Source organism: Brevundimonas sp., assembly GCF_047617075.1.
In the GTDB taxonomy this organism is placed as follows: Bacteria; Pseudomonadota; Alphaproteobacteria; order Caulobacterales; family Caulobacteraceae; genus Brevundimonas.
Window position 1 is genome coordinate 1 of record NZ_JBLGCI010000020.1, and the last position, 42,086, is coordinate 42,086.

The window sequence follows — 42,086 nt, forward strand, 5'->3', positions numbered from 1 at the left end:
CAAGGGCTTCATCACCGACGCCTGGTATTTCGCGGCCCTGTCGCGGGACGTGAAGGTCGCGGGCCTGAAGCGCTACGAACTGTTGGGCGAACCGGTGCTGATCGGGCGTACGCGGGCCGGTCAGGTCTATGCCATGCGCGACATCTGCCCCCACCGCGCCGCGCCCCTGTCCGCCGGAAAGCTGGTGGACCACGAGGGCGAGGGCGAAACGGTGGAGTGCCCCTATCACGGCTGGCGCTTCCGGACTGACGGCGTGTGCGCCGCGATCCCCTCGCTGGTCAAGGAGCAGGCCTTCGAGGCGGACCGGATCCGGGTGCGATCCTATCCGGTGGTGGAGAGCCAGGGGCTGGTGTTCGTGTGGATGGCCTCCGATCCTCGCAATCCATCCGCGCCCGACCATGATCCGCCGATATTCCCCGGCGTGGTGGGGGGAGACGCCAAGCTGGTCGAATGGATGGATTTCGACAGCCATGTGGACCACGCCGTGGTGGGCCTGATGGACCCGGCCCACGGCCCCTATGTGCATCAGCAGTGGTGGTGGCGCACCTCCCACAGCCAGCATGAGAAGGCCAAGGCCTTCGAACCGCGCGAACACGGCTTCGCCATGGCGCGCCACGCGCCGTCATCCAACAGCCGCGCCTACCGCATCCTGGGTGGCAAGCCGGCCACCGAGATCACTTTCCGCCTGCCCGGCTATCGCTGGGAGCACATCCAGGTGGGCGAGAAACAGGTGCTGGCCCTGACCTGCCTGACCCCCATCACGGAAACGAAGACCCGGATCACCCAGATCTTCTGGTCCGACCACTGGGTGTTCGGTCTGGTGCGCCCGTTCCTGAAGCTGGGGGCCCGCGCCTTCCTGAAGCAGGACGGCGACATGGTGAACCTGCAGAACGAGGGCCTGCGCTACGACCCGGCCCTGATCTGGATCGACGACGCCGACAAACAGGCCAAGTGGTACCAGCAGCTGAAGCGCGAATGGCTGAAGAGCCGCGCCGAGAACCGCGCCTTCGCCAATCCGGTCAAGGCGGCGACCCTGCGGTGGACCAGCTAGGTCAGGCGCGCCAGAAGCCGACGATCTTCTTGACCTCGTCCACCACTGGATCGGCGATCTCGGCGGCCCGCTCGGCGCCGGACTTCAGGACGCGGTCGATCTCGGCCGGGTCGTCCATCAGGCGGCGCATCTCAGCGGTCACCGGCGCCAGCGACGCCACCGCCAGCTCGGCCAGCTTCGGCTTGAAGGCGCCGAAACCCTGACCGGCGAACTCGGCGGTGACCTGTTCGCGGCTCTGGTCCGACAGGGCGGCGTAGATGGCGATGAGGTTCTTCACCTCGGGCCGGTCGTCCAGCGCCTCGTCCGGCGCGGGCATGACGCCCATGTCGGTCTTGGACTTCCGGATCTTGGCCGCGATGGCGCCGGCGTCGTCGGTCAGATTGATGCGGCTCATGTCCGAGGGATCGGACTTGGACATCTTGGCCGCGCCGTCGCGCAGGGACATGACGCGGGTGGCCGGTCCCTGAATCAGGGGATCCGGCAGGGGGAAGAAGCCGGGCACGCCGAAATCGTTGTTGAACTTGGCGGCGATGTCGCGGGTCAGCTCAAGGTGCTGTTTCTGGTCCTCGCCCACCGGCACTTCGGTGGCCTTGTAGAGCAGGATGTCGGCGGCCTGCAGCACCGGATAGGTGTACAGGCCCACGGAGGCGCGCTCCTTGTGCTTGCCGGACTTCTCCTTGAACTGGGTCATGCGGTCCAGCCAGCCGAGGCGGGCGACGCAGTTGAACACCCACGCCAGATCGGCGTGGGCGCGCACGGCTGATTGCGGGAAGATCACCGACTTCGCCGGGTCTAGGCCCGAGGCGAGGTAGGCGGCCGCGATCTCGCGGGTCTGGGCGGCCAGCTTTTCGGGCTCCTGCCACACGGTGATGGCGTGCATGTCGGCCACGAACAGGAAACAGGGCGCGCCGGAGTCCTGCAGCGCGGTGAAGCGCTGCAGGGCCCCCAGATAATTGCCCAGGTGCAGGGCGCCGGAGGCCTGGATGCCGGACAGGATGCGGCGCGGGCCGGTGTAGGCGATGGGTTCAGCGTCGGACATGGCGTGGCAATGCCCCAGCGCCGCCCATAGGGCAAGCCGGGATCAGCCCCTGCGCTCGCGCCGGATCAGGCCCTTCACCTCGCCGATGGTCACTGCGCGGGTGACGAACAGCAGGATCAGATAGACCAGACCGCCGACGGCGGTGACGCCGATCAGGGCGATCTCCTTAGCCCCGTGATCCAGAACCGCGGCGATGGGCGCCTCGATCATGGGCCGAGCCTGCTGGGCGCCCACGAGGATCAGGCCCAGAACGACGCTGGCGATCAGGACGCGGATCAGCCGCGAGATGGCCGAGGCGCCGGGCCGGTAATGGTCGCGCCGCCACAGGGTCAGGGCCAGAAGCCCGGCGTTGGTCCAGGCCGCCGCGCTGGTGGCCGCGGCGATGCCCGAGACGCCCAGCCCCATGTTGAACAGGGCGATGGCCAGAACCGCGTTCACCGCCACCGACACCAGGGCGTACTTCATCGGGGTGCGGGTGTCCTGCCGCGCGAAGAAGGCCGGCGCCAGAATGCGGATCAGGATGAAGGCGGGCACGCCCCAACCGAACTGGAACAGGGCGTTGGCGGTGTTGACCGCGTCGAAGGCCAGAAACTCGGCGCGGGTGAACAGGCCGTCGATCAGAAACAGGGGCATGGCCAGGATGGCCGCCGCCGCCGGCAGGGTCAGGGCCATGGACAGAACCATGGCCTCGTCCATGGAGGCCTGCTGCTGGGCATGGTCCTCTGACGCCACGGCCGACGACAGCTTGGGCAACAGGGCGATGCCGATGGCCACCCCCACCAGCCCCAGCGGCAGCTGGTACAGACGGTCGGCGGTGGCCAGCCAGCTGCGGCCCCCGTCCACGAAGCTGGCCAGATTGCCCGAGATGAAGACATTGATCTGGGTGGCCGAATTGCCGATGGCCGCCGGGATGGCGGTGATGATGATGGCCTTCACCTCCGGCGACAGGCGCGGCATGCGCAGGCGGACATTGGCCCCGGCGCGCCGGACCGCCCACCAGCACAGGCCCGCCTGGGCCACGCCCGAGACCAGCACCGCCCAGGAGGCGGCATGGGCGGCCCGGATCTGATCCCCCTGGAAGGTCAGCAGGGCGGCCAGCATGATGAGGTTCAGCAGGATCGGATAGGCGCCCGAGACGATGAAGCGCCCGCGCGCGTTCAGCACGCCTGACAACAGGGCGGCGATGGCCATGCACGGCAAATAGGGCATGGTGATCTGGGTCAGAATCACCGCCAGACGATAGCGGTCCGGGTCATCCAGAAAGCCGATATTGATGGCCATCATCAGCCACGGCATGGCCAGCTGGGCCACCACCGTCAGGGCCAGGGTGACGACCGCCAGCACCGCCAGGGCGTCTGTGGCCACTGCGTCGGCGGCCGGGGCGCCGTCCTTCTGCAGCTTGCGCGCATAGGCCGGCACGAAGGCGGCGGCGAAGGCGCCCTCGGCGAAAATGCGGCGGAACAGGTTCGGGAAGCTCAGCGCCGTATTGTAGGCGTCCGCCGCCGGTCCGGCCGAGGCGCCGAGGAAGGCGGTGACGGCGATGTCCCGGGCGAACCCGGCCAGACGACTGACCAGGGTCAGGCCGCTGAAGATGGCGGACGAGCGCATCACGCCGCCTGATCTGGGCGGCTCCGGCGGCGGCGGGTTGGTGGAGGCCGAGGCCCGGAGTTCGGGGTCGATGGTCATTCAGCGAGACATCCGGGATGGCGCGACATCCGCCCTTACCTTGCTTCGGCGCGGCGGGGAACGGCGGCCTTGCGGCCCAGTTCGGAGACGTCGCGGGCGCTGGCCCGTGCGCGGATCAGGGGGCGGCCGCGCGGGCTGGGCGGCGGGGCCTGATCCATCACCGCCTCCAGCGCCGCACGAATATCATCCAGCCGCTTGTCGCCGGTGATCTTCCGGCCCTTGTCGGTGGTGACATAGAAGGAATCCGCCGCCCGCTCGCCGAATGTGGCCACGTGGGCCGAGCGGATGGACAACCTCTGATCGGCGAGGGCCCGCGCCAGCTGGGCCAGCAATCGGGGCCGGTTCGCGCCGGACACCTCGATCACCGTGGCGGTCTCGGACGCCGCATTGTCGATCATCACCACCGGACGGACGTCGAAGGCGGCGCGGCGCGGGCTGGCGGGCGGCACGGGATCGGCGGGGGTGACGGCGCCGCCGCGTCCGACCCGCTCCAGCGCCGCCAGCAGACGGCGCAGGCGGCGCGGCTCGGCCAGGCCGTAGGGTTCGCCCGCTCCGTCCTGCAGCTGGAAGATATCCAGCGCCGTGCCGTCGGCGGCGGTGGTGACCCGCGCCCCCACGATGTCGGCCCCCAGATCGGCCATGACCCCGGCGATCAGGGCGAACAGGCCGGGCCGGTCCGACGCGGCGATGGCCACCTCGGCGGCCTGGTTGTCGGACGGCCCGGCCATGGCGGCGGCCCCGTCGCGGCGGGCGCGCTCCACCAGGGCGTCATAGGCGGCCATGGGGCGGCTGAGCGGATCGTCCATCTCCGCCGGAGCGCCCCGGAACTGGCGCTCGGTATGCCGGTAAAGGTCGCGCATCAGCTGGCCTTTCCAGCCGTTCCAGACGCCGGGGCCGACGGCGCGGATGTCGGCCACGGTCAGCACCAGCAGCATGCGCAGGCGCTCCAGATCGCCGACGATCTCGGCGAAGGCGCGCACGGTGGCCGGATCGGATACGTCGCGCTTCTGGGCGTAGTCGGACAGGGTCAGGTGCTGGCGCACCAGCCAAGCGACCAGCTCGGCGCGGCGCGGGTCCAGGCCGAGGCGTTCGCAGGCCCGCCGCGCGGCGATGGCGCCGTCCTCCAGCTGGCCCCTGTCCCCGCCCTTGCCCACATCGTGCAGCAGCATGGCCAGCATCAGCACTTCATGGTCCCGGATCAGGGGCATGAGGGACGACGCCAGGGGATGGTCGTCCTTCAGCTTGCCCCGGACGATGTCGTTGATGACGCCGATGGCCTGCAGGGTGTGCTCGTCCACCGTGTAGGCGTGGTACATGTTGAACTGGGTCTGGCCGACGATGCGGCCCCATTCCGGCAGAAACCGGCCCAGCAGCCCCGTCTCGTTCATCAGGGTCAGCACCCGGTATGGGCGGTGGCCGTTGGTCAGGATATCCAGAAAGGCCTCGGACGCCGCCGGGTCGCGGCGCAGTTTCGGCGTGATCAGATTGAGTGACCGGGTGACGGCGGAAAAGGCGTCCGGGTGCAGGTCCAGGTCGTGGCGGTCCGCCAGCTGGAACAGGGTCAGCAGCCGCAGGGGCTCGGCCTCGAACACGTCCGACGCTGTGATCGACAGGCGGCCGTGATCCTCCACGAAGCCCGGCTCGCCCAGCTTGCGGCGGCGGCGGGGGATCAGGCGGGTCAGGCTGAGGGCGCGCTTCTGGCCCCGCTCCTCCAGCTTGGCGGAGAGGGCCCGGGTCAGGCCGCCCACATCCCGGGCCACCAGGAAATAGCGGCGCATGAAGCGCTCCACCGCCGGTTCGTCGCCCCGCCCCTGCCAGCCCATGCGCCGGGCCACCTCGGGCTGCAGGTCGAAGGTCAGCTTCTCCTCGGCCCGCCCCGCGGCGCGGTGCAGGTGATGGCGCACCCGCCAGAGGAAGTCGAAGGACTCCTCGAAGGTGCGGCGCTCGCGCCCGGTCAGCAGACCCTCCAGCGCCTCGGCGCCCAGCAGGCTGTCGGGGGTCAGGCGCCGGGCGATCCAGAACAGGGCGTTGAGGTCGCGCAGGCCGCCCTTGCCGTCCTTGATGTTGGGCTCGACCCGGTAGCGCACGGCGCCGGCGCGGGAGTGGCGCTGATCCCGCTCCTTCAGCTTGGCGGCGATGAAGGCGCGGGGGTCGGTCTTGCTCATCTCTCGGCGGAACACCTTGAGGAAGGCGTTGGCCATGTCCTCGTCGCCGGCCAGGAAGCGCGCCTCCAGCAGCGAGGTCTGGATGGTCATGTCGTCGCGGGCCAGGGTCAGGGCCTCGTTCATGGTGCGCGAGGCGACGCCCACCTTGGCGCCCAGATCCCACAGCACATACAGCATGAACTCGGTGACGCGCTCGATGCGCCCGCTCGCCTTCGCCGGACGCAGGAACAGCAGGTCCAGGTCGGAGTACGGCGCCAGCACGCCGCGCCCGTAGCCGCCGGTGGCCAGCAGGGCCAGCTTGGCGTCCTCCTCAGCGCTTTCGGGCGGGTGCAGGATTTCGGTGGTGAAGCGCCACAGGGCCTGAAGCATCTCGTCGGCGGCGCCGGAGAACAGGCGCGCCACCTCGACCCCGCCCAGCCCGGACGCCAGTTTCGACGCCGCCTTCTCGCGGCCCGCGCTCCAGTGCTCGGACAGGGCGGCGGCTGCCTCCGCGCGGACGTCCGCTGCGTCCTTCAGGGCGGCGAGACGGTCGTCCAAGGCGGATGTGAGCATCACGAGCGGGCCAGTCCCTTCAGGCGATACAGCGCCTCCAGCGCCTCGCGCGGGCTCAGCTCGTCGGGATTGATGTCAGCGAGCGCCTCGTCCGTGGGCGACGGGCCGAAGACGGGCTCGGGCTCGTGCACCGCGAACAGGGGCAGGTCGTCCAGACGGATGCTGGAGGCCTTGTCTGCTTCCAGCCGATCCAGCACCTCGCGGGCGCGGCCCACCACCGACGGCGGCACCCCGGCCAGCTTCGCCACCTGCACGCCGTAGGACCGGTCCGCCGCGCCGGGCGCCGCCTCGTGCAGGAAGACCAGCTCGCCGTTCCACTCGCGGGCTTTCATGGACAGGTTGCAGACGTGGTCCAGCCGCTCCTCCAGCCGCGCCAGCTCGTGATAATGGGTGGCGAACAGGGTGCGGGCGCGGTTGGTCTCGTGCAGGGCCTCGGCCACGGCCCAGGCGATGGCGAGGCCGTCATAGGTGGCGGTGCCCCGGCCGATCTCGTCCAGCACCACGAAGCTGCGGTCGGTGGCCTGGGTCAGGATGGCGGCGGTCTCGACCATCCCCATCATGAAGGTGGAGCGGCCCCGCGCCAGATCGTCGCCCGCGCCGACGCGGCTGAACAGCCGGTCCACCACGCCCAGCTTCATGGACTTGGCCGGCACGAAGGCGCCGGCCTGGGCCAGCACCACCAGCAGGGCGTTCTGGCGCAGGAAGGTGGACTTGCCCGCCATGTTGGGGCCGGTGACGATGGACAGGCGCGCGCAGTCGGCGCCGGAGCCGTCCAAGGCGCAGTTGTTGGGCGTATAGGGATCGCCGGCGCGGGTGACCGCCGCCTCGACCACCGGATGGCGGCCGCCCGAGACCTGAAAGATCAGCGAGCCGTCCACATGGGGGCGCACGGCGCCCGCTTCCACGGCCCATTCGGCGAGGGCGGCGGCGGCGTCCAGCTCGGCCAGGGCGTCGGCGACGGCCTGGAGCGGGGCGGCCAGATCGGCGACCGTGCGGCGCCAGCCCTCGAAGATCTCGCCCTCCATGGCCAGGGCGCGGGCGCCCGCCTGGCTGATCTTCGCGTCCAGCTCGGACAGCTCCACGGTGGTGAAGCGCACCTGATTGGCCAGGGTCTGGCGGTGGATGAAGGGGCTGTCGGCCTGCGGGCGCAGCAGCGTTTCGGCGTTCTTCGCGCTGGTCTCGAGGAAATAGCCCAGCACGGCGTTGTGCTTGACCTTGAAGGCCACGCCGGACTCGGTCTGGGCGCGCTGCTCCAGATCCACGATCACCTTGCGGCTGTCGTCGCGCAGGGTCCGGACGGCCTCCAGCTCGGGCCGCCAGCCGGGGCGCACCAGACCGCCATCGCGCGCCAGATGGGGCGGCTCGTCCACCAGCCCCTCCTGGAGGTCGATCAGCAGGGCGCCCGTGTCGGGCGTGGGCGACAGCTCCGACAGCCGTTCTTCGATCTCGGCGGGCGGGCTGGTCAGGGGGTCGGGGGATCGGGCGAACAGGGCGGAGACCGCCTCGGCGGTCTTCAGGCCCGAGCGGACGGCGGCCAGATCGCGGGGGCCGCCACGGCCCAGCGCCAGCCGGGTCACGGCCCGGGCCACGTCGGCGGAACCTGATAGCACCTCGCGCAGGTCGCGGCGCAGGTCGCGGCGCTCCAGCAACCACTCTACGGCGTCCAGTCGATGATTGATGGCGGCGGGATCGCGCAGGGGCCGGGTGATGCGTTCGGCCAGGGCCCGGCCGCCCGCCGAGGTGATGGTGCGGTCGACGCAGGCCAGCAGGCTGCCTTCGCGGGCGCCGGACTGGGCGCGGTCGATCTCGAGGCTGGCGCGGGTGGCCGGATCGATGGCCAGCCAGCCGGCCTGGGCCGCGCGGCGGGGGGCCTTGAGCACCGGCAGCCGGCCCGCCTGGGTGGTCTCCAGATAGGCGGCGGCGAGGCCCAGGGCGGAGACCTCGGCCTCCTCGAAAGTCCCGAAACCGTCCAGGGTGGCGACGCCGTACAGGCGCTGGACCCGGTCACGCGCCGCGGCGGGCTCGGCCAGCCCCTGCGCCAGCGCCTGAACCACCCCGCCGGAGCCGTCCAGGGCTGCGCGGATGTCGTCGTCCGAGAACAGCCGGTCGGGCACCAGCACCTCGGACGGGCGAAAGGCGGCCAGATTGGCGGCCAGATCGCCGGGCTCGCTGACGATGGTCTCCACCTGGCCGGTGGACAGCTCCACCACGGCCACGGCGGCGCGGCCTCGCCGCACCGACACCGCCGCCAGCCGGTTGGAGCCCTTGGCGTCCAGCAGGGAGTCCTCGGTCAGGGTGCCCGGCGTGATGACCCGCACCACGTCGCGGCGCACCACCGCCTTGGAGCCGCGCTTCTTCGCCTCGGCCGGGTCCTCCAGTTGCTCGCAAACCGCGACCTTGAAGCCCTGACGGATCAGGCGGGCGATGTAGCCCTCGGCGGCGTGGAACGGCACCCCCGCCATGGGGATGTCCTCACCCTTGTGCAGACCCCGTTTGGTCAGGGTGATGCCCAGCGCCGCCGCGGCCTTCTGGGCGTCCTCGAAGAACAGTTCGTAGAAGTCGCCCATGCGGAAAAACAGCAGGGAGTCCGGATGCCGCGCCTTGGCGTCCAGGAACTGGGCCATGACCGGGGTCACGCCCGGGTCGGGCGTGATCGGGCGGGCGTCAGTCGGCTGTTTGACGGGAGCGTTCATGAAGCGCGCAAGGTGACGGATCGGGCGGGCGCGCTCAAGGCTGACGAGCCCTATACCGCCACGGGATCGTGGACGAATCCGGCGACGGGGTCAGTTCGCCAGGGTCCGGGCCAGAATCTGGCGCACCTGGGCCACGGCGGCGGGCGTCAGACGACCCTGAACGCCGCGCTTGTCCTCGGGTAGATGAGCGCCGGGCGGATCGTCCGCCTCGAACACGAAGGCGTCGAACATGGCGCGCCAGGTTTCGCGCTGGGAGGGCGGCAGGTCGCGGATGCCCAGCATGGCGTGGATCATGGCCTCCAGCGGCCCGGCCTGCATCTGGGCCTCGTTCCACCAGTAGTTCACCAGCACGCTGAACCGGTCCAGCGACTGGACGTGGTGCCACCACATGTAGGGGATGAACAGGGCGTCCCCGGGCGCCAGATCGGCGGACTCGGCGGCGGCCCAGGCGTCTGCGAAGCGGGGATGGCGCTCATAATCCGGCTCGACCACCGACACCATGCTGACCGGCGGGCCCGCGGGGGTGCGCTCGAACGGGCCGATGTAGAGGTTTCGCGTCTGGTCCGGCGGAAACAGGATGAACCGGCGACGCCCCGCTACGGCGCAGGCGATGTTGTCGTTCATGTCGTGGTGGGTGTGCACCGTGGCCGCATTGCCGATCCACAGGCGCGGAAACACGTCCTCGCCAAGCAGGGGGGAAGGATTGGCGCGTGCGAAACCGGGCAGGGCCTGGGGCTCGGGCACCGACTGCATGGCCACGGCGGGCGGGGCGTCCTGGTCCCTCAGCGCCAGCAACCGGTCCAGCACCGCCCCGACCGTGGACTCGCTCTGGGTGAAGTTCACCCCGGTCATGCCGTCGTTGTAGAAGAAGCGGCCATCCACCTCGGGCGGCGCCTCGGCGAAGCGCACAGGGGCGCCGGTGTCGAAGCCGCGGATATGGTCGGCCAGGGCCTCGGGCGATTTCAGCCCCGCCTGGACCGCCGGCCAGTCGGCCACCAGACCGCGCAGGATCGCGGGCCGGGCGGCCGGCAGGATGTCGGTGCGAAAGGTCTCGGCGGTGACGTTTCGGAACTCGGGCGTACGGCGGTCGGGTACGGGGGAGGACATGGCCCGAACCCTAGACGCTGACGCTTCTTGCGCAAGGCCGGGACGCCTGTCACAAGCGCGGCAGGCGGTTAAGGGAACGCGGTCGAACACCGCGGCTGTGCCCGCAACTGTAGGCGGTTAGGCCGTCGTCCGCTACCTGTCTTCGGGCAGGGCGCCACTGGAGCGATCCGGGAAGGCGAGGACGGCGGGTCGGCTTTCGGGCCGGCCTTTGCCTGTGATCCGCAAGCCAGGAGACCTGGCCGCCGACGTCGCTCGTCCGCTGTCCGGGACCAGACAGAGGCGCGGGGACTGATCCGTCGAAGCGACCCGATCCGGCGCCGTCCTGTCCTGCGACAGGCGGATTGGTCGCTTTTGAACGCCGCCGCGCGCGCCGCGCGGGGGCTATTGACGGAGCATCGCCCCAATGAGGCGTTCCCTTATCCTGTGCTCGGCCGCATCTGCGGCCCTTTTCGCCCTGCCCGCTTTGGCCGACGACGCCACCGATGTGGACGAGGTCGTCATCACGGCCACCCGCGTGCCGGCCATCGTCGCCGAGACCCCCGGCGCCCGCGTCATCGACGAGGATGCGATCGCACAGCGCGGCGCCGTGTTCGCCGCCGACATCCTGGCCGACGTGCCGGGGCTGAGCGTCACCCGCTCGGGCGCCTTCAGCGGCCCGGCCACCGTGCGCATCCGGGGCGCGCACCCGGGCAAGACCCTGGTGCTGGTGGACGGCGCGGTGGTCAATGACGCGGCGGACATCGACGGCGCTTTCGACTTCACCGGCTTTGACCTGGGCGATGTGGAGCGCATCGAGGTTCTGTCGGGCCCGCAGTCGTCCCTGTGGGGATCCTCGGCCATCGGCGGGGTGATCGCCTTCACCACCCGCGAGCTGGACGGGATCCGCGCCGAGGCGGAGGCGGGATCGTTCGACACCATCCGGGGCCGGTTGGCCGGCGGCGTGGCCAATGACCGCTACGCCGTGGGGGCCTTCGTCTCCCACTTCGACACGGACGGCATCTCGGCCGCTGACGAAGCGGACGGAAACACCGAGGCGGACGGCGCGACCATCACCACCATCGGCGCCAACGGCCGCTACAGCTTCAGCCCGGCCGTGACCCTTGAAGGGCGGGTTCGGTACAATGAGACCGAGGCCGACATCGACGGCTTCCCGGCGCCCAGCTACGCCCTGTCCGACACCGATGACAGCATCGCGCGCGAGCAAATGTCCGGCTTCGGCCGCCTGACGGTTCAGGCCCTGGGTCTGGAGCATCAGGTCAGTGTCTCGGCTTCGGACCTGACGCGGGAATCCTTCAGCGACTTCCCCTCCACCTTCGAGGCGGACCGCCAGGTCTATCGCTGGCAGGCGTCCGGGGAGTCAGCCGAGGACCGGGTCAAATACGCCTTCGGCGCCGAGCACGAAGACGCGACCGGCGCCCTGTCCAGCGGCGTCACCGAAGAGCTGTCCACCACCTCGATCTTCGCCACCGCGCGCTTCGACCTGTCGGAACGGTTCAGCCTGACCGGCGGCCTGCGTCAGGACGACACCGATGACTTCGGTGACGCCACCACCGGCCGTCTGTCGGCGGCCTATGAGCTGGGCGGCGGCTTCATCCTGTCCGGCGCCTGGGGCACGGGCTTCAAGGCGCCCACGGTCAGCCAGGCGGTGTGCGATTTCTGTTTCTCCGCCGAGCCCTATCCCGAACTGCGGCCCGAACACGCCGACGGCTATGAGGCGGCGCTCGGCTGGCGCTCGGCGGACCGGCGGCTGGAGGGCCGGGTCACGGTCTATCGCCTCGAGGTGGAGGACCAGATCGTCTATTTCACCGATCCCGTGTTCAACAGCTACTACGTCAACATCGACGAGACCCGCACCGACGGGGTGGAAGTGGAAGGCCGCGCGGACCTGCCGGCCGGATTCGATCTCAGCCTCGCCTACGCCTGGACCGACGCGGTGGACGCCACCGACGGATCGCGTCTGTTGCGCGTGCCGGAACACGCGGCTTCGGCGACCCTGGGCTGGACGGGCGAGCGCCTGTCCGGCGCCCTGACGTTGCGCAGCGAGAGCGACATGCTGGATTCCGGCGGCGAGCGGGCCGGGTTCGTCACGGCCAACCTGAACGCCGTCTGGGCCCTGACGGAGCAGGTCAGCCTGACGGCGCGGGTCGAGAACCTGGCCGACGAGCACTATCAGCAGTTGCTGGGCTACGGCGAACCGGGCCGCAGCGGCTATGTGGGGATCAGGCTGCGCTACTGACGGCGGAAGGCCCGGCGGCGTTCAGCGTCGCCGGGTCGTCCAGCGCCAGGGCAGGCCAGTCCAGATCCGGCATGGGCGCGTGGGCGGCGGCCAGAACGGCGCGCAGTTCGGCGGCCGAGGCCACGCCCGCCGTCACGGATTCGACGCCGGGCAGGTTGAGGGCGTAGGCCAGCGCGGCCTGCATGGGATCGGCCCGGTTCTCGGCCAGACTGCGCCGGGCGCGCGACACGCCCGAACCGGACTGCACCAGATGAAGCGGCAGGTCTTCGCGCGCGGCGAACAGCACGCCGCCGGCGAACACCGAGCGCAGATGAACCGCCGAGCCATGTTCGGCCAGACCGGCGATCAGGCCCGAGGTCGCGGCCCGCTGATCCAGAAGATTGCAGGGCAATTCCACCACGTCGGGCCGGAAACGGCGCGCCAGCAGTTCGGGCCCGTCCTCGACCCGGGCGCACACGCCGATGCGGCGGAACAGACCGATGTCCTTGAGACGTTCGAGCCGGTCCCACAGGGCGCGGCCGTCGGCGCCGGCCAGGTCGCAGGCCGAGGAGACCATCACCGCGTCGCCGCGCGGCAGACCCATGCGCTCCAGCGAGCGGCGGGCGCGAGCCTCGACCCGGTCAACGCCCTCGGCGGAGGACACGGTGCGCACGGTGACGCGGAAGGGACTGGGGAACGGCCAGCACTGGCCCAGCAGGCGTTCGACATCGGCGACCGGGCGCGTGGCCACCAACCCCACCCCGCCATCGGCGGCGGTGCGCAGCAGGGCGCGCACGCAATCCTCACGCAGAACGGCGCCCCGCCCACGGGCGGGCGCCCCCAGCACATTGAGGGCGAGCCTGGACGCCGGTCCGGCGCCGGTCCGTGTTTCAGCCTGGAACGTCACGGGACGGACCATGCGCCCACAAAACTTAAGGAGCGCTGATCGGAAGTTTTACAAACCCTTACTCGTCAGGGTTTACGAGAGGTTTGCATCCGGCTGGCGATCCGGGTGCGCGGCCATGAAGGCGGGATGGCTCGCCGCCTTTTCCTCTATGGCCAGGATGCGGGGAAAGGCGTCCAGCGGCGTGTTGAAACGGCGCGCCGAATAGATCTGCGGGATCAGGCAGCAGTCCGCCAGGGTGGGCGCGCCGCCGAAGCACCAGCCTTCGCCGTGCCGGCCGATCAGCGCCTCCAGCGCCTCGAACCCCGCCGTGATCCAGCGCCCGGCCCAGGCGTCCGTCGCGGCCTGATCGGCGCCGAAGGTCTCCCGCAAGGCCTTGAGCACACGCAGGTTGTTCAGGGGATGGATGTCGCAGGCCACCAGCGCCGCCATGGCCCGCACCTGGGCGCGCGCGGCCAGATCGGCAGGCAGAAGCGGCGGTTCGGGATGGGCCTCCTCCAGCCACTCCAGAATGGCCGGGCTCTGGGTCAGGACGGCGCCGTCAGCCTCCAGCGCCGGAACCAGTCCCTGCGGATTTAGGGCGAGGAAGGCCTCGCTTTTCTGGTCCCCCGTGCGCAGGTCGACACCCGCCTGCTCATAGGTCAGACCCTTGAGATTGAGGGCGATGCGGGTGCGGTAGGAGGTGCCCGAGCGCCAGTAGCCGTGCAGGATCATGATCGGCCCTTTCAGGTCAGGGTGAAGGTCAGGGGCGAAAGGCCTTCGATCGTGGCCTCGACGCGGTCGCCGCGCACGATGGGGCCGACGCCCTCGGGCGTGCCGGTGAAGATCAGGTCGCCGGGTTTCAGCCGCCACAGGCGCGAGGCCTGGGCCACCACTTCCGCCGGACTCCAGATCATGTCGCCCAGCCGGCCCGACTGACGAACCGCGCCGTTGACGGTCAGGCCGATGGCGCCGTCGGGATCCGGCAATGGCCCCAGGGTCAGGGCGCCGCAGGGGGCCGAGGCGTCGAAGCCCTTGGCCGCGTCCCAGGGGCGTCCCTGAGCCTTGGCCTCGGCCTGGATGTCGCGGCGGGTCAGGTCCACCCCGACGCCCCAGCCGATGATCAGCTGCGCCGCCGTCGCGGGGGCCAGATCCGCGCCCTCCCCGCCTATGGCGCAGACCAGCTCCACCTCGTGATGCAGATCCGACGTCATGGGAGGATAGGGAACCTCAGCGGCCGTGATCACCGCCTCGGCGGGCTTGGAGAAGAAGAACGGCGCCTCGCGCGATGGATCGGCGCCCATCTCTCGGGCGTGGGCGGCGTAGTTGCGGCCCACGCAAAAGATGCGGCGGACAGGAAAACGTTCGCCGCGCCCCGCGATAGGGAGGGCGGCGGGCGCGGGTGGGTCGAACAGCCAGGTCATGGATGCGTCCTTACGTCGCCCGGTCAGGCCACGGAACCCCTCATGCCCTCTGGCGTTGCGATGATGGGGTACCTATTCTCATTTTACCGCCAAGCTAGCCGGAGAACGCATCATGGCCACCACCAAGGCCCGGGAAGACATCAAGAACGACCTGAAGACCCTGAAGGACGACCTGAAGGTCGGCGCCCGCGAGGAGAGCGCACGCCTGCGTGAGATCGCCGCCGAGACCGAAGCCCGCGTCCGGGCCAAGTCCGAAGAGGTGCGCGAGCGCGCTCGCGACTATTACGACCAGGCCCGCGTGCGCGGTCGGGAATACTATGACGACGCGACCGAGCGGCTGGACGAGGCGCAGCGCGCCCTGGTCGAGCGGGTGCAGGAGCGTCCGGTTCAGTCCACCGCCATCGCCCTGGGCGTCGGCGTTGTGCTTGGTCTCCTTCTGGCTGGCCGTCGTCGCTGATGCCGGGCAAGGGGCTTGTCGACAAGCTGGTGGCGGCGGCGATCGCCGCCGCCTGCGCCTTCGTGGCTATCGTGGCGCTGGGCGCAACCCTCTTCTATCTGCTGTTGATGGTGGTTCCCGCCGCGGCTGCAGCGGCCATTACGGCTGCGCTGGCCGCTATCGGCGCCTTGATCGTCGCGATGCTGTTTCTGAGCAAGGCGCACGGTGAAGACAGCGAGGACGAGGAAGAGCCGGCGGGTCTGGGCGAACGGGCTTTCGTGCTTTTCCGCAATCGTCCCGTGCTGGCCACAGTAGCCGCCCTGGCCGGGGGATGGATTTTTCTGAGAAATCCGGCGCTGGCCTCCATGGTGGCGGCGGCTTTCACCGAAAGCAGCCGCGCAAGACGGCGCTGATCCCGCCGCGAACTGGAACGGCGGCGCCGTGGAGGCGTTGATGGTTCAGGTCCGGCGAAGGGTCGCGACCGTGTCAATCGCTTTGGAGGCGCGCCCCATGATTCGCTGGGCCATCATCTTCCTGGTCGTCGCTTTGATCGCGGCTGTTCTGGGCTTCGGCGGCATCGCGAACTTCTCGTTCGAGATCGCCAAATTCATCGCCGTCATCGCCATCATCCTGTTCGTGATCGCCCTGGTCGCGGGCGGACTGCGCGGCCGAGGGCCGAGAGTCTAGACGACCATCAATTGTCACAGCAAAAGGCCGCAGGATCGCTCCTGCGGCCTTTTTACCTTGCGCCGCCGCGACGTGGCAGGGTCCATGCGCGGCTGTCCACGAACGCGCCCTTCTCCCACGCCATGGCGGTGACGGTGACAGCCTCTTCGTCCCAGTCGATGCGGTTGAAGCTGGGCGGCGCGCCGCGCTCGCGGTGGGACAGGGTCCCGCAACCCACGGCATAGGAGCAGCGATCGCCCACTTGCAGCGGCAAGGCGAAGGGCTGGTGCGTGTGCCCTGTGGTGATGAGATCCACCCCGGCTTCGGCGAATATGTGCGCCGCCGCCTCGCCGCGAATGACGTCGCCGGTCATGGGCGTGCCGATCATCTCCACAAGCGGATGATGACAGGCGAGAATGCGCAAGGCGCCGCCGGGCGCCGCCCGCAGGGCCTCTGCGGCGCGGCGCGTCTGGTCCAGGTCGATGACGCCCTTTGACCAGTTCAGCCTTGCCTGCCAACCCCGCGCGGTGGTGACCCCGCGCACCATCAGGCCGTCGCTGCGGAACTCGTGATCATGGGCTGGATGCCCCGTGGCGCGCTCGAACCGCCGCCAGGGCCAGAACAACCGGTCCAGCACGTTCCAGTAGGGCACGTCGTGATTGCCCACCGTGACGAAGACCGGCGTTGGCATGGCCTCGATCCAGCGTGCGGCCGCCTCGAACTCGGCCGTATAGCCGTTCTGGGTGATGTCGCCGGTGATCAGGACCAGATCGTTGGGTGTGGCGTGGGCGTAGTCCACCGCAGCCGCAGCGGCGTCCGCATGCTCGCGCCCGAAATGAACGTCGGAGAACTGGAGGACTCGACCCATCAGCCGCGTTCAGCCATGCGGCGCGCCATCATACGCTGTCCTGGGCGGCGGGCGGGCGCGGCGCCAGGGCGCGGAACGCCTTGGGCAGAAACCGCACCGTGCTGTCGGCAGGCAGCAGGATCGGCTCTCCGTCCAGCACCGCCGGCACCCGCGAGCGGGCTGACACGTGGATCCGGCGCGCCGGTTGCGTCTTGACGGCCGGGTCGTGGCGCCAGTCATCGAACAGGGCGTGGGCGGCCAGGCGGAACGCATCCGACGCGTCGTGGGGGTTCATGGCTGCGGCCTCCAGGCCGACGGGCTCCTCCAGCGCGCGCGAGATCATCGGGCTGATCAGGACCAGCGCCTCTGCGCGCTGGCGCGGGCCGCCGTCCAGATCGAAGCGTATCCGGCCCGAAAAGGCCCTGCGCCAGGCGCGGCGCGCATGGGTCAGGGCCAGTTTCAGCTTGCCGCCGCGCAACGCCTCGCGCGCCGGGGCCCACAGGGCGGGCGCGCCGAGAATGGCGGCGCAATAGAACGCATTGCCGTCTACCTCTCCGCCGGAAACATACTGAGGCTCTCCGTCCTCGAGAATGGCGCTCAGAGCCTTCTTCCAATCGGTCGTCCCGTACAGCGCCTTGGGCAGCATGTTCATGGTGCCGCCCGGAAGGGGCGCCACCAGCGGCCCGTCAGCGCCGGCGCGTGAAGCCACGGCCCGCGCCGTGCCGTCCCCGGCCAGAACCACCACCAGATCGGCCGCGCTGGACAAGACCTTGTCTATGGTATGATCCATGCCTTCGCCTTCCAGCAGCACGACCTCGGACTCACAGGCGAATCCCGCCATCAGTTCCTCGGCCTCGGTGGCCGCATTGGCGCCGACGCCCCCGGACATGGGATTGACCAGAACCACCACCCGGCTGATTTGAGCGTGGCGCGTCATGGGGCGGCGCTCGGCGGGCGCCCCCTGATCTTCCGGCAACTGTTTTTCGGGTGGCGCGCCCAGCGTGTCCGTCATCCGGGCCGAACGCCCAACACGCGCCCGCGTTCCAGCTCCGCTTGCGGTGCGCCGCCTGGGATGTCGTGCAAAGCGGCGGGCCTATTCCGGCTGAAGCTCCCGGGCGGCGTTCTCGGCGCCTTCGCCGAGGGCGGCGCCGGCGCGGCCGGCGGCCTCCGCCGTTTCCGACAAGGCCTCATCCGTGGCCTCGTCAGCCTGGCCGGTGAGTTCCTTGATCTGATCCCAGCCTGCGGTGATCCAGCCATCGATGGTGGCTCCGCCTTCTGCGACCGAGCGCTCCTTGATGCCCAGCACCGCCGTCAGGGCGCCGAACAGCGCCAGCAAGGTGACGATGAATCCCACCACAGGCGGGCTGCCCCGGCGACGCTTGTTGCGGGCCCAGACAGGCCCTCCGTCATCATCAGACATACGAACCGGCTCGGAAAAACGCATGAAACCCCCCATGACGCTACGGCGAGACGACGCCGTCACTGAACGAAACCCGCCTCAGCGGGACGCTATTCATAATGCTTAACGCAACCTTGACCATGATCATAGAGCGGGAACCTGTGCAGCGATCCAGCGTTCTCGCCTCGGGGGCGACTGACCAAGGACCGAAGGGACATCCAATGAAGAAGATTATGATCGCCGTCGCCGGCGCCGGACTGCTGGCCAGCGCCTGCGCCAGCGACCCGTACGGCAACACCAATCAGACCGTCCGCCAGGGCGCCATCGGCGCTGCTATCGGCGCTGCCGCCGGCCAGCTGATCGGCGGCGACACCGAGGCCACCGTGGCCGGCGCGGCCATCGGCGGCGCTGTGGGCGCCATTCGCGGCTCCTCGCAGGACCGCCGGAATCAGCAGCGCTATCGCGCCGCCAACGGCCAGTACTACTACTGCTACGACAACCGTCAGACCGAGTGCTATTGGGAAGATGGCACGCGCGTCCGCTGGTAAGCCTGTTCCGCCCTTCGGGTGAAGCGGACTAGATAAGGGCGGCTCGCGGCGCGGGCCGCCCTTTTTCGCGCGCCGGGATCTCCGGCCGCATCCTGTGGGAGCTGTGCATGAAGCGTTTGAGCATTGCGGTGGTCGGGGTGGCCATGACGGTTTCGGCCTGCGGGTCGGGCGGGCTGTTCCGGGAGCGGTCGGAGCTGATCGCGGACACGGCGGGCTGCACCGAGCAGCGGCTGGATATCTATTTCGAGGAAGGCGAGGCGCGCATCGCGCGGCCGGCGCAGCAGATGATCGCCCTGACCGGCGAGCGGCTGCAAGGGTGCCGGATCGAGGGCGTGGACGTGATCGGTCTGGCCAGTTCGACCGGCGACGCGGCCAGCAACCTGACCCTGTCGGAGCGGCGCGCGCGGACGGTGGCCGACGCCCTGATCGCGGCCGGCTGGCCCAGCCCGACCTTCACCCTGTCGGCGGCGGGCGACGCGGGCGCCACCACCGACGGCGGTCTGGCCGAGCCCCTGCGGCGGCGCACGGAGATCGTGATCCACGCCCGGCCGCAGTAGGCCGCTTCCCTTCGGATCAAAGAAAAGGCCCGCGCTCCGGCAGGAGGCGGGCCTTTTGCTTGATCGGCGAAGCGATCAGTAGCGGTAGTGGTCCGGCTTGAACGGGCCCTCGGTCGGCACGCCGATGTAGTCGGACTGCTCCTTGTTGAGCACCGTCAGCTTCGCGCCCAGCTTGTCCAGGTGCAGGGCCGCGACCTTCTCGTCCAGATGCTTGGGCAGGACGTAGACCTGGTTCTGGTAGGCCGACAGATTGGTGTGCAGCTCGATCTGGGCCAGGGTCTGGTTGGTGAAGGACGCCGACATGACGAACGACGGGTGGCCCGTGGCGTTGCCCAGGTTCACCAGGCGGCCCTTGGACAGCAGGATGATCTTGTTGCCGTTCGGGAACTCCACGTGGTCCACCTGCGGCTTGATCTCGTCCCACTTCATGTTCTTCAGGCCCGCGACCTGAATCTCGGAATCGAAGTGGCCGATGTTGCAGACGATGGCGTTCATCTTCATCCGGCGCATGTGATCGACGGTGATCACGTCCTTGTTGCCGGTGGCGGTGACGAAGATGTCGGCCTTGTCGCACACGTCGTCCAGGGTCTGGACGTCATAGCCTTCCATGGCCGCCTGCAGGGCGCAGATGGGGTCGATCTCGGTGACGATGACCCGGGCGCCGCCCTGGCGCAGCGAGGCGGCCGAGCCCTTGCCCACGTCGCCGTAGCCGCAGACCACGGCCACCTTGCCCGACAGCATCACGTCGGTGCCGCGGCGGATGGCGTCCACCAGGCTCTCGCGACAGCCGTACAGGTTGTCGAACTTGGACTTGGTGACGCTGTCGTTGACGTTGATGGCCGGGTAGGGAAGCTCGCCCTTCTTGGCCAGCTCGTACAGGCGGTGAACGCCGGTGGTGGTCTCTTCCGACACGCCCTTGATGGCGTCGCGGATGGCCGAATAGAAGCCGGGCTTCTCCTTCAGGTACCGCTTCATCACCGCGAACAGGGCTTCCTCTTCCTCGTTCTGGGGATTGTCCAGAACCGAGGCGTCCTTCTCGGCCTTGGGGCCCAGCACGGTCAGCAGGGTGGCGTCGCCGCCGTCGTCCAGGATCAGGTTGGGATAGCCGCCGTCGGACCATTCGAAGATCTTGTGGGCGTAGTCCCAGTACTCTTCCAGCGTCTCGCCCTTGGTGGCGAACACCGGGGTGCCGGCGGCGGCGATGGCGGCGGCGGCGTGGTCCTGGGTCGAATAGATGTTGCACGAGGCCCAGCGCACGTCGGCGCCCAGGGCTTCCAGCGTCTGGATCAGCACGGCGGTCTGGATCGTCATGTGCAGCGAGCCGGCGATGCGCGCGCCCTTCAGCGGCTGGGCCTTGCCGTATTCCTCGCGCAGGGCCATCAGGCCCGGCATTTCGGTTTCGGCGATCTCGATTTCCTTGTTGCCCCAGTCGGCGAGGGAGATGTCGCGGACGATGTAGTCGGCCATGTGCGTTCCTGACGTGTCTTGAAGGTTTGAGCGCGCTATAGCGGTCCAGGACGCGCGGGGCAACAAACATATAAGGATGTCTTTATATGTTTATGGAGCCGGGGCGGCGGGTCCATGTGTGCGGGAGTCCGAAATCATGCGGTTGAACGCCGCCGTCTTCGTCATCGCCGGGCTTGTCCCGGCGATCCATACGCGCCGACAGGGCAAGGCGCGCCCGGACAGGTCCGTGCTTATGGATTCCCGGCACAAGGCCGGGAATGACGGATGTATTGAGGTGGGACGTGCGAGGATGAACCCATGACCGAACCCCTCGTGCCCGAGGACGAGCTGGAGTTCCGGTATTTCCGCGCGGGCGGGCCGGGCGGGCAGAACGTCAACAAGGTGTCCACCGCCGTGCACATGCGCTTCGACGCGGCCAATTCCCCGTCGCTGGACGAGGCGGTGCGGGCGCGGCTGATGAAGGCGGCGGGATCGCGCCTGACCACCGAGGGGGTCATCGTCATCACCGCCACCCGCTTCCGCACCCAGGAGCGCAACCGGGACGACGCGGTCGAGCGTCTGAACGCCCTGATCGAAAAGGCCCGCGTGGCGCCGGTGAAGCGCATCCGCACCAAGCCCACCAAGGGGTCCAAGGAACGGCGGCTTCAGGCCAAGGCCGGGCGGTCCAAGATCAAGGCGGCGCGGGGACGGCCCAACCTGTCGGACTGAGGCGGCTTCCCACACGCCGTCACCCTCGGGCTCGTCCCGAGGGCCCACGGGAACGGCGGCGCGAACGCCGGCGAGTTTGCGCTGAACGGTGAAACCGACCGCAAGCCGTGGCTGAGGCCGCGATGGGTCCTCGGGACAAGCCCGAGGATGACGGGTTTTTTGGGGTTGGGCCCTGCGATCAGATCAGGACGTCGGCGGCGAACTCGGCCAGCTGGAACAGGCCGTAAGCCCCCGCCATCACCACCATGAGCAGGGTCGCGTTGACCGTGTGCTTGATCAGCTTGTAGCGGCGGACGTCGGTCTGTTTCAGGGCCCGAATCCGGCCGCTGACGGGCGCCAGGGACGCGAACAGGGCGCTGACGAAGCCGCGCTGGTCCTCATCCGTATTGGGCACCAGGGTTCCGGCGGCCAGACGGCGGTAACCGGCGTTGAACACCCGGCCGAAGACATTGAGGGGCCGGGCCACGTCGCACATGAGGATCAGGCGGCTCTCGCCCGTGTCGTTGCGGGCCTGATGGGGATAGGTCTCGTCGAAGATGAAGTCCTGGCCGTCGCGCCACGACACGGGCACCCCGTCCACCTCGATCATGCACGCGTCCGCGTTGGGCGTGCGCAGGCCCAGATGATAGCGCAGGGAACAGGCCAGCGGATCGGCGTGCAGGGTCAGTTCGGACCCGGCGGGCAGCACCGTGAACATGGCGCCCTTCACCTCGGGGATCTGGTTCAGCAGGGCCACGGTGCGCGGACAGGTGCGCTGGGCCGAGCGGTGGGTGGTGCCGTACCAGGTCAGATAGAATTTGCTCCATCCCCGCTTGAAGAAGGTGCGGAAGCCCAGATCGTAGGAGCCGGCCGAGCCCTCGGCCTTGGCCGCCTCGAAGGCGCCGCCGGACTGAAGGGCCAGGGCCTCGTCGCGGATCACCTGCCAGTTGTCCCGCAGCAGGGCCAGGTTCGGCACCCGCTCCGCCGCCGTCACCGGCCCCCGCGCCCAGGGGCGGGTGCACATGTACAGGATGCAGTTCAACGGCGCGAAGAGGGGCCAGGACTTGCGCAGATACTGGGTCGGCCCGGCCCAGCGGGTGCGCCCGCGCCAGCGATAGACGTATGCGATCGAGCCCAGCGAATACAGCACGAGCGCGGATAGCGCGACGACACTGAAGCTCATGGATTGTCCCCCGTCCCGGCCGGAGTCTTACGGCCAAGGTCGGGATTATCCAAGCGGGATGTGACGGTTTTGGGAGGGGGGCGCCGCGGACGGGGCCCACATCGGGGCTGATCGATTTTCCTGCCGCGAGGCATGGGCCGCGACTTCTGCGGCCTGGATTCGCAAATCCGGGACAGAGGTGATCTCCCAGAATGTCCCCCGCGTCAGAGGGCCGACGGCATGGAGGGCGGGAGTGGGTTCGGCCGAGAGGGCCAGAGGCTGGCAGTGTTCGTCGACATGGATGCCCAGGCCATTGGGATCGGGGGTGACCAGTTCTCGCGCCAGAAGATTGCGGATCAGGGGCGACCGGCTCTGCCGGATGTCGCCGAGCGGACCTGTGCAATTGACGACGGCGTCCAGACGTCGTGTCGCCGTTCGCTGCGCCCCGCGGGGCCGCCAGGTGAGGGTCACCGCGTCCCCTTCCAGATCAAGGCTGACGACACGCCCTGCGAGAACGGCGAGATCTCCGCCGGCGATCATCTGGTGAATTTGTCCCGCCGCCATGGTCGACAGGCGGTGGCGGTGAACATCCCAGTGCGGGCGCAGATGGCGCAGAATGCTGGCGCGCTCTTGTGGCGACCAAGCGCGCCAGAGACCGCGGGCGGAGCGGCGAACCTCATCCACCACGTCGCGCCATTCCCGGCTTGTCGTCCGTCGACGCGCCTCTCGCAGCACCTGAACCGGGCTGCCGGCGTACTGCACGGCGTCAGACGGATCAGGCGTCGCGCCATGGGTCCTCGGCAACAGACCCCGGCGCGAAATCGACAGGAGTTTACGCCCCTGACTTCGCAGACTCATGGCCACATCCACCATGGTCAGGCCCGACCCGATCATGAGCACGCGATGAGCCGACGACGGCAGGCTGGCGGCGGCGCGCCAGGGATCGCCCACATAGCGCCAGGTTTCCTCAAGCGCCGGCGTGATGCCGGGCGGCGTCATGGGCTCGATATTGCCCAGGGCGAGCACCGCCGCGTCCGCCTCGACCCTGAACCCGTCATCCAGAACGACGGACCATCCGCCTGCCCGGGGCTCCAGATCGACCGCTTCTCCCCGCAGCAGGGTCAGCCGATTGCCCGCGCCCTCATCGGCCATGGCCTCCGCCAGGAGGCTGCGCAGATACTCGCCGTAAACGCCCCGCGTTATGAAGCCGTCCTGCACGGTCCACTGACTGTGGGTCGCCAGCCAGTCGATGAGGTGGTTCGGCTCATCCGGAAAGGCGCTCATATTGCCCAGCCGGACATTCAGCAGGTGATCCGGATTGCCGGTGGCGTAGGCCGCCCCGGTGCCGAACGAGGTGGAGCGCTCGATCAGGGTGACCTGGGCATGCGGCGCCTTCAGGAGGTGGAGAGCGGTCAGAAGACCGCTGAATCCGGCGCCGATGACGGCGAAGCTTTGCATGAAGTCGTGCTCTCTGTTGCGCGCCGCGCGGCGCCGCCGGGGGTTCAGAAGCTTGTGGTCAGTTCGCTCGCGCCGCCGCGGCCGTCGCCCCCCGTCGTCTGCGTGGCCCACAAGCAAAAGACCACATCGGGTTCAGCATCTCGTCCCCCTCGCAAACTGGCCTTCAAGGGGGCAGATTAATTCCTATCAGACAAGTAGGAATACGACCGCAGTCTCTGAAAAGTGATCTCAGGTCAGTTCTTCAAGAGCGCCGGAAGCCTTTATCAGGTCCGAGAGCTTGCGCGCCTCCAGAATGGCCGCCAAAGCGTCTCGCCCCTCCAGAAGGATGTGTCGAATCCGACAGTTATCAATGTCGGTGCAATCGTCGCAGGGCTTGAACGCCGTGCGCGAGGCGCAAGGCGCCAGGGCCAGTGGGCCGTCTATGGATCGCAGAATGTCCGCGATCGTGATCTCCGACGCCGGCCGCGCCAGTTCATACCCGCCCATGCGGCCGCGCCGGCTGTCCAGAATCCCGTCCAGCTTCAGCTCCAGAAGAATGGTCTCCAGAAACTTGCGCGGCGATCGCGCGCCCGCCGCGATCTCGGCGATCGATGCGGGTCGCGGATGGCGCTCGGCGAGAAAGATCAGCGAGCGGAGCGCGTAACGGGCCTTTTTGGAAATCATGCCGTCACGATGCTGGCTGCTGCCTCTAGCCGCAACCGCCGCCCAGGCCCGGCGACGAAAATTCTCTCCGGCGCCGGGTCGCCCGGTGCGGCAAGCCTCGAAACCCCCTCACCCCGCCGGGCGGAACACCAGACCGGCGATCTTGCCGTCGTCGCCGAGAGCGATGAACCAGTCGGTGGCGGCGTTTTCGAAGGTGACGCGGTAGTGCTGGGCGCCCTGGACTTCGCCCTGGTGCTCGAGGGTCTGGAGGGCGCCGAAGCCCTGGATCATGGGGGTGATGGAGGCCTCGCCGGCGCGGACGGCCTCGGCCAGCTCGGGGCCCATGTCGTCGTAGTTGGGGGTTCCGGCCTGCATGGCGGCGATGGTGGTGCGCAGCATGGTTTCTTCGGCGGACGCTTCAGTCTGCGCATGGGCGGCGTGGTCGCCGTGATTGTCTTGCGCCATGGCGGCGGCGGGGACGAGGGTCAGGGCGGCGGCGAACAGGATCGGCTTCATGGCTGTGCTCCGGCTGGGCTTACGACAGGACGCCCGTGGACAGGATCAGGGCGACGGCGGCCCCGATGGCGGCGACCACTGATAGCACGGCGGGCCAGCGGGCGGCGACCCGGCGCTCGATGACGAGGGTCTGGGGCGCGTGGGGGGCCTGAGCCCATTTGGACAGGGCGCGCAGGGTGTCGAGGCCTTCCTGCATGAAGTCGCGGGCCTTGGCCTTGGGGCCCAGCTCGCGCTGGATCCATTGCTCCACCACGGGCTTGGCGGCCTCCCACAGGTCGTGGTCGGGATTGAGGCGGCGGGCCACGCCCTCCACCGAGACCATGGTCTTCTGCAGCAGGATCAGTTCGGGGCGCAGGTGCATGTCGAACAGGTCGGTGATCTCGAACAGCTGGCCCAGCAGGCGGCCCATGGAGACCTGGGACGCCTGTTTGCCGATGACCGGCTCGCCCACCGCGCGCAGGGCCTGGGCGAAGGTCTCCACCGAATGGACGGGGGGCACATAGCCGGCCTCGAAATGGACCCGGGCGATGCGGGGATAGTCACGGGTCAGGAAGCCCCACAGGATCTCGGCCAGGTAGCGGCGCTCGCCGGGACCGAGGCGGCCGACGATGCCGAAGTCCACCGCCACCGCCTGGGCCGGGGCCGAGCAGAACAGATTGCCCTCGTGCAGGTCGGCGTGGAAGACGCCGTGGTCCAGGGCCTGGGACAGGAAGGCGCGCACGATGTTGTCGGCCAGCTGGTTCTTGTCCAGCCCCGGCTGTTCGGCGGCGGCGGGGTCGGTCATGGGCAGGCCGTTCGCCCACTCCAGCGTCAGGACCCGCTTGCCCACCCCGTCCCAGATGACGGCGGGGGCGGTCATGTGGCCGGCGCGGGCCATGATCTCGCCCAGCTCGCTGGCGGCGGCGGCCTCGAGCCGCATGTCCAGTTCAAGCTGAAGCGCGCGGGCGATGGTCTCCACGAAGGCCTCGGGCTCCAGACGGCGCAGCAGGGGCACGAAGCGGCGGGTCAGCTTGGCGCCCAGCCGCATGGCGTCGAGGCCCAGGGCCACGCGGCGCTCCACGCCGGGGCGCAGCACCTTGACCGCCACCTTGCGGCCGTCGGCCAGATACGCCGGGTGCGCCTGGGCCAGGGAGGCGGCGGCGATGGCGGGCTGGAAATCGGTGAACAGGGCCTCCACCGGGCGGCCCAGCGAGCGCTGGACCTCGCGGCGGGCCTGATCGATGGGGAAGGGCGGCAGGCGGTCCTTGAGCCGGCCCAGGTCGCGGGCGAACTCGGTCCCGAAGATGTCGGCGCGGGTGGCCAGCACCTGGCCCAGCTTGATGGCCACGGGGCCCAGATGCTCGAAGGCGGCGCCCAGACGCTGGCCGGGGCGGCCGGCCCTGGCCTGGGGCCCGGCGAACAGGTGCAGGAAGAGGGCGATCAGCCGGGCCCAGGCGGGCAGCAGGGGGGTGATCTCGCGCGGGGCCAGGGCGTCGTGACGGATCAGCACCCACAGCCAGCCCTGCAGCCGCAGGAACGACCCGATGGGGTCGCGCACCCGCACGGCTGGCAGGGGAGCGGCGGTCTCGGGCGACGGATCGAAGGGCACGGTCAGAGGGCCCAGCCGTGATGGATGGCCGCGACCCCGCCGGACAGGTTGGTGACGGTGACCCGGCTGAAGCCCGCGTCCTCGATCATGGCCTTGAAGGTTTGCTGGTCGGGGAAGCGGCGGATGCTTTCCACCAGATACTGGTAGCTGTCCCGGTCCTTGGCCACCCAGCCGCCGATGGCGGGAATGGCGTTGAAGGACCACAGGTCGTAGGCCTTGCGGATGGGCTCGGCGGTGGGGCGGGAGAACTCCAGACACAGGAAGCGGCCGCCGGGTTTCAGCACGCGGCGGGCTTCGCTGAGGGCCTGGGGGATGTCGGCCACATTGCGGATGCCGAAGCTGATGGAATAGGCGTCCACGCTGGCGTCGGGCATGGGAAGATTCATGGCGTCGCCGACGGTCCAGGTCATCTCCGGCTCGCCGCCCTTGGCGACGCCCGCCATGATCATCTCGGCGTTGTAGTCCAGCACCATGACCTCGGCGTCGGCGCCGCCCAGACGCTGCTGGGCGCGGCGGGCCATTTTCGAGTAACGGCGGGCCATGTCGCCGGTGCCGCCGGCCACGTCGAGGATGCGCTCGCCGGGACGGGGATTGAGCTTGGCCGCGGCCGCGTCCTTCCACAGCCGGTGCACGCCCCCGCTCATCAGGTCGTTCATCAGGTCGTAGTTGGAGGCCACGGAATCGAACACCCCGCGCACCAGCTGGACCTTCTCGCGCGCGTCCACGTCGCGGAAGCCGAAGGATGAGGTCTTTTGCGCTGGCTCGGTCATGGCATCGCTTTAGCCGGTGCGGGGCGCGCCGTCACCGCCGCATAATCGCGCACGCACCCTCTCCCGCTCGTCCCCGCGAACGCGGGGATCCAGTGATTTGGGTGTTGCAGCGGGACGGAACATGATTAGTCGCTTGTCCTGAAGCGCCGGCGCCACGCTGGACAGAACTGGGTCCCCGCGTTCGCGGGGATGAGCGGAATAGGGAGGGTTGTCATGGCCGCTGAACGTATCGGGGCTGAAAAGGCTCTGGAAGGACTGCCGGGCTGGGCCCGGGCGCCCGGTGAGCGGGACGCCATCGTGCGCAAATTCGTGTTCGAGGACTTCAACGCGGCCTTCGGCTTCATGACGCGTGTGGCTCTGAAGGCGGACAAGATGGACCACCATCCGGAGTGGTCCAATGTCTACAACCGGGTCGAGGCGCTGCTGACCACCCATGACGCCGACGGGGTCACGGGGCTGGACGTGGAGATGGCCGGGTTCATGGACGGCGTCGCCTCGCAGATGGGTGTGAAATGAGCGGGCGTCTGGACGGAAAGATCGCGCTGATCACCGGGGCGGCGGGCGGTCTGGGACAGGCCATGGCGCGGCGCATGGCGGAAGAGGGCGCGAAGCTGGCCCTGACGGACATCGACGAGGCCGGGGCGCGGGCGCTGGCCGAGGTCATCAACGCCGAGCACCCGGGCGCGGCCTACGCCTACGCCCACGACGTTACGGACGAGGGCCAGTGGATCGCGGTGATCGACCGGGCGGTCGCCGATCTGGGCGGGCTGTCGGTGCTGGTGAACAATGCGGGCATCGGCGGCGATCTGAAGCCGGTGGTGGAAACCGATCTGGACGCCTGGCGGCGCGTGCAGGCCATCAACGTCGAGTCCGTCATGCTGGGCTGCAAGCACGCCATGCCCCATCTGGCGAAGTCGGGGCGGGGCTCGATCGTCAATATCTCGTCCATCGCCGGGCTGACGGCGGCGCCGGGCATGGGGCCTTATAACGCCTCCAAGGCGGCGGTCTGGCTGTTCTCAAAAACCGTGGCGCTGGAGTGCGCCAAGGCCCGCAACGGGGTGCGGTCCAACTCGGTGCATCCGGTGTTCATCAAGACCGGCATCCTTGACCCGTTCACAGCCATGGCCGGAGGCGACGAGGCCGTGGCCCACGAAAAGCTGGCGCGGGGCATCCCGCTGAAGCGGATCGGCGAACCGGACGACGTGGCCTGGTGCGTGGTCTATCTGGCCTCGGACGAGAGCAAATTCATCACGGGCGCCGAGTTCAAGATCGACGGCGGCATGTCGGCGCAGTAGCCGCTCAGACCACCATCACCGTGCCCAGCAGAAGGCGGGCGCCGCGACGGCCCAGGGCCTGATTGACGGCGAATTGCAGGTCGCTGGACAGACGCAGCACGTCCGGCGGCTCGCCGGGGCGCAGGGCGGCGGCGAAACGCTGGACCGCCTGGGACAGCTCGGACCGCAGGCGCGGGCCCGCGGCGGCGGCTGTGGCGCGCAGTTCCAGATCCGGCACATCGATGCCCACATCGACGGAGAACACGCCCCGACGCCCGTTGGCGCGGACGACCGAGCCGTTGATGCTGTTCAGGTTTATGTAGCTGTTGGGCGGCGGCCCGCCCTCGTCCGATGCGGGCGCGCCCGCCGCAGCCGATCCGGCCGAGGCGGCGACAAGAGCCAGTCCGATGAGGGCGCGACGATCCATGGCCGCATCCTGCCACGGCGCCGCTTAATCCGGCGTTACGCGCTCGGCGGAAATATAGGGTTTCAGGTCCAGCAGGGCGAACAGGCGCGCGTCCTCGTCTTCCTCCGGGTTCGGCGTGGTCAGCAGCTTGCCGCCCACGAAGATGGAGTTGGCGCCGGCCAGGAAGCACAGGGCCTGCATTTCCGGACTCATGCCCTCGCGCCCGGCGGACAGGCGGACCATGGATTTCGGACAGACGATGCGGGCTACCGCCACGGTGCGCACGAACTCGATGGGGTCGATCTCGCCCTCGCGCATCACCCGCTCGCCCAGCGGCGTGCCCGTGACCGGGACCAGGGCGTTGACCGGCAGGCTGTTGGGATGCTCGGGCAGGGTGGCCAGGGCGTGCAGCAGGCCCGCCCGGTCCCGGCGGCTCTCGCCCATGCCGACGATGCCGCCGCAGCAGGTGGACATGCCCGCGTTGCGGACATGCTCGAGCGTATCGAGGCGCTCCTGATAGGTCCGCGTGGTGACCACCTCGGCGTAGTACTCCGGCCCGGTGTCCAGGTTGTGGTTGTAGTAGTCGAGCCCGGCGTCCTTCAGCTGTTTGGCCTGGTCCGCCGTCAGCATGCCGAGGGTGGCGCAGGTCTCCAGCCCCAGGGCCTTCACCCCGCCGATCATGGCAGCCAGTTTCGGCAGGTCGCGGTCCTTCAGCTCGCGCCAGGCCGCACCCATGCAGAAGCGGTCCGCGCCGCCCGCCTTGGCCGCCATGGCCTCGGCGATCACCACCTGCGGGTCCATCAGCTTTTCGGCCTTCAGCCCCGTCTTGAAGTGGGCCGACTGGCTGCAGTAGCCGCAGTTCTCGGCGCAGCCGCCGGTCTTGACCGACAGCAGCTGCGAGCGCTGCACCTGCGACGGGTCGAACCAGCGCCGGTGCACCGTGGCGGCGTCGAACACCAGCTCCATGAAGGGCCGGGCGAACAGGGCCTCCACCTCGTCCAGCGTCCAGTCGTGGCGCGGGATGGACAGGTCCTGGATGCGGACAGGTGCGTTCATGGCGGGCCTCCTCTGACGCGGGCTTAGCAGCGCCCGCGTCAGGGATGAACCCGCAATCGTCAGCTCGCCAGCCGCAGCTCGGAGGCGGCGGTGCGCCCGCGAAGGCGGAAGCGGCTGACCTGACGATTGAGGCCGTCGGCCTCGCCCGCCATCTGGCGCGTGGCGGCGGTGGCCTGTTCGGTCATGGCGGCGTTCTGCTGGGTGATGGAGTCCATCTGGGCGAAGGCGGATTTCACCTGCGCCAGATCGTCCGCCTGACGCCGGGCCGAGGACGCCATGGCCTCGGCCAGGCCATCGACGCTGGCCACCTGGGTGTCGATGCGCTCCAGCGCCTGACCGGTGCGCTCAACCAGCTGCACGCCTTCGCTGACCTGTTCGCCGGACCGGCGGATCAGATCGCGGATTTCTCCGGACGCCTCAGCCGACCGCTGGGCCAAGGCGCGCACTTCGGAGGCCACCACGGCGAAGCCCCGGCCGGCGTCGCCGGCGCGCGCCGCCTCGACCCCCGCGTTCAGGGCCAGAAGATTGGTCTGGAAGGCGATCTCGTCGATCAGGCTGACGAAGCCCGCCACGTTTTCCGACGAGGCGCGGATCGCCTCCATGGCCGTGCGGGCCTGGGCTACGACCGCGACTCCCTGCTCCACCTCGCGGCGGGTGGAGCCTGCGGCGCCCGCCGCCTGGGCGGCGTCCGACGCGGTCTGGGAGACGGCGCGGGCGATTTCATCCGCCGTGGCGACCGTGCGCTCCAGATGCGCCGCCTGCTGTTCGGTGCGAAGCGACAGATCGTCAGAGGCGCTGGCCAGCTGGGCGGACGCCGAGGACAGGGAGGCGGCGCTTTCCACGACCCCCGCCATGGCGGCCTCCAGGGCGCCGACGGCGGTGTGGAAGTCGTCCCTCAGCGAGCGATACTCTTCGGGGAACGGCTGGCCGATGGAGACGGACAGATCCCCGGCGGCCAGGGCCTTCAAGGCCGATCCAAGGGCCGCCACGACCTGGGTCTGGCGCGCCTCGGCTTCCTGCTGCTCTGCGGCGACGCGATCCCGCTCGGTCTGAAGCGCCTCCAGATAGATGGAGATGGCCAGGTCCATGTCCAGCATCACGCGCTGGGTCAGTTCGGCCACCGCCTCGGCTGTTCTTGCTTCATGAACCGCGCCGGACAGGGCCTTTCGCGGGCGGGCCGAGATCGCCTTGATAAGGCCGGCCAGGATCAGGCTGTAGCCCCCGATGTACCAGCGCGGCTCCAGGCCGATGCGCGCGTGAACCTGACCGATGATGCGGACCGAGGCGGCGTAGTCCGCGTCGGCCCGGCCCTGAATCAGGGCGTCCCAGTGGCGCGCCTGGGCGGCGCGGGCCGCTTGCATGTGGCCGGGATCAGAAAAAAAGCGCCGCACCTGCGGGGTCTGTTCGATCTGGGCGTAGAAGGCGCCCAGGGCGTCTGGCAGCGCCTGACGCAGTATGGGCTCCATGGTCTTGTAGGCCGCTGACGGTTCAGCGAGGCGCATGAAGGCCATGCGCTGGGTTAGAATATCGTCGGACACGAATAACGTCCTGAAAAATAAGAGCGGATTCGAACCCGCAGCAAGAATGGACATATCCTTGCTCCCGGAATGGTTATTCGAGGCTTAATCCCCCCTGCGGCGTATTTTCGCGCGTGCTCAAACGAAAAGGGCGGCCCCGGAAGGCCGCCCTTTGAAGGTCGTGATCGCAAGGTTCAGCGCGGGCTGTAGGCCAGGGGCCGGGTGCGGTCACGGTTCGGGTGGTAACGATCGCGCAGCTCCAGATTCCGGGCCTGAAGCGGCTGCTCCACGCCGGCGATGAACACCGCCTCGGGTTGGCTGAGCGGCTCCAGCGGGTCGCCGGACCAGACCACCACGTCCGCCGCCTGTCCCACGGCCAGGGCGCCGAAGCCCTCCTGGCCGAAGATGCGCGCCGGATTGACGGTGATGGCGGCGATGGCGGCCTCGAACGGCAGGCCGTTGGCCACCGCATTGCCCGCGTTGTAGCGGGCGTCACGGGCCCGGTGGGCCGAGCCGCCGGGCTTGATGGCGATGGTCACGCCCGCCGCGTGCAGGCGGGCGGCGTTCTCCTGCCGCGCGGCCCGCACCTGAAAGTTCGAGGGCAGGTTCGCCAGGGGATTCACCAGCACCGGAACGTTCGCCGCCGCGATTTGCGGGGCCACCAGCCAGCCTTCCTCGGCGCCGTCCAGGATGATGCGGATGTTCTCCTCATCGGCCAGACGCAGCACCTGCAGGATGTCGGCCGCCCGGTGGACGGTGACCACCAGCGGCATGCGGCCCTCGGCCACCGGGATCAGGGCCTCCAGATCCGCGCGCGACAGGGACAGATCACGCAGGCCGGCCCGCTCGTAGGCCTGACGGTTGCGGGCGTAGAGGCGGACCTCGGCCATGGTTTCGCGGAAGAGGGTGAACTCGGCCCCGCGCGCGCCGCCGGCGATACCCGCCCCGGCCTCGCCGAAGGGCGCGACCATGGCGACGTTTGAGCGCACCAGAATGTCGGTCCCGCGTCCCAGATGCACCACCGCAGCCTGACCCGCGAACAGGCCGGGGGTGTGATAGCCGCCGGCCCCGGCGCCCGCAGTTTCATGCTCATGCACATGACCGCTGGACGAGCCCGGATGCTGGGGCATGACCACCGCGCGTGTGACGCCGCCGAGACGGGCCACAGGAATGGTGATGGACCACGGGTCCAGTCCGCGCGACACGTCGAAAGCGGCGCTGAGGGTGTTGCTGGACTGGCGCAGGTCGTTGGTGCCGGAAACCGAAGAGACCTCGCCGCTGCCGATGCCGGAATCCACGGCCACGATGCCGGGCGTGATCACCCGGCCCGCGGCGTCGATGACCCGGGCGCCGGCGGGAACCGCGGCGTCGGGGCCAACGGCGCTGATGCGGCCGCCCGAGATGACCACCGTGCCCGAGGCGATCTCGCCGGAGCCGGTCAGGATGCGGCCATTGGTGATGGCGACGGTTTCCTGGGCCGTGGCGGGCGCGGCCGCGAGGGCCAGGGCGCACGCCGCCATGGCGCTGAAGAGGTTGCGGCGGATCATTGGGCGCCTCCCACGGTGTTGGGCTGGCCGGGCTGGCCCAGTTCGAAGTCCGTGCGCGGCTGATAGGCCGGGTCGTTGCGGTCGTAGGTCAGGGCGCCGTCGATGAAGACCTGCTGGGCGCGGGCGTAGATGCTGAACGGGTTCACGTCCCAGATCACCACATCGGCGCGCTTGCCCGGCTCCAGCGAGCCGGTCTCGTCCTCCACGCCGATGGCGCGGGCGGCGTTGATGGTGATCCAGCGCAGGGCGTCCTCCTCGCTGAGGTCCAGCCCGGCGCGGCGGCCGGCGGACAGGGCGGCGGCGGCTTCCTGATTCAGGCGCTGGATCAGGGTGTCATCGTCCGAGTGGATGACCGCGCAGCTATTCTCGGGCGCGTCGACGAAGGCGACGTTCTCCTCAATGGCGTCCAGGGCCTCCATCTTGAAGCCCCACCAGCCGGTCCACATGGCGGCGCAGATCTCGTTCTCGGCCAGCATGTCGGCCACCTTGTAGGCCTCGGTGGCGTGGTGGAACGTGCTGATGGAGTAGCCGAACTCCTCGGCGATATCGATCATCACCGCCATTTCGTCGGCGCGGTAGCAGTGGTTCTGCACCGAGATGGAGCCGTCCAGCACCCCGGCCAGGGTTTCGAGGCGCAGGTCGCGGTTGGGGGGCGCGCCTTCGCCGTTCTCGCGCCACTCGTTCCAGCGGCGGGCGTAGTTCTGGGCGTCGATGAAGGCCGAGCGATAGCCGGCCACATTGCCCATGCCGGTGGCCGGGCTCTGGTTGCGCGAGCCATAGACCCGCGACGGGTTCTCTCCGCAGGCCATCTTCACGCCGTAGGGCGCGCCGGGGAACTTCATGCCCTGCATGGTCACCGAAGGCACATTGCGCAGGGTCACCGAGCGACCGCCGAACAGATTGGCCGAGCCGGGCAGCACCTGGACCGTGGTCACGCCGCCGGCGCGGGCGGTGTTGAACCCGGGATCCTGCGGCCAGACCGAATGCTCGGACCAGACATAGGCGGTGTTGGGGCTGGTGGCCTCGTTGCCGTCGGACATGCCCATGACGCCCGGCGACGGATAGACGCCCAGATGGGTGTGCACGTCGATCAGACCCGGCGTCACGAAGCGGCCGCGCGCGTCGATCACCTGATGGCCCTGGGGCACCGGGGTGTCGGCGCCGCCCACGGCGGCCACGCGGCCGTCGGTCATGATGACCACGCCGTTCTCGATGCGATCGCCGGCGGCGGTGAAGACCGTGGCACCGACGATGGCGGCGTCCCGGCGCGGCAGGGGCTGATAGGTGGAGGGGAAGGGGTCGGGATTGGCCGCGCCGTCCAGACCGCGCGGCAGCTCGGCGCGCTGGTCGGTGGTCGCGGACGCCGTTTCGTCACTGGGGTCAGCGGTGCCGGTGGTGGCGCAGGCGGACAGGGTCATGGCGGCGAGCGCACAGCCCGCCAGTGCGAGGCTTCGACCCCGCATGCGATGAGAAATCATGGATATTTCAGCCCCTTGCGTTTCCCGATCTGGAAGCAGGAAGCATCAAAGCGCGTCTGGACAGGCAGGAAAAGTCGAATTTCCTCCCGGTCGTGAGAAAGTCGCCCTCGTCAGAAGGGCAGGACGTCGTACAGCAGCATGCAGAACGGCGGCAGCAGATAGAGCTGCGCCCCGCGCAGCACCAGCAGCACGATGATCGGGGTGACGTCGATGCCGCCCAGCGGCGGGATGACGCGGCGCAGGGGCGCCAGAAGCGGTCCGGTCACCTGGTCCAGGAAGCCGGCGATCTGGGCCACGAACCGGTTGCGGTAGTTGATCACGTCGAAGGCGAACAGCCAGCTCATGATGGCGCTGATGATGATCGCCCAGAACAGCAGCGTCAGCACCGCGCCGACGATGAAACAGATGAAACCGGCCATGCCGCGCTCAGAACTCCAAAGGACTACCCGGCCGCTTCTAGCGGTCTTCGCCGTCCGCGCCAAACCCTTCCGGCGATCCGCGTCCGGGGGCGCGGGATTCTATTGACACCACAGGGCCGCCCCGCCTATGTCGCGCCCTCGCCTGGAACCCCGGCACGGGGCCGTAGCTCAGTTGGTAGAGCGCGTCGTTCGCAATGACGAGGTCAGGGGTTCGACTCCCCTCGGCTCCACCAGGCGCCTTCCTTGTTCCTGAAAAACAACAGACCGGCCGGATCCGGCCCTACTGCTCTTCCTCGAAGCGGCAGCCGACCAGGTCGCTGAGGGCGGCGACGGCTTCGGCGGCGTCGGGGCCTTCGGCGGCGATCTCGATGGGGCAGCCCTGACCGGCGCCGAGCATCAACAGCCCCATGATGGAGCGGGCGTCCACGGTGACGCCTTCGCGGGTCACCGTGACTTCGGACTGGAAGCCCGAGGCCAGCTTGACGAATTTGGCCGAGGCGCGGGCGTGCAGGCCGCGCGCGTTGCAGATGTCGACGGTGACGCTGGCCGTTTCGCTCATTTCTCGCCCGCCAGAACCCAGGACGCCACGGCGATGTATTTGCGGCCCGCGTCCTGGGCGTGGGCCACGCAGGACTCAAGACTTTCGCGGCCGCGCACGCTGGCCAGCTTGATCAGCATGGGCAGGTTCAGCCCGGCGATGACCTCGGCCTTCGTCTGCTCCATCACCGAGATGGCCAGGTTGGAGGGGGTGCCGCCGAACATGTCGGTCAGCAGGATGACGCCCTCGCCCTCGTCCACCGCCGCGGCGGCGTCGACGATGTCCTGACGGCGACGCTCCATGTCGTCATCGGGGCCGATGCAGATGGCGGCGGTCCCCTTCTGGGGGCCCACCACATGCTCCATGGCCGACAGGAATTCGGTGGCGAGTCCGCCGTGGGTGACGATCACCAGGCCGATCACGGGAACACGGCCCCGATCGTTGATGGAATGGCAAACGTGGCCATGAAACGCCTCACGAAACTTCGCGCCCCCGCCGGGCCGCTGCGGCCCGTGTCGCCCGGCCTCGTCCGCTTTTCCCGCGGGTCCGGCGACCAGACCGGCTTCAATAGGCCAAAGGGCCTCCGGCTCCAAGGGTCCTCAACGCGACGGCGAGCCGGGCGGGCGCGGAGGCGTGCAGCGCCTGGATGTCGATGGCCGGGACGCGCACGCCCGCCACGGTCTGGAATGCGGGCTCGGGCAGGCGTTCAGGCGGATCGTCCCCGCAACGGACGACCAGATCGACGCGGATCAAGGGCAGCGCCGCCGTGGGCGTTATCCCGAGGCCCCTGATCTCCATACGGTCGGCGATCCGCTCCGGCGCCCGGGCATAGAGCCTGTGGTCGCTGGACCAGACGTGGACATAGTCATCGGCCGCCGCCCGCCAGCCGCCGTTGACGAGACGCAGCAGCAGATCGCTCTTGCCCGCGCCGGACGGGCCGCTCAGGAGCACGCCGCTCCAGCCCCGTCCCGGCAGACGAAGGGCGGCGGCGCAGGCGTGCATCAGCTCAGTCATTGACGCCTTCGCCGCCATTGCGGGGTCTGGCTTTCAGGCCGAGACCGGCGCGCGGCAGGGAGACCACAAAGCGCGCGCCCAGGACGGCGCCGGTGTCGTCCGTGCGGTTCTCGGCATGGATGACGCCGCCGTGGGCCTCGATGATCTGGCGGGCGATGGACAGGCCCAGGCCCGAGTTGCCGCCGAAGGCCGCGCCCTTGGGCCGCGAGGTGTAGAAGCGCTGAAAGACGGTCTCCAGATTGTCAGGCGGAATGCCCGGGCCGTCGTCCTCGACGCGCACCCGAACATGCTCGCCCTGCCGGTCCACGGTGACGCGCACCGCATGGTCGGGCGGGCTGAAGGAGCGCGCGTTGTCGATCAGATTGCGGAACACCTGGCCGAGCGGACCTTCGCGGCCCACGACCCGGGCGGCCCCGTCCAGCCCGTCTTCCAGACGCACGGTCACATCGCCGGCTCTTTCGGTGGCCTGATAGACCCCCGCGATATCCGACAGCAGCTTCGACAGATTCACGGTTCGTGGGCGATCGCGGGAAAGCTCCGCGTCCAGGCGCGAGGCGTTGGAGATGTCGGTGATGAGGCGGTCCAGTCTCCCCACATCCTGTTGCAGCAGGGCGGTGAGGCGAGCCTTGTCCTTCGGATCCTTGACCAGCTCCAGGGTCTCGAGAGCCGAGCGGATGGAGGTCAGGGGGTTCTTGATCTCGTGGCTGACGTCCGCCGCGAACCGCTCGATGGCGTCCATGCGGTCGGAGAGGGTGGCGGTCATGGTCTCCAGCGAGCGGGCCAGATCGCCGATCTCGTCCTTGCGCTCCTCCAGATCGGGCAGGGAGATGGCCCGGGCCCGCTGCAGACGCACCTGATGCGCGGCCGCCGACAACCGCAGGATGGGACGAGCCACGAAAAGATGGATCAGGAGCGAGGTCAGCAGCGACACCGCCAGGGCGACGAAGGCGAAGGGCATCAAGGCCCGGCGCTGGGCGTCCAGGGTCTCGTCCACGTCGCCGGCCTCGATAGTGAGGACGCCCAGCACGTCGCGGACATGGCGCACGGGCAACGAGACCGAAACCACCCGCTCGCCCATTTCGGAGCGCCGGACGGTGGACTGGGGCGCGCCGTCCAGGGCGCGGGACACCTCGTCGGCCAGCACCTGACGCGCCCGGTCGGCGCGGAGGCTTTCGGCCTGGGGGTCGGGCGGCGGCGGCGGCGGGGTCCCGGCGGGAAGCGCCGGCTCAAGCGCGCTGCCCGGTATCTGTTCGGTGACGGTGTAGCTGTCGATGATCAGAAGGCCGTTCTGATCGTACAGGCGCACCCGCTGGCCAGGCGGGATGAAATTGTCGCGCAGCCACTGGGACGCGGCCAAGGTGTCCAGATAGGGCGTGGGCTCGCCCTGGGTGATGCCCAGCTCGCCCAGCACATTGGCCAGCAGTTCGGCCTGGGACGTCAGGGACTCCAGCCGGGCCTCGACCAGATTGCGGCGCCACTCGTTGAGCAGCAGGGCGCCCACGAACAGAATCAGCAGGCTGAGCAGGTTGAGGGCCAGAATCAGGCCGCCCAGCCGTGAACCCGCCATGCGCCGCCGCATGGCGCTCAGTCGCGCCGCCCACAGCGAGCCGGCGCCCTGCGGACGGTCAGCTTTCTCTGTATCGGTATCCGACGCCATACAGGGTCTCGATTGCGTCGAACTCGGGATCGACCACGCGGAACTTCTTTCGCATCCGCTTCACGTGGCTGTCGATGGTCCGGTCGTCCACATAGACCTGATCGTCGTAGGCGGCGTCCATGAGATTGTCGCGGCTCTTCACGAAGCCCGGACGCTGGGCCAGGGCCTGGAGCAGCAGGAATTCGGTGACCGTCAGCTTCACGGGGCGGCCTTCCCAGGTGCACTCATGCCGGGCGGGGTCCATGCTCAGCTTGCCGCGCTTGATGGCGCGTCCGGCCACGTCGCCGGGGCTGTCGCCTTCTTCCGCCTCGGTTCCGGAACGCCGCAGCAGCGCCTTGACCCGCTCGATCAGCAGGCGCTGGCTGAACGGCTTGTGGATGTAGTCGTCGGCGCCGAGGTTGAAGCCGAGGATCTCGTCGATCTCCTCGTCCTTGGACGTCAGAATGATCACCGGCAGGGTCGAGGTCTGGCGCAGCCGACGCAGCACCTCCATGCCGTCCATGCGGGGCATCTTCACGTCCAGAATGGCCAGATCCGGCGGGCTGGACTCCAGGGCGTCCAGACCCGAGGCGCCGTCGTGATAGGCGGTCACCTTGTGGCCGTGGCTTTCCAGCGCCATCGAAACGGACGCGACGATGTTCTCGTCGTCATCGACCAGGGTGATGTTGGCCATGGTGTCTCCTCATGCGGGCCGGGGCGCGCGGTCTTCTACAGATAGTGCGGCGCGGCGAAACTTGACACCCCTGAACGCACGGCAAGCGTAACCGTTCGTTTTGGCGTTCGTTTCCGCCCGCCGTTTCACGCGACCTTAAAGCCTTGGCGGCATGATGGCGAAGAAACGCACTTTCCGAGGCTAGAATGGCCGGTCCGGTCCACTACGAGATCTATATCCGCAAGACGCCCCCGGATTCCTGGAGCCTGTTGCAGGCCACGGAGAACCGGAAGCACGCGATCGAGACGGCCGAGGATTTGCTCGCGGACAAGCGCGCCGCCGCCGTGCGCGTGACCAAGGAGACCCTGGACCCCCAGACCATGGAGTTCCAGAGCATCACCGTCCTGACCCTCGGCGCGCCCGAGGTGAAGCGGAAACCCATCGTTCGGCACGACGACCAGCCGTCCAACTGCATGACGCCGCAGGATCTGTATGCGCCCCACGCGCGCGAGGTCATCGGACGGGTGCTGGAGGACTGGCTGAAGCGGCGCCAGGCGACGCCGTTCGAACTGCTGCACCGGCCCGATCTGGCGGAGGTGCTGGAGGCTTCCGGCGTGGAGCTCCAGCATGCGGTGCAGAAGGTGGCGGTGCCGCAAAGCCAGGCCACCGGCCAACCCGTGCATGACCTGATCCGCCACTATCAGAAGCTGGTGCAGGCCACGGCCGAGCGGATCATCGAAGCCGGGCGCAAGACCCTGTTCGCCGATCTGAACGCGGAAGGCGCGTCTGTGGCCGATCTGGCCGCCAGGCTGGAAGGCCATGCTGACCGGGCCTTCCTGATGGGCGGGGCCGTGTGCGGCGCGCTGAAGGACATCACCGGCGGGCGAGCCCGTCTGGAGCGCATGATGGACATGGTGGACGCGGCGCCGGCCGAGGGCGCGCCGCGCGCCATGGTGCTGGTGGCCGTCGAACAGATCCTTTGCGAGCTGTTCGCCGCCCCGCCGCGCCGGGCCGAAATTCTGGGGCCTTCGCTGGATCTGGGCGGGGCCATGGCGGCCATCGTGCGCATGGTGGCGCCCAACGAGATGGAGGCGCTGATCCGCATGGAGCCGCGACTGGCGGCGCAGGTGCCGCCGGTGGACGGCCCGGCCCAGCGGCTGGCGAAGCGGCTGGCGGCGGGCGAGTTCCGGCTGCTGGCCGCCGCCATGGCGCGCGAGGTCATCCGGGAGCTGAAGAGTTCCCGCCGCCTGCGCCCCGGCGACCCGGCAGGCGAGATCGCCATTCTGCGCACCCTGGCCATGGCCCTGACCGCGACCACGGGACGGCTGCTGTCTCTGGAAGAGGTTCAGGACGCCTTCGTTCAGCGGTCGAAGAGTCTGGTGACTGCGGATTTCGTCGGCGCCTATGCGGCCGGGTGCAGCGGGGCCGTGGACGAGGCCATGGCGCTGGTCCGGCTTTGCGAAAACGTGACGGGGGGCGCCAACAAGCGAGCGGCCGCGCGCTGGCTGTCAGCCTGCGTCGGGGCCTTGCGTTTCGAGACCGAGCTGCGCGGCGGGCCGCCGAATCTGGCCGCCCAGCGCCTGGCCGCGCTCGCCGAGGTCCAGAGGGGCGTGCGCGCCGCCGCCCTGGGCGAGAAGGACGAGGAAGAGATCAGCGGGCGGATCGGCGGCGTCGCCGGAATGATCGAGGCGGACGCGAAGCTGATCGCCCAGATCACCCGATCGCCCCTACCCCCGGTGCGCCGACTGTCCGTCCTGCTCAAGCTGGCGGGCGGCGAGACCGCGCCGTTCGGCCCCGTCGCCGATCGCGCGAAGGCGGAGGCCATCCGCATCTTCAAGACGCCCGACGCGCGCGCGGCCTTGTCGGCCGAGCCGGAAGCGCTGGCGCCGCTGCGGCCGCTGATGAAGGCGGCCGGACTGGCGGCCTGACGCCTCAGTCGAAGATATCGAAGATGCTGGGGCGTTTGCGGCGGTAGCCGCCGTGGCCGTATTCGCCGCGCTCTCCATACTCGCCGCGTTCCCCCCGTTCGCCATACTCGCCCCGTTCGCCATAGCCATGTTGCTGGGGCGGGGGCGCCTGGCGGGGCGCGGGCTGGGACCACGGGGCCTGGGGCGCGGCCGCCTGCGGGGCGGCCTGGGCGGGCGGCGCGTCGGCGACGGCGGCGGACATCAGGTTCTCAAGCTCGCCCCGGTCCAGCCAGACACCCCGGCAGGTGGGACACATGTCGAACTGGACGCCGGAGCGCTCCACGGTCTGCATTGGCGCGTTGTCGTTGGGACACATCAGAAGGGGCATGGGCGGTCTCGCGAAAGCGTGGGATGGGGATCGAACGCGCGGCGCCGAAGGCGAAGACAGGCCATCGTCACCGGGCAGCGCCCGATGCGGTCCGACATCACGTGGTCACAAAGACCGCGCCAGAGGGGCCCGTCCCGCAGCCATAGCCATAGACCGGCCCGCAGGCGCCCCGCAAGCGGCCAGGGCCGCGGCTTTCGCGCCCGGCGGGTTCACACCGGGTGGGTCGGTTCCGGCTTCGGCGGTGTGGGTTCCTCGGGCAGGGGGATGAACTCCAGCGAATCCTCGGAGGGCAGGGTCATGCGGCCGGCCTTCCAGTCCGCCTTGGCCTGGTCGATGCGGGCCTGGCTGGACGAGACGAAATTCCACCAGATGATGCGCGGGCCGACCGGCTCGCCGCCCAGCAGCATGACCGAGGCTTTCTCCAGCGCCTTGATTGTGGGTTCGGCGTGGGGCTCCAGCACCGCCATCTGACCGGCGTGCAGCACCCGGTCGCCGATCTCGATGGAGCCCCTCGCCACGAAAACCGCCCGCTCGCTCATGCCGCCGGCGCCCCGGCCCGGGGGCGGGGCGGAGCGGACGCCCGGCTCCATTTCCCAGTGCACATAGAACAGCGGCGAGGATGTCTTGACCGAGGCCGAGGCGCCGTAGGCCGCGCCCGCCACCAGCCGGGCGACC

42 protein-coding genes, 1 tRNA gene and 1 riboswitch are annotated in these 42,086 nt (G+C 69.3%); of the genes, 12 read left to right on the plus strand and 31 right to left on the minus strand.

Features of this window, described 5'->3' with window-relative positions; translation table 11 throughout:
* The coding region (locus tag ACI8U3_RS14435) for a Rieske 2Fe-2S domain-containing protein (RefSeq protein WP_415015569.1) at positions 1 to 1,051 on the plus strand (1,051 nt) is incomplete at its 5' end.
* Between the two features lies 1 nt (position 1,052).
* Here ACI8U3_RS14435 and trpS read toward each other — a convergent pair.
* The 5 genes from trpS to ACI8U3_RS14460 all read right to left on the minus strand — a co-directional run bounded on the left by trpS (position 1,053) and on the right by ACI8U3_RS14460 (position 10,293).
* Complete coding sequence (gene trpS / locus ACI8U3_RS14440; RefSeq protein WP_415015570.1) at positions 1,053 to 2,090, minus strand: tryptophan--tRNA ligase; 1,038 nt, start codon at positions 2,088 to 2,090, stop codon at positions 1,053 to 1,055.
* Between the two features lie 42 nt (positions 2,091 to 2,132).
* Entirely contained in the window at positions 2,133 to 3,776 is a 1,644-nt protein-coding gene (murJ, locus tag ACI8U3_RS14445) for a murein biosynthesis integral membrane protein MurJ (protein ID WP_415015571.1), read from the minus strand.
* Positions 3,777 to 3,811: 35 nt separating this feature from the next.
* On the minus strand, positions 3,812 to 6,493 hold the full coding sequence (glnD, locus tag ACI8U3_RS14450; protein WP_415015572.1) for a [protein-PII] uridylyltransferase: 2,682 nt from the start codon (positions 6,491 to 6,493) through the stop codon (positions 3,812 to 3,814).
* Positions 6,493 to 9,186, minus strand: coding sequence for a DNA mismatch repair protein MutS (gene mutS, locus ACI8U3_RS14455; protein ID WP_415015573.1), 2,694 nt, complete (start codon positions 9,184 to 9,186; stop codon positions 6,493 to 6,495). Before mutS ends, glnD begins: the two co-directional genes overlap by 1 nt.
* Before the next feature lie 90 nt (positions 9,187 to 9,276).
* Positions 9,277 to 10,293 (minus strand): cupin-like domain-containing protein, encoded by a 1,017-nt coding sequence (locus ACI8U3_RS14460; protein ID WP_415015574.1) that lies wholly within the window; start codon positions 10,291 to 10,293, stop codon positions 9,277 to 9,279.
* A 70-nt stretch (positions 10,294 to 10,363) separates the two neighbouring features.
* Positions 10,364 to 10,530, plus strand: a riboswitch (cobalamin riboswitch).
* 166 nt (positions 10,531 to 10,696) lie between these two features.
* Here ACI8U3_RS14460 and ACI8U3_RS14465 point away from each other — a divergent pair.
* Entirely contained in the window at positions 10,697 to 12,529 is a 1,833-nt protein-coding gene (locus ACI8U3_RS14465; RefSeq protein WP_415015575.1) for a TonB-dependent receptor plug domain-containing protein, read from the plus strand.
* Here the strand turns inward: ACI8U3_RS14465 and ACI8U3_RS14470 are convergent.
* From ACI8U3_RS14470 to ACI8U3_RS14480, 3 genes are read right to left on the minus strand one after another with little or no spacing between them, the layout of a single operon-like run.
* On the minus strand, positions 12,513 to 13,427 hold the full coding sequence (locus ACI8U3_RS14470; RefSeq protein ID WP_415015576.1) for an aldo/keto reductase: 915 nt from the start codon (positions 13,425 to 13,427) through the stop codon (positions 12,513 to 12,515). The genes ACI8U3_RS14465 and ACI8U3_RS14470 overlap by 17 nt on opposite strands.
* A gap of 60 nt (positions 13,428 to 13,487) precedes the next feature.
* A complete protein-coding gene (gene maiA, locus ACI8U3_RS14475; RefSeq protein WP_415015577.1) occupies positions 13,488 to 14,126 on the minus strand; it encodes a maleylacetoacetate isomerase in 639 nt (212 codons plus the stop codon).
* An 11-nt stretch (positions 14,127 to 14,137) separates the two neighbouring features.
* A complete protein-coding gene (locus ACI8U3_RS14480; protein ID WP_415015578.1) occupies positions 14,138 to 14,815 on the minus strand; it encodes a fumarylacetoacetate hydrolase family protein in 678 nt (225 codons plus the stop codon).
* Positions 14,816 to 14,927: 112 nt separating this feature from the next.
* Here ACI8U3_RS14480 and ACI8U3_RS14485 point away from each other — a divergent pair, with 112 nt between their 5' ends.
* The 3 genes from ACI8U3_RS14485 to ACI8U3_RS14495 all read left to right on the plus strand — a co-directional run bounded on the left by ACI8U3_RS14485 (position 14,928) and on the right by ACI8U3_RS14495 (position 15,938).
* The gene (locus tag ACI8U3_RS14485) at positions 14,928 to 15,272 is read left to right on the plus strand and encodes a glycine zipper domain-containing protein (RefSeq protein WP_415015579.1); all 345 of its coding nucleotides are present in this window, start codon (positions 14,928 to 14,930) and stop codon (positions 15,270 to 15,272) included.
* Positions 15,272 to 15,664 (plus strand): hypothetical protein, encoded by a 393-nt coding sequence (locus tag ACI8U3_RS14490; RefSeq protein WP_415015580.1) that lies wholly within the window; start codon positions 15,272 to 15,274, stop codon positions 15,662 to 15,664. The genes ACI8U3_RS14485 and ACI8U3_RS14490 overlap by 1 nt, the downstream gene beginning before the upstream one ends.
* 97 nt (positions 15,665 to 15,761) lie before the next feature.
* Positions 15,762 to 15,938, plus strand: a complete 177-nt coding sequence (locus ACI8U3_RS14495) for a DUF1328 domain-containing protein (RefSeq protein ID WP_415015581.1) — start codon at positions 15,762 to 15,764, stop codon at positions 15,936 to 15,938.
* Positions 15,939 to 15,990: 52 nt separating this feature from the next.
* Here ACI8U3_RS14495 and ACI8U3_RS14500 read toward each other — a convergent pair whose 3' ends face one another.
* The 3 genes from ACI8U3_RS14500 to ACI8U3_RS14510 all read right to left on the minus strand — a co-directional run bounded on the left by ACI8U3_RS14500 (position 15,991) and on the right by ACI8U3_RS14510 (position 18,184).
* Positions 15,991 to 16,785, minus strand: coding sequence for a metallophosphoesterase family protein (locus tag ACI8U3_RS14500; RefSeq protein ID WP_415015582.1), 795 nt, complete (start codon positions 16,783 to 16,785; stop codon positions 15,991 to 15,993).
* A 28-nt stretch (positions 16,786 to 16,813) separates the two neighbouring features.
* Positions 16,814 to 17,776, minus strand: a complete 963-nt coding sequence (locus ACI8U3_RS14505; RefSeq protein ID WP_415015583.1) for a diacylglycerol/lipid kinase family protein — start codon at positions 17,774 to 17,776, stop codon at positions 16,814 to 16,816.
* An 81-nt stretch (positions 17,777 to 17,857) separates the two neighbouring features.
* A complete protein-coding gene (locus tag ACI8U3_RS14510) occupies positions 17,858 to 18,184 on the minus strand; it encodes a hypothetical protein (protein ID WP_415015584.1) in 327 nt (108 codons plus the stop codon).
* A 200-nt stretch (positions 18,185 to 18,384) separates the two neighbouring features.
* On the opposite strand from ACI8U3_RS14510, the gene ACI8U3_RS14515 reads away from it, so the two are divergent.
* Both ACI8U3_RS14515 and ACI8U3_RS14520 read left to right on the plus strand, forming a co-directional pair.
* On the plus strand, positions 18,385 to 18,711 hold the full coding sequence (locus ACI8U3_RS14515; RefSeq protein WP_415015585.1) for a YMGG-like glycine zipper-containing protein: 327 nt from the start codon (positions 18,385 to 18,387) through the stop codon (positions 18,709 to 18,711).
* Between the two features lie 107 nt (positions 18,712 to 18,818).
* A complete protein-coding gene (locus tag ACI8U3_RS14520; RefSeq protein WP_415015586.1) occupies positions 18,819 to 19,268 on the plus strand; it encodes an OmpA family protein in 450 nt (149 codons plus the stop codon).
* A gap of 75 nt (positions 19,269 to 19,343) precedes the next feature.
* Here ACI8U3_RS14520 and ahcY read toward each other — a convergent pair whose 3' ends face one another.
* Positions 19,344 to 20,735, minus strand: a complete 1,392-nt coding sequence (ahcY, locus tag ACI8U3_RS14525) for an adenosylhomocysteinase (protein WP_415015587.1) — start codon at positions 20,733 to 20,735, stop codon at positions 19,344 to 19,346.
* 297 nt (positions 20,736 to 21,032) lie between these two features.
* Between ahcY and arfB the strand changes: the two genes are divergently transcribed.
* A complete protein-coding gene (arfB, locus tag ACI8U3_RS14530) occupies positions 21,033 to 21,443 on the plus strand; it encodes an alternative ribosome rescue aminoacyl-tRNA hydrolase ArfB (protein WP_415015588.1) in 411 nt (136 codons plus the stop codon).
* A 178-nt stretch (positions 21,444 to 21,621) separates the two neighbouring features.
* On the opposite strand, the gene ACI8U3_RS14535 is transcribed toward arfB, so the two are convergent.
* The 6 genes from ACI8U3_RS14535 to ACI8U3_RS14560 all read right to left on the minus strand — a co-directional run bounded on the left by ACI8U3_RS14535 (position 21,622) and on the right by ACI8U3_RS14560 (position 27,558).
* Positions 21,622 to 22,605 carry an aspartyl/asparaginyl beta-hydroxylase domain-containing protein gene (locus ACI8U3_RS14535; protein ID WP_415015589.1) on the minus strand — a complete coding sequence of 328 codons (984 nt, stop codon included), beginning with the start codon at positions 22,603 to 22,605 and terminating at the stop codon, positions 21,622 to 21,624.
* Positions 22,606 to 22,650: 45 nt separating this feature from the next.
* Entirely contained in the window at positions 22,651 to 24,042 is a 1,392-nt protein-coding gene (locus ACI8U3_RS14540) for an FAD/NAD(P)-binding protein (RefSeq protein ID WP_415015590.1), read from the minus strand.
* Between the two features lie 228 nt (positions 24,043 to 24,270).
* Positions 24,271 to 24,705 carry an RrF2 family transcriptional regulator gene (locus ACI8U3_RS14545; protein WP_415015591.1) on the minus strand — a complete coding sequence of 145 codons (435 nt, stop codon included), beginning with the start codon at positions 24,703 to 24,705 and terminating at the stop codon, positions 24,271 to 24,273.
* A 108-nt stretch (positions 24,706 to 24,813) separates the two neighbouring features.
* Positions 24,814 to 25,200 carry a hypothetical protein gene (locus tag ACI8U3_RS14550; protein ID WP_415015592.1) on the minus strand — a complete coding sequence of 129 codons (387 nt, stop codon included), beginning with the start codon at positions 25,198 to 25,200 and terminating at the stop codon, positions 24,814 to 24,816.
* Positions 25,201 to 25,219: 19 nt separating this feature from the next.
* On the minus strand, positions 25,220 to 26,743 hold the full coding sequence (gene ubiB, locus ACI8U3_RS14555) for a 2-polyprenylphenol 6-hydroxylase (protein ID WP_415015609.1): 1,524 nt from the start codon (positions 26,741 to 26,743) through the stop codon (positions 25,220 to 25,222).
* A gap of 47 nt (positions 26,744 to 26,790) precedes the next feature.
* Positions 26,791 to 27,558, minus strand: coding sequence for a class I SAM-dependent methyltransferase (locus ACI8U3_RS14560; protein ID WP_415015593.1), 768 nt, complete (start codon positions 27,556 to 27,558; stop codon positions 26,791 to 26,793).
* Between the two features lie 213 nt (positions 27,559 to 27,771).
* Here ACI8U3_RS14560 and ACI8U3_RS14565 point away from each other — a divergent pair, with 213 nt between their 5' ends.
* Complete coding sequence (locus ACI8U3_RS14565; RefSeq protein ID WP_415015594.1) at positions 27,772 to 28,074, plus strand: 4a-hydroxytetrahydrobiopterin dehydratase; 303 nt, start codon at positions 27,772 to 27,774, stop codon at positions 28,072 to 28,074.
* Entirely contained in the window at positions 28,071 to 28,853 is a 783-nt protein-coding gene (locus tag ACI8U3_RS14570) for an SDR family oxidoreductase (RefSeq protein WP_415015595.1), read from the plus strand. The genes ACI8U3_RS14565 and ACI8U3_RS14570 overlap by 4 nt, the downstream gene beginning before the upstream one ends.
* 4 nt (positions 28,854 to 28,857) lie before the next feature.
* Here ACI8U3_RS14570 and ACI8U3_RS14575 read toward each other — a convergent pair whose 3' ends face one another.
* From ACI8U3_RS14575 to ACI8U3_RS14600, 6 genes are all read right to left on the minus strand, one after another.
* Entirely contained in the window at positions 28,858 to 29,259 is a 402-nt protein-coding gene (locus tag ACI8U3_RS14575) for a Tat pathway signal protein (protein ID WP_415015596.1), read from the minus strand.
* A gap of 24 nt (positions 29,260 to 29,283) precedes the next feature.
* Complete coding sequence (gene bioB / locus ACI8U3_RS14580; RefSeq protein WP_415015597.1) at positions 29,284 to 30,294, minus strand: biotin synthase BioB; 1,011 nt, start codon at positions 30,292 to 30,294, stop codon at positions 29,284 to 29,286.
* Between the two features lie 59 nt (positions 30,295 to 30,353).
* Positions 30,354 to 31,832, minus strand: coding sequence for a globin-coupled sensor protein (locus tag ACI8U3_RS14585; RefSeq protein ID WP_415015598.1), 1,479 nt, complete (start codon positions 31,830 to 31,832; stop codon positions 30,354 to 30,356).
* Positions 31,833 to 32,005: 173 nt separating this feature from the next.
* Complete coding sequence (locus ACI8U3_RS14590) at positions 32,006 to 33,355, minus strand: amidohydrolase family protein (RefSeq protein ID WP_415015610.1); 1,350 nt, start codon at positions 33,353 to 33,355, stop codon at positions 32,006 to 32,008.
* Positions 33,355 to 34,821, minus strand: a complete 1,467-nt coding sequence (locus ACI8U3_RS14595) for an amidohydrolase (RefSeq protein WP_415015599.1) — start codon at positions 34,819 to 34,821, stop codon at positions 33,355 to 33,357. The genes ACI8U3_RS14590 and ACI8U3_RS14595 overlap by 1 nt, the downstream gene beginning before the upstream one ends.
* A gap of 125 nt (positions 34,822 to 34,946) precedes the next feature.
* A complete protein-coding gene (locus tag ACI8U3_RS14600; protein WP_415015600.1) occupies positions 34,947 to 35,255 on the minus strand; it encodes a YggT family protein in 309 nt (102 codons plus the stop codon).
* A 157-nt stretch (positions 35,256 to 35,412) separates the two neighbouring features.
* Here ACI8U3_RS14600 and ACI8U3_RS14605 point away from each other — a divergent pair.
* Positions 35,413 to 35,488: transfer RNA gene (locus ACI8U3_RS14605), tRNA-Ala, on the plus strand.
* Positions 35,489 to 35,535: 47 nt separating this feature from the next.
* Here ACI8U3_RS14605 and ACI8U3_RS14610 read toward each other — a convergent pair.
* The 5 genes from ACI8U3_RS14610 to ACI8U3_RS14630 form a co-directional block, all read right to left on the minus strand.
* Positions 35,536 to 35,814: an HPr family phosphocarrier protein gene (locus ACI8U3_RS14610; RefSeq protein WP_415015601.1), complete on the minus strand. Its 279-nt coding sequence runs from the start codon at positions 35,812 to 35,814 to the stop codon at positions 35,536 to 35,538.
* The gene (locus ACI8U3_RS14615) at positions 35,811 to 36,215 is read right to left on the minus strand and encodes a PTS sugar transporter subunit IIA (RefSeq protein WP_415015602.1); all 405 of its coding nucleotides are present in this window, start codon (positions 36,213 to 36,215) and stop codon (positions 35,811 to 35,813) included. Before ACI8U3_RS14615 ends, ACI8U3_RS14610 begins: the two co-directional genes overlap by 4 nt.
* 142 nt (positions 36,216 to 36,357) lie before the next feature.
* Positions 36,358 to 36,807, minus strand: coding sequence for an HPr kinase/phosphorylase (locus ACI8U3_RS14620; RefSeq protein WP_415015603.1), 450 nt, complete (start codon positions 36,805 to 36,807; stop codon positions 36,358 to 36,360).
* The gene (locus ACI8U3_RS14625) at positions 36,800 to 38,374 is read right to left on the minus strand and encodes an ATP-binding protein (protein WP_415015604.1); all 1,575 of its coding nucleotides are present in this window, start codon (positions 38,372 to 38,374) and stop codon (positions 36,800 to 36,802) included. Before ACI8U3_RS14625 ends, ACI8U3_RS14620 begins: the two co-directional genes overlap by 8 nt.
* A 58-nt stretch (positions 38,375 to 38,432) precedes the next feature.
* Entirely contained in the window at positions 38,433 to 39,137 is a 705-nt protein-coding gene (locus tag ACI8U3_RS14630; RefSeq protein ID WP_415015605.1) for a response regulator transcription factor, read from the minus strand.
* 185 nt (positions 39,138 to 39,322) lie between these two features.
* Here ACI8U3_RS14630 and ACI8U3_RS14635 point away from each other — a divergent pair, with 185 nt between their 5' ends.
* A complete protein-coding gene (locus tag ACI8U3_RS14635) occupies positions 39,323 to 41,044 on the plus strand; it encodes a hypothetical protein (protein ID WP_415015606.1) in 1,722 nt (573 codons plus the stop codon).
* 4 nt (positions 41,045 to 41,048) lie between these two features.
* On the opposite strand, the gene ACI8U3_RS14640 is transcribed toward ACI8U3_RS14635, so the two are convergent.
* Positions 41,049 to 41,411, minus strand: coding sequence for a zf-TFIIB domain-containing protein (locus ACI8U3_RS14640; protein WP_415015607.1), 363 nt, complete (start codon positions 41,409 to 41,411; stop codon positions 41,049 to 41,051).
* 209 nt (positions 41,412 to 41,620) lie between these two features.
* Positions 41,621 to 42,086, minus strand: a 466-nt coding sequence (locus ACI8U3_RS14645; protein WP_415015608.1) for a pirin-like C-terminal cupin domain-containing protein, incomplete at its 5' end; no start/stop codon positions are given.

What these genes read in the sequence shown, in the direction of transcription:
- ACI8U3_RS14535 (WP_415015589.1), bottom strand. Translation starts at nt 22,605, where the DNA reads ATGAGCTTCAGTGTCGTCGCGCTATCCGCGCTCGTGCTGTATTCGCTG.
- ACI8U3_RS14470 (WP_415015576.1), bottom strand. Translation starts at nt 13,427, where the DNA reads ATGGTCCGTCCCGTGACGTTCCAGGCTGAAACACGGACCGGCGCCGGA.
- ACI8U3_RS14515 (WP_415015585.1), top strand. Translation starts at nt 18,385, where the DNA reads ATGAAGAAGATTATGATCGCCGTCGCCGGCGCCGGACTGCTGGCCAGC.
- ACI8U3_RS14550 (WP_415015592.1), bottom strand. Translation starts at nt 25,200, where the DNA reads ATGAAGCCGATCCTGTTCGCCGCCGCCCTGACCCTCGTCCCCGCCGCC.
- ACI8U3_RS14595 (WP_415015599.1), bottom strand. Translation starts at nt 34,821, where the DNA reads ATGCGGGGTCGAAGCCTCGCACTGGCGGGCTGTGCGCTCGCCGCCATG.
- ACI8U3_RS14565 (WP_415015594.1), top strand. Translation starts at nt 27,772, where the DNA reads ATGGCCGCTGAACGTATCGGGGCTGAAAAGGCTCTGGAAGGACTGCCG.
- maiA (WP_415015577.1), bottom strand. Translation starts at nt 14,126, where the DNA reads ATGATCCTGCACGGCTACTGGCGCTCGGGCACCTCCTACCGCACCCGC.
- ACI8U3_RS14485 (WP_415015579.1), top strand. Translation starts at nt 14,928, where the DNA reads ATGGCCACCACCAAGGCCCGGGAAGACATCAAGAACGACCTGAAGACC.
- ACI8U3_RS14640 (WP_415015607.1), bottom strand. Translation starts at nt 41,411, where the DNA reads ATGCCCCTTCTGATGTGTCCCAACGACAACGCGCCAATGCAGACCGTG.
- ACI8U3_RS14600 (WP_415015600.1), bottom strand. Translation starts at nt 35,255, where the DNA reads ATGGCCGGTTTCATCTGTTTCATCGTCGGCGCGGTGCTGACGCTGCTG.
- ACI8U3_RS14495 (WP_415015581.1), top strand. Translation starts at nt 15,762, where the DNA reads ATGATTCGCTGGGCCATCATCTTCCTGGTCGTCGCTTTGATCGCGGCT.
- trpS (WP_415015570.1), bottom strand. Translation starts at nt 2,090, where the DNA reads ATGTCCGACGCTGAACCCATCGCCTACACCGGCCCGCGCCGCATCCTG.
- ahcY (WP_415015587.1), bottom strand. Translation starts at nt 20,735, where the DNA reads ATGGCCGACTACATCGTCCGCGACATCTCCCTCGCCGACTGGGGCAAC.
- ACI8U3_RS14465 (WP_415015575.1), top strand. Translation starts at nt 10,697, where the DNA reads ATGAGGCGTTCCCTTATCCTGTGCTCGGCCGCATCTGCGGCCCTTTTC.
- mutS (WP_415015573.1), bottom strand. Translation starts at nt 9,186, where the DNA reads ATGAACGCTCCCGTCAAACAGCCGACTGACGCCCGCCCGATCACGCCC.
- ACI8U3_RS14480 (WP_415015578.1), bottom strand. Translation starts at nt 14,815, where the DNA reads ATGACCTGGCTGTTCGACCCACCCGCGCCCGCCGCCCTCCCTATCGCG.
- ACI8U3_RS14490 (WP_415015580.1), top strand. Translation starts at nt 15,272, where the DNA reads ATGCCGGGCAAGGGGCTTGTCGACAAGCTGGTGGCGGCGGCGATCGCC.
- ACI8U3_RS14510 (WP_415015584.1), bottom strand. Translation starts at nt 18,184, where the DNA reads ATGTCTGATGATGACGGAGGGCCTGTCTGGGCCCGCAACAAGCGTCGC.
- ACI8U3_RS14545 (WP_415015591.1), bottom strand. Translation starts at nt 24,705, where the DNA reads ATGATTTCCAAAAAGGCCCGTTACGCGCTCCGCTCGCTGATCTTTCTC.
- ACI8U3_RS14560 (WP_415015593.1), bottom strand. Translation starts at nt 27,558, where the DNA reads ATGACCGAGCCAGCGCAAAAGACCTCATCCTTCGGCTTCCGCGACGTG.
- ACI8U3_RS14505 (WP_415015583.1), bottom strand. Translation starts at nt 17,776, where the DNA reads ATGACGGACACGCTGGGCGCGCCACCCGAAAAACAGTTGCCGGAAGAT.
- ACI8U3_RS14620 (WP_415015603.1), bottom strand. Translation starts at nt 36,807, where the DNA reads ATGACTGAGCTGATGCACGCCTGCGCCGCCGCCCTTCGTCTGCCGGGA.
- arfB (WP_415015588.1), top strand. Translation starts at nt 21,033, where the DNA reads ATGACCGAACCCCTCGTGCCCGAGGACGAGCTGGAGTTCCGGTATTTC.
- bioB (WP_415015597.1), bottom strand. Translation starts at nt 30,294, where the DNA reads ATGAACGCACCTGTCCGCATCCAGGACCTGTCCATCCCGCGCCACGAC.
- ACI8U3_RS14575 (WP_415015596.1), bottom strand. Translation starts at nt 29,259, where the DNA reads ATGGATCGTCGCGCCCTCATCGGACTGGCTCTTGTCGCCGCCTCGGCC.
- ACI8U3_RS14635 (WP_415015606.1), top strand. Translation starts at nt 39,323, where the DNA reads ATGGCCGGTCCGGTCCACTACGAGATCTATATCCGCAAGACGCCCCCG.
- ACI8U3_RS14630 (WP_415015605.1), bottom strand. Translation starts at nt 39,137, where the DNA reads ATGGCCAACATCACCCTGGTCGATGACGACGAGAACATCGTCGCGTCC.
- glnD (WP_415015572.1), bottom strand. Translation starts at nt 6,493, where the DNA reads ATGCTCACATCCGCCTTGGACGACCGTCTCGCCGCCCTGAAGGACGCA.
- ACI8U3_RS14500 (WP_415015582.1), bottom strand. Translation starts at nt 16,785, where the DNA reads ATGGGTCGAGTCCTCCAGTTCTCCGACGTTCATTTCGGGCGCGAGCAT.
- ACI8U3_RS14460 (WP_415015574.1), bottom strand. Translation starts at nt 10,293, where the DNA reads ATGTCCTCCCCCGTACCCGACCGCCGTACGCCCGAGTTCCGAAACGTC.
- ACI8U3_RS14520 (WP_415015586.1), top strand. Translation starts at nt 18,819, where the DNA reads ATGAAGCGTTTGAGCATTGCGGTGGTCGGGGTGGCCATGACGGTTTCG.
- ACI8U3_RS14610 (WP_415015601.1), bottom strand. Translation starts at nt 35,814, where the DNA reads ATGAGCGAAACGGCCAGCGTCACCGTCGACATCTGCAACGCGCGCGGC.
- ACI8U3_RS14540 (WP_415015590.1), bottom strand. Translation starts at nt 24,042, where the DNA reads ATGCAAAGCTTCGCCGTCATCGGCGCCGGATTCAGCGGTCTTCTGACC.
- murJ (WP_415015571.1), bottom strand. Translation starts at nt 3,776, where the DNA reads ATGACCATCGACCCCGAACTCCGGGCCTCGGCCTCCACCAACCCGCCG.
- ACI8U3_RS14625 (WP_415015604.1), bottom strand. Translation starts at nt 38,374, where the DNA reads ATGGCGGGTTCACGGCTGGGCGGCCTGATTCTGGCCCTCAACCTGCTC.
- ACI8U3_RS14570 (WP_415015595.1), top strand. Translation starts at nt 28,071, where the DNA reads ATGAGCGGGCGTCTGGACGGAAAGATCGCGCTGATCACCGGGGCGGCG.